Source organism: Microcystis sp. 49638_E5 (genome assembly GCF_021300285.1).
In the GTDB taxonomy this organism is placed as follows: domain Bacteria; phylum Cyanobacteriota; class Cyanobacteriia; order Cyanobacteriales; family Microcystaceae; genus Microcystis; species Microcystis aeruginosa_C.
In genome coordinates this window covers 1-40,423 of the sequence record NZ_JAJTDH010000018.1, presented here as the reverse complement: position 1 = coordinate 40,423, position 40,423 = coordinate 1, and the positions used below count along the sequence as shown (strand labels likewise).

At 45.4% G+C, this 40,423-nt stretch carries 42 protein-coding genes; 31 read left to right on the top strand and 11 right to left on the bottom strand.

Annotation, left to right across the window (positions count from 1 at the left end; all coding sequences use genetic code 11):
* On the bottom strand, nucleotides 1-581 hold a 581-nt coding region (gene speB / locus LW728_RS07760), incomplete at its 3' end, for an agmatinase (RefSeq protein WP_287766095.1).
* 637 nt (nucleotides 582-1,218) lie between these two features.
* Between speB and LW728_RS07755 the strand changes: the two genes are divergently transcribed.
* The 4 genes from LW728_RS07755 to LW728_RS07740 all read left to right on the top strand — a co-directional run bounded on the left by LW728_RS07755 (nucleotide 1,219) and on the right by LW728_RS07740 (nucleotide 3,298).
* Nucleotides 1,219-2,454, top strand: a complete 1,236-nt coding sequence (locus LW728_RS07755; RefSeq protein WP_287766093.1) for an AlbA family DNA-binding domain-containing protein — start codon at nucleotides 1,219-1,221, stop codon at nucleotides 2,452-2,454.
* Nucleotides 2,455-2,586: 132 nt separating this feature from the next.
* Nucleotides 2,587-2,721 carry a hypothetical protein gene (locus LW728_RS07750; RefSeq protein WP_277925612.1) on the top strand — a complete coding sequence of 45 codons (135 nt, stop codon included), beginning with the start codon at nucleotides 2,587-2,589 and terminating at the stop codon, nucleotides 2,719-2,721.
* Nucleotides 2,722-2,835: 114 nt separating this feature from the next.
* Entirely contained in the window at nucleotides 2,836-3,075 is a 240-nt protein-coding gene (locus tag LW728_RS07745; RefSeq protein WP_190721029.1) for a DUF4160 domain-containing protein, read from the top strand.
* Entirely contained in the window at nucleotides 3,035-3,298 is a 264-nt protein-coding gene (locus LW728_RS07740; RefSeq protein ID WP_190722174.1) for a DUF2442 domain-containing protein, read from the top strand. The genes LW728_RS07745 and LW728_RS07740 overlap by 41 nt, the downstream gene beginning before the upstream one ends.
* A 321-nt stretch (nucleotides 3,299-3,619) precedes the next feature.
* Here LW728_RS07740 and LW728_RS07735 read toward each other — a convergent pair whose 3' ends face one another.
* Genes LW728_RS07735 through LW728_RS07725 form a run of 3 tightly spaced genes read right to left on the bottom strand, consistent with a single transcriptional unit; the run spans nucleotide 3,620 to nucleotide 4,500 of the window.
* Nucleotides 3,620-4,018, bottom strand: coding sequence for a type II toxin-antitoxin system VapC family toxin (locus LW728_RS07735; protein WP_287664821.1), 399 nt, complete (start codon nucleotides 4,016-4,018; stop codon nucleotides 3,620-3,622).
* Nucleotides 4,015-4,260: a type II toxin-antitoxin system Phd/YefM family antitoxin gene (locus LW728_RS07730; RefSeq protein WP_008201147.1), complete on the bottom strand. Its 246-nt coding sequence runs from the start codon at nucleotides 4,258-4,260 to the stop codon at nucleotides 4,015-4,017. Before LW728_RS07730 ends, LW728_RS07735 begins: the two co-directional genes overlap by 4 nt.
* Nucleotides 4,261-4,296: 36 nt before the next feature.
* Complete coding sequence (locus LW728_RS07725) at nucleotides 4,297-4,500, bottom strand: hypothetical protein (protein ID WP_287664823.1); 204 nt, start codon at nucleotides 4,498-4,500, stop codon at nucleotides 4,297-4,299.
* A gap of 49 nt (nucleotides 4,501-4,549) precedes the next feature.
* Between LW728_RS07725 and LW728_RS07720 the strand changes: the two genes are divergently transcribed.
* The 7 genes from LW728_RS07720 (at nucleotide 4,550) to LW728_RS07690 (ending at nucleotide 9,209) form a co-directional block, all read left to right on the top strand.
* The gene (locus tag LW728_RS07720; RefSeq protein WP_046661678.1) at nucleotides 4,550-4,840 is read left to right on the top strand and encodes a type II toxin-antitoxin system RelE/ParE family toxin; all 291 of its coding nucleotides are present in this window, start codon (nucleotides 4,550-4,552) and stop codon (nucleotides 4,838-4,840) included.
* Nucleotides 4,841-4,849: 9 nt separating this feature from the next.
* Nucleotides 4,850-5,140 carry an addiction module antidote protein gene (locus LW728_RS07715; RefSeq protein WP_002757266.1) on the top strand — a complete coding sequence of 97 codons (291 nt, stop codon included), beginning with the start codon at nucleotides 4,850-4,852 and terminating at the stop codon, nucleotides 5,138-5,140.
* Nucleotides 5,141-5,410: 270 nt separating this feature from the next.
* A complete protein-coding gene (gene cobA, locus LW728_RS07710) occupies nucleotides 5,411-6,211 on the top strand; it encodes a uroporphyrinogen-III C-methyltransferase (protein WP_287766091.1) in 801 nt (266 codons plus the stop codon).
* Nucleotides 6,212-6,221: 10 nt separating this feature from the next.
* Complete coding sequence (locus LW728_RS07705) at nucleotides 6,222-6,641, top strand: secondary thiamine-phosphate synthase enzyme YjbQ (RefSeq protein WP_004163739.1); 420 nt, start codon at nucleotides 6,222-6,224, stop codon at nucleotides 6,639-6,641.
* 132 nt (nucleotides 6,642-6,773) lie between these two features.
* Nucleotides 6,774-7,268 carry a photosystem I reaction center subunit III gene (locus LW728_RS07700; RefSeq protein WP_004163740.1) on the top strand — a complete coding sequence of 165 codons (495 nt, stop codon included), beginning with the start codon at nucleotides 6,774-6,776 and terminating at the stop codon, nucleotides 7,266-7,268.
* 45 nt (nucleotides 7,269-7,313) lie between these two features.
* Entirely contained in the window at nucleotides 7,314-7,442 is a 129-nt protein-coding gene (psaJ, locus tag LW728_RS07695) for a photosystem I reaction center subunit IX (RefSeq protein ID WP_002738148.1), read from the top strand.
* Between the two features lie 165 nt (nucleotides 7,443-7,607).
* On the top strand, nucleotides 7,608-9,209 hold the full coding sequence (locus LW728_RS07690) for a peptide ligase PGM1-related protein (protein WP_287766101.1): 1,602 nt from the start codon (nucleotides 7,608-7,610) through the stop codon (nucleotides 9,207-9,209).
* Here LW728_RS07690 and LW728_RS07685 read toward each other — a convergent pair whose 3' ends face one another.
* Nucleotides 9,210-10,151 carry a glycosyltransferase family protein gene (locus LW728_RS07685; protein WP_287766089.1) on the bottom strand — a complete coding sequence of 314 codons (942 nt, stop codon included), beginning with the start codon at nucleotides 10,149-10,151 and terminating at the stop codon, nucleotides 9,210-9,212.
* 66 nt (nucleotides 10,152-10,217) lie between these two features.
* Nucleotides 10,218-10,430: a regulatory protein SipA gene (sipA, locus tag LW728_RS07680; RefSeq protein WP_287664860.1), complete on the bottom strand. Its 213-nt coding sequence runs from the start codon at nucleotides 10,428-10,430 to the stop codon at nucleotides 10,218-10,220.
* Between the two features lie 391 nt (nucleotides 10,431-10,821).
* Between sipA and LW728_RS07675 the strand changes: the two genes are divergently transcribed.
* The 4 genes from LW728_RS07675 to LW728_RS07660 all read left to right on the top strand — a co-directional run bounded on the left by LW728_RS07675 (nucleotide 10,822) and on the right by LW728_RS07660 (nucleotide 12,373).
* The gene (locus tag LW728_RS07675) at nucleotides 10,822-11,289 is read left to right on the top strand and encodes a hypothetical protein (protein ID WP_287766087.1); all 468 of its coding nucleotides are present in this window, start codon (nucleotides 10,822-10,824) and stop codon (nucleotides 11,287-11,289) included.
* Between the two features lie 9 nt (nucleotides 11,290-11,298).
* Nucleotides 11,299-11,457 (top strand): PEP-CTERM sorting domain-containing protein, encoded by a 159-nt coding sequence (locus tag LW728_RS07670; RefSeq protein WP_287766085.1) that lies wholly within the window; start codon nucleotides 11,299-11,301, stop codon nucleotides 11,455-11,457.
* Between the two features lie 173 nt (nucleotides 11,458-11,630).
* Nucleotides 11,631-11,876 (top strand): UPF0175 family protein, encoded by a 246-nt coding sequence (locus tag LW728_RS07665; RefSeq protein ID WP_002770804.1) that lies wholly within the window; start codon nucleotides 11,631-11,633, stop codon nucleotides 11,874-11,876.
* Entirely contained in the window at nucleotides 11,873-12,373 is a 501-nt protein-coding gene (locus LW728_RS07660; RefSeq protein WP_004163747.1) for a PIN domain-containing protein, read from the top strand. Before LW728_RS07665 ends, LW728_RS07660 begins: the two co-directional genes overlap by 4 nt.
* Nucleotides 12,374-12,703: 330 nt before the next feature.
* Here the strand turns inward: LW728_RS07660 and LW728_RS07655 are convergent, their stop codons facing one another.
* Both LW728_RS07655 and LW728_RS07650 read right to left on the bottom strand, forming a co-directional pair.
* The gene (locus LW728_RS07655) at nucleotides 12,704-13,603 is read right to left on the bottom strand and encodes an amino acid ABC transporter substrate-binding protein (protein WP_002804821.1); all 900 of its coding nucleotides are present in this window, start codon (nucleotides 13,601-13,603) and stop codon (nucleotides 12,704-12,706) included.
* Between the two features lie 41 nt (nucleotides 13,604-13,644).
* Nucleotides 13,645-13,851, bottom strand: coding sequence for a hypothetical protein (locus tag LW728_RS07650; RefSeq protein ID WP_002732891.1), 207 nt, complete (start codon nucleotides 13,849-13,851; stop codon nucleotides 13,645-13,647).
* A gap of 410 nt (nucleotides 13,852-14,261) precedes the next feature.
* Between LW728_RS07650 and LW728_RS07645 the strand changes: the two genes are divergently transcribed.
* The 12 genes from LW728_RS07645 (at nucleotide 14,262) to LW728_RS07590 (ending at nucleotide 29,901) form a co-directional block, all read left to right on the top strand.
* On the top strand, nucleotides 14,262-14,888 hold the full coding sequence (locus LW728_RS07645) for a TenA family protein (RefSeq protein WP_287766083.1): 627 nt from the start codon (nucleotides 14,262-14,264) through the stop codon (nucleotides 14,886-14,888).
* A 15-nt stretch (nucleotides 14,889-14,903) separates the two neighbouring features.
* Nucleotides 14,904-15,311: a DUF2605 domain-containing protein gene (locus LW728_RS07640; RefSeq protein WP_002801381.1), complete on the top strand. Its 408-nt coding sequence runs from the start codon at nucleotides 14,904-14,906 to the stop codon at nucleotides 15,309-15,311.
* 98 nt (nucleotides 15,312-15,409) lie between these two features.
* Entirely contained in the window at nucleotides 15,410-15,715 is a 306-nt protein-coding gene (locus tag LW728_RS07635) for a DUF2973 domain-containing protein (RefSeq protein WP_002801382.1), read from the top strand.
* An 11-nt stretch (nucleotides 15,716-15,726) separates the two neighbouring features.
* Entirely contained in the window at nucleotides 15,727-16,380 is a 654-nt protein-coding gene (locus LW728_RS07630) for a YqiA/YcfP family alpha/beta fold hydrolase (RefSeq protein ID WP_043997773.1), read from the top strand.
* 6 nt (nucleotides 16,381-16,386) lie between these two features.
* Nucleotides 16,387-19,908 carry a helicase-related protein gene (locus LW728_RS07625; RefSeq protein ID WP_287766081.1) on the top strand — a complete coding sequence of 1,174 codons (3,522 nt, stop codon included), beginning with the start codon at nucleotides 16,387-16,389 and terminating at the stop codon, nucleotides 19,906-19,908.
* 169 nt (nucleotides 19,909-20,077) lie between these two features.
* Nucleotides 20,078-20,458, top strand: coding sequence for a GxxExxY protein (locus tag LW728_RS07620; RefSeq protein WP_002754172.1), 381 nt, complete (start codon nucleotides 20,078-20,080; stop codon nucleotides 20,456-20,458).
* A gap of 74 nt (nucleotides 20,459-20,532) precedes the next feature.
* Complete coding sequence (locus LW728_RS07615) at nucleotides 20,533-23,511, top strand: DUF1156 domain-containing protein (protein WP_287766099.1); 2,979 nt, start codon at nucleotides 20,533-20,535, stop codon at nucleotides 23,509-23,511.
* A gap of 76 nt (nucleotides 23,512-23,587) precedes the next feature.
* Nucleotides 23,588-23,797 (top strand): hypothetical protein, encoded by a 210-nt coding sequence (locus LW728_RS07610; protein ID WP_002754183.1) that lies wholly within the window; start codon nucleotides 23,588-23,590, stop codon nucleotides 23,795-23,797.
* Nucleotides 23,794-24,207 (top strand): type II toxin-antitoxin system VapC family toxin, encoded by a 414-nt coding sequence (locus LW728_RS07605; RefSeq protein ID WP_002777130.1) that lies wholly within the window; start codon nucleotides 23,794-23,796, stop codon nucleotides 24,205-24,207. The genes LW728_RS07610 and LW728_RS07605 overlap by 4 nt, the downstream gene beginning before the upstream one ends.
* A gap of 217 nt (nucleotides 24,208-24,424) precedes the next feature.
* Nucleotides 24,425-25,765 carry an AAA family ATPase gene (locus LW728_RS07600; protein ID WP_287766079.1) on the top strand — a complete coding sequence of 447 codons (1,341 nt, stop codon included), beginning with the start codon at nucleotides 24,425-24,427 and terminating at the stop codon, nucleotides 25,763-25,765.
* 4 nt (nucleotides 25,766-25,769) lie between these two features.
* Nucleotides 25,770-26,288: a PIN domain-containing protein gene (locus LW728_RS07595; RefSeq protein ID WP_002801404.1), complete on the top strand. Its 519-nt coding sequence runs from the start codon at nucleotides 25,770-25,772 to the stop codon at nucleotides 26,286-26,288.
* Nucleotides 26,289-26,508: 220 nt separating this feature from the next.
* Nucleotides 26,509-29,901 (top strand): Swt1 family HEPN domain-containing protein, encoded by a 3,393-nt coding sequence (locus LW728_RS07590; protein ID WP_287766077.1) that lies wholly within the window; start codon nucleotides 26,509-26,511, stop codon nucleotides 29,899-29,901.
* A gap of 302 nt (nucleotides 29,902-30,203) precedes the next feature.
* On the opposite strand, the gene LW728_RS07585 is transcribed toward LW728_RS07590, so the two are convergent.
* Both LW728_RS07585 and LW728_RS07580 read right to left on the bottom strand, forming a co-directional pair.
* A complete protein-coding gene (locus LW728_RS07585) occupies nucleotides 30,204-30,770 on the bottom strand; it encodes a hypothetical protein (protein WP_287766074.1) in 567 nt (188 codons plus the stop codon).
* Between the two features lie 232 nt (nucleotides 30,771-31,002).
* The gene (locus LW728_RS07580) at nucleotides 31,003-32,502 is read right to left on the bottom strand and encodes a hypothetical protein (protein WP_287766072.1); all 1,500 of its coding nucleotides are present in this window, start codon (nucleotides 32,500-32,502) and stop codon (nucleotides 31,003-31,005) included.
* Between the two features lie 467 nt (nucleotides 32,503-32,969).
* Here LW728_RS07580 and psaA point away from each other — a divergent pair, with 467 nt between their 5' ends.
* From psaA to LW728_RS07560, 4 genes are all read left to right on the top strand, one after another.
* Nucleotides 32,970-35,219: a photosystem I core protein PsaA gene (gene psaA, locus LW728_RS07575; protein ID WP_002780971.1), complete on the top strand. Its 2,250-nt coding sequence runs from the start codon at nucleotides 32,970-32,972 to the stop codon at nucleotides 35,217-35,219.
* A gap of 178 nt (nucleotides 35,220-35,397) precedes the next feature.
* Complete coding sequence (gene psaB / locus LW728_RS07570; RefSeq protein ID WP_002770787.1) at nucleotides 35,398-37,611, top strand: photosystem I core protein PsaB; 2,214 nt, start codon at nucleotides 35,398-35,400, stop codon at nucleotides 37,609-37,611.
* A 229-nt stretch (nucleotides 37,612-37,840) separates the two neighbouring features.
* Entirely contained in the window at nucleotides 37,841-38,299 is a 459-nt protein-coding gene (locus tag LW728_RS07565) for a DUF4164 domain-containing protein (protein ID WP_287766097.1), read from the top strand.
* 180 nt (nucleotides 38,300-38,479) lie between these two features.
* Nucleotides 38,480-38,773, top strand: coding sequence for a DUF4164 domain-containing protein (locus tag LW728_RS07560; RefSeq protein WP_502845972.1), 294 nt, complete (start codon nucleotides 38,480-38,482; stop codon nucleotides 38,771-38,773).
* A 103-nt stretch (nucleotides 38,774-38,876) separates the two neighbouring features.
* Here the strand turns inward: LW728_RS07560 and LW728_RS07555 are convergent.
* Nucleotides 38,877-40,423: tetratricopeptide repeat protein (locus LW728_RS07555; RefSeq protein WP_287766070.1), on the bottom strand; the 1,547-nt coding region annotated here is incomplete at its 5' end.

Sequence of the window (40,423 nt, the reverse complement as noted above, 5' to 3'; positions counted from 1 at the left end):
ATCTGCTGTTTAGCGATTAATTCCGCTTCTTCCCGACAAATAGCCCGAATTCCCACGGGTAAGGTCGGTAAACCCATTTCTAACACCCGACGCATCACACAGGCGTGGTTATGGTGCGATCCTTCGTACTCAAAACGCATATCGCCATGGGCATCAATTTGAACCACCGTAAAAGGTTCCGATAAAGCTTGTCGATAAGCTTGTACTACTCCCGTAGTGATAGCGTGTTCACCCCCGACGGCGACGACAAATTTATCATCGGCAATTAGACGGGAAACTGTAGCTGTGGTGACGGCTAACATCTCCTCGGCGGACAATTGCGGTTGCTGACGGGTATCGGCGATCGCATCATGGGTATAGATGCCCACTTCTAAACAGGTTTCCCTCTTAAGTTCCTCGTCATAGGCTTCCAATTGTTGGGAAGCAGTAATCACCGCCGCCGGCCCGGTTTCACAACCCTTGCGATAGGTGGTGGTGGCCTCGTAGGGAATCGGCAGGATCACGGCCTTAGCTGTGGCGTAAGATGCGATCGCTTCACTACCTAAAAATTGTTCGCTACCGGTGGCGCAAGACAATAACATGGGCAAATCACAGAAAATTTTAGTCCAATCTTCTATTATAAATATTTTGACTATTTTTGTCTATCTCAACTGACCCCAGACATATCTACTGCAATAGCAAAAAACCCTTATCCATCAATGGATACATCCCTCGATTTCTCGCTCAAGATTGGTTTGCTGCGGGCGATAATCTGGAAATATAGCCATCAGTTAGGCTGAACCACACTGCTGTAACAAAAAACAACTATCCCCCGATAGCGATCGCTAAAGGTCGAATAATTGTCAGTTTTTGTCAAGGGGTGCGGTCAGATATAGGAATCATCGTTAGAATGAGCCTAATTGTCAGGAATTTAGTTACACAAGGTTTTTGGCAAGATGCTAATCTGACTAACAGGCTTTTGGGTGTGATATAGGGAAAAGTTCTGGCAATTGCACCTAAATGGGGTGATATACGGAAAGTTGACCCATATCGTTACCCCAGAGAGTTTTATACAGAAAGTTGACCTATAATATGTAGTTAGACCACAAAGCCAAAGCAATTGGTTTTTCAATGCAGAGTTTTGTCGTAGGGGGATCGAGTTTACATCCGCCAATAGTATAATTTGATTGATAAGAAGCCAAACATTTTTTACACTACTTGTCCGCCTTTTCACATCTTATGAAAATTGACCTAGGAAATTTTGATCTCACTCAGCTTCCATCCGCAGAGGATGATAACTTTGAATTCAAATCAAGTCGCACTCCTCCAGAAGACCTCAAGAAGAAACTAAGCTGTGCGGTATCTGCCTTTGCAAATTCTGGAGGTGGGTGTTTTATTGCTGGTGTGGACTCTCATGGTAATGCTGATAATGGCCTACATCTAAAAGTTGGAAGACAAGATTTACGCGACTGGGCTGATCAGATTGTTAATCAAGTAGAACCAGTTCCTAAATATGAGATTAAAATAATATCTGATTCAGTAGGACGAGGAGTCATTCAGTCCGATTCGGCTGTTTTGCTTGTTGCCGTTTATGAGAGCCACGCTGGGCCACACATGGCTTATGATAATTGCTATTACATTCGAGCAGGTGCTCATACAGTCAAAGCCAAGCATTTTATTGTTGATGCAATCTGGGCTAAAAGACATTTCTCCAAACCACGTTTAACACACTTATTTAGACTTAAACCAGAAAAAGAGCAGGCTATTCAACTTGGAATTCTTTCACTTACAGATGCCCCCGCAATTGAAGTCAAGGTTAATATTTCGCCCTTGCCCAAAATGATGAGTAATTTAGGAAATTTATTTCCCCTCCAAATATCTGTTATTGATCAAGATAATCCATTCTTTTTTGACGTGGCGACTCACTCTCAAGCAGATAAGCTTTTTGGAGAAAATGTACTACTTGAAGTAGAGTATAAGGATCTTTCTGTCCACTCTTATAATTACAATACTAGATTAGGAATTTCTGGTTCAGTACCACCTGTTACACTTACAACAAATGACGCTTCAGCAAAAATAGTAACAGCACTTGAATCAATTAACAAAGCTCTTTTGAAACTCGCAGTTCCGCACAAAAATATTGCTAAACCGAGCTTTCTACTGCCACAGCCCTCGGAAAGTGTATTTCTAAATATTGAGAGTCTAATTCCCGAACTTCTAGCAGATATGAGAAGTGATCTACAAAACTGTCCATTTGCTCGTGAGTTTATCATTATGAATAAGGGTGTAATGTATTGTGAAGATACCAATAACTTCACTCTCAAATATTACTTTGAGGATCATGCTTACCTTAGAAATAAGCTGAGAATTTTGGAGAATCAGGCGTTAGTTTATGAAATCACCTATAATGATGCTCCTCGTTTCGTAATTTCTGAAGAACTAGCTGCTTATCTAAGAAAACCTCAGACAGATTAGATGATATATAGCGTTTTTCAGTCTGCTGAGGTACAAAAGTTATGGGTTTTAGGCAAAAGGCAAGAGGCAAAAGGTAAGAAAAACAGGTGTACCTCACTAGCGTAGGAAACGCTATAGTTTAGGTGGGCGATCGTGGTTTATTTAATTGGTGGAGATGCGATCAAATTATTCCGTTATGCAACTGTAGTGCGATCGCCGATCTTGTCTGGTACGTTCCCCAATGTAACTTCTACCGCTCCAGCGATCGATCGAAAAAGAACCCACTAACATCGGTTAAATTGCCTTTTTTTATAACTCATTCCCCCTTAGTTTTAGACCAGTTGAGGGGGATTTGCTATAATAAACGAAGGGTAAGCATCAATCATCCTGATTATATTTCTGATGAGTCCAACTGTTTTCCGAGAAGATGGCTATCGCTTCTTTTTCTTTTCCCGCGAAGAAACAAGAATGCACGTTCATGTTCATTGTGCAGAAGGAGAAGCTAAATTTTGGCTGGAACCACAAATTGAATTAGCTCGTAATCATAACCTATCTCGAAAACAACTTCAAGCGATAGAAACTATTATTGAGGAACGACAAAATGAACTTAGAAATGCTTGGACAAAACACTTCTCAAGCTGAAGTAACTCATATTTCTTCTCATGGAATATGGATTCTGGCAAACAATGAAGAAATGTTTCTTTCTTATCAAGATTTTCCTTGGTTTCAAGATGTCACTATTAGACAAATTTTAAATATACAAGAGCCTTTTCCTAATCATTTTTATTGGCCAGATTTAGATGTAGATTTAAGCAAAGAAATTATTAAAAATCCTGAGAGATTTCCTTTAAAAGTTAAAGCCTAGTTTTTATCCTTAATTAAGTGCGATGCCGAAGGCACTGCGTAGCAGCACGCCGATCTGGTAGGGTGCGTTCCCTAAGGCAACTTCTACCGCTCCAGCGATCGATTTTTGGGGAACGCACCATGCCTATTGATTGAAGCTGTAAGAACGATTTCTGCAAAGGCTGTGAAATTGAAGGCTCTTGTGCAGGTCAGTGTCAAGTCACTTTGGAGTCTTCCAGAAATGACAGTCAATTAGTTGGAAAAATGTGCGAGTTAATAATTGCAACTACACAGAATTTGGTTCACGAATATCTAGAAAGCAGCTGAAATTCTGTGTTTATGACTAAGAACTAGCTGCCCAAAGCAAAGATACTTCATATTGATTAAATGTTGAATCCGCACTCACAAGTATCATATCTTCTACCTGAGCTTGTGCAATCAGCATTCGGTCAAAAGGATCACGATGATGTAAAGGCAATGCAGCCGCCCGCAAAGCATGAGAAGCATTGATCTCTAACGATCTAGCTCCTAGTTGGGTCATTCGAGTAGAGACATAATTATCTATTTGCTCTGGCAGTGGTAATTTACCGATTGAGACTTTAATTCCCATCTCCCAAACACTGGCAACAGAAAACCACACTTCATTGCTTTCGTTGGCAATTTGTTCAATTACATTCTCACTTAACTTGTCTGGTTGGGCAAACCACCACAGCCAGCATTGTGTATCCAGTAAAAGTCTCACTCCGCACCACCCTCAAATGCTACCAAAATATCTTCTGGTAAAGGAGCATTAAAATCATCTGGTACGGTAAACATCCCTCGATCTTGTCCTAAACTAGACCGTCGATCTAAAGATGTCCGAAATGGAACAAGTTTAGCAATTGGAATACCTCGGTTTGAAATAACGATTTCCTCTCCGAGTTCCACACGGGACAATAGCCGAGAAAGGTTTGTTTTAGCCTGATGAATGTTTACAGTTTCCATGCTCTTAAAAAACCAAATCTACAAACTAAGTTTAGTTTAGTTGCGGTGATTCTGCAAGGGCAAGTTAGTTTGAAGTGCGATGCCGAAGGCACTGCGTAGCAGTACGCTATCGCTGTAGGGTGCGTTCCCTAATGCAACTTCTACCGCTCCAGCGATCGATTTTTGGGGAACGCACCATGCACATTGATTAGTGCGATCGCCGATCTTGTAGGGTGCGTTAATGAATAAAATGTAACGCACCTTATTTTTATTGCTTGTCCTTCTGTATCCCATAGGATACACTTAGGGCATGATTGAAATTCGCCAGACCGAAACCTACTCTCAGTGGTTTAGCAATTTGCGGGATCGCCAAGCAAAAGCACGTATAGACATTCGTGTTCGTCGCCTGTCTATGGGCAATCCAGGCGATGTTAAACCAGTAGGAAAAGGTGTATCGGAACTGCGGATCGATTATGGCCAAGGCTATCGGGTGTATTTCATTCAGCGAGGCGAGACCTTGATCATCCTCTTGGCAGCAGGAGATAAGCAAACTCAAGAACGGGACATCAAAACAGCATTAAATTTAGCACAAGACTTATAGGAGATTTTCATGGCTACTATCCAAACCTATCCTTGGGATGCGGCAGAACATCTCGAAACAAAAGAAGATATAGCTGCATATCTTGAAGCAGCTCTTGAAGATGGCGATCCAAGCTTAGTGGTAGCAGCATTAGGTGATATTGCTCGATCTAAAGGGATGACACATATTGCCCGTGAAACAGGGTTGGGGCGTGAAAGTCTCTATAAAGCTTTGTCAATCGAAGGCAATCCAGAGTTTGCCACAGTTCTTAAGGTCTTACAATCACTTGGGTTACGCCTCCAAGTCGTACCAATTGCCTAACTTCACCGTTATACTGAATCGGTTTTTAATAGCATGATTAACTCCCAATCCCACTTGAAAAACCCGCTCTCCCCCATACCTGTTAAACCGGATTTAGGATCAGAGCGATCGCTAGATAAAAGGTTAAGTAATGTTAAGATCATAATTCTTCATGAAGAAAGAGCATGATCGCCGAGTAACTGTAGTCAAAAATACCAAATTTTGCCCCAGTCACAATACAGTAGGGATCAAGCGCATTCGATCGAAGCAAGAATTTTCTCCCCAGTATCTATGAATCAATCAGAAAGTTGCGGTAAGGTCTATCTCGTCGGTGCGGGTCCCGGGGATCCCGGTTTGTTGACCTTAAAAGCGAAAGTTCTCTTAGAAAATGCCGATATTGTCCTCTATGATGCCCTAGTCAGCCCCTCGATTCTAGCCATGATTAACCCCAAGGCCGAACAAATCCATGGGGGTAAGCGTCGCGGTCGTCATTCTCTGGTACAGGAGGAAATCACCGCTTTACTGATCGAGAAGGCCCAGACTAATGCCGTGGTTGTTCGTCTCAAGGGGGGTGATCCCTTTGTTTTCGGTCGCGGGGGTGAAGAAATGCTCGATCTGATCGCGGCCGGAATTAGCGTCGAGATCGTGCCGGGGATCACTTCAGGAATTGCCGTGCCTGCCTACGCCGGTATTCCCCTCACCCATCGCGATTATAGTTCTTCCGTTACCTTCGTCACCGGCCACGAGATGGCGGGTAAATATCGTCCTCAAGTTAACTGGTCAGCGATCGCCCATGGCGCAGAAACAATTGTTGTTTACATGGGTGTGCATAATTTACCCTATATTATCGGCGAGTTGACCAAGGCGGGCAGAAGTCCAGAAACACCGATCGCCCTGATTCGCTGGGGAACAACACCGCAGCAACAGCAGTTAATCGGTACTTTCACCACGATTATGGACCAGATCGAAGCCACCGGCTTTGAGTCCCCAGCGATCGCTGTTATCGGTGCAGTGGTGAACCTTCACGATCTCTTGCAAGCGGGACAACCTTTGCTCTCCAGGACAATCCCCCCTACACCCATTTCTCCCTGATTCGGTTTCCATGCGTCAATATCAAAAATCCCTGACGATTACCACCAGTCCCAAGAATTTCCATCCTCTGACTGCCCCCATAGAAGCGATCGTGGCTGAATCGGGCATAACGACGGGATTATGCAGTATATTTGTCTGTCACACCTCCGCTTCTTTGCTGATCCAAGAAAATGCCGATCCCGATGTTCTCACCGATTTGGCCAATTTCTTCGCCAAGTTAGTCCCGGAAGATAGCAGTCTCTACTATCACTCTACCGAAGGGCCAGACGATATGCCCGCTCACATTCGCTCGGTCCTAACCCGGACATCGGAACAAATCCCGATCGCTAGAGGTAAATTAGTTTTAGGGATCTGGCAAGGTATCTATCTCTGGGAACATCGTCAGAGTCGTCACCAAAGACAAGTGGTGGTTCATATCACAGGGGTCTAAAGCGTTGCGTATAGTTTTGTAATAGAAACTTTACTCGTACCCCTCATCGGAGTAAGATTTTTTCCGTGTACGATCAAATTGTTCGCTTTTTGAACAAAGAACTTCATATTTCGTAACAAAAGGAAACAATTTATGCGAAAATTGTTCGCTCTGGCCCTGGTGCTATCTCTCTGGTTCACCTTTGCCGCTCCAGCGTCGGCTGATTTGTCCAATCTGACCCCTTGTAGCGAAAATCCCGCTTTCCTACAAAAAGCGAAGAGTTTCCGCAACACCACTCCCGACCCCGAATCGGGAGCCAAACGCGCTCAAACCTACTCCCAAGCTCTCTGTGGACCGGAAGGCTATCCACACCTAATTGTTGATGGTCGTTGGGACCACATGGGCGATTTCTTTATCCCTAGCATCCTATTCCTGTACATTGCCGGTTGGATCGGTTGGGTTGGTCGGGCCTATTTAATCGCCGTACGCGACAGTAAAGATGCCGAAATGAAGGAAATCATCATCGATGTTCCCCTCGCTTTGAGCAAAATGTTAACGGGGTTCCTCTGGCCGTTGGCGGCTTTACAAGAAGCCACTTCCGGTAAATTAACCGTTAAGGATTCGGAAATTACCGTTTCCCCTCGTTAATTTTTGTGTCAAACCCTTGACTTTTTATTCCCTAGGAGAACTCAGATGGAAGGACTTACTAAATTTCTCTCGTCCGCACCCGTGTTAATTATGGCGCTGCTGACTTTCACCGCCGGGATTTTAATCGAATTTAATCGGTTTTATCCCGATCTCTTATTCCACCCGCTAGGTTAAAGGCAATCTCAGGTGATTAAAGGGGATACAGAGTCCACTGTATCCCTTTTTAATGGCAATGATCACAGGGATTGGGGAATATTAAGAAAAGAAAGGCACTGGAGACGACAGGGCCTAAAAATAGATAAGATACAGGTGTCTGCAACCACAGAGGTGGGACAAACCATGCTGTTAGATAGAGATTTGATGCTAGGAAAGCGGCTGCGGTATCAAGAATTACAAGAAAAATTAAAAGAGATTTGGCAGGGAGAAAACGTTCCCGAATCCGATGAATGGGATTATGATATCCTAGTTGTCCCTTCTTTTAGTATCGATCAGAGAGTCGGTCAAAAAGTAGCGGGTTTTTTACATTACGAAGAAAGATTATTATTTTCTCTGATTCGGTTGCGACATCCGAAAACCCGTTTAATCTATGTAACAGCGCAGCCACTGGCGCGGATGGTGATTGATTATTACCTGCAATTGTTGCCCGGGATTCCTTTTTCCCATGCTAATAACCGTCTTTTATTACTGACAACTCACGATAACTCTTTTCAACCTTTAACCCAAAAAATTCTGGACAGACCGCGCTTAGTAGCAAGAATCCGGCAAGCGTTGCGTCGAGATCGTGCCTACATGGTTTGTTTTAATTCTACTAATTTAGAGCGAGAATTGTCTTTACAATTAGATATTCCTTTATTTGCCTGTAGTCCAGATTTATTGTATTGGGGTTCTAAAAGTGGCAGTCGCGAGATTTTTGGTCAAGGCAATATTCCCCATCCTGACGGTAGTTTACAGCTAAATACGGTCAAGGATTTGTTATATGAAGCCGCTAGTTTGTGGTCTCGTCAACCGCAATTAAAACGCATGGTAGTGAAGTTAAATGAGGGGTTATCGGGAGAAGGAAATGCGGTTTTAGATTTACGTCCTTTAGGGGGAATTGTTGATAGTAACAGTCTAGATTTAAGCGAGAGAATGAATCTCTTGGCTAAACAATTAGACAAGATGAGTTTTCAAGCAAGCGATGAAACTTGGGAGAGTTTTTCCAGTAAAATTGCTGAATTAGGGGCAATTGTCGAAGCTTTTATTGAAGGAGAAGAAAAGCGATCGCCGAGTGTGCAGGGTTATATTACACCGACGGGAGAAGTGAATATTATTTCCACTCACGATCAAATTTTAGGCGGTCCCGATGGTCAAATTTATCTAGGTTGTCATTTTCCTGCCGATGAAAATTATCGCCTACAATTACAGGAATTAGGCCTAAAAATAGGGGAAATTCTGGCAGCAAAGGGGGCAATTGAACGCTATGGAGTTGATTTCGTCGCTGTCAAAAATCCAGAAACTTTAGTCTGGGATTTACAGGCGATCGAAATTAATCTGCGAAAAGGAGGAACCACCCATCCTTTTATGACTTTGAAGCTTTTAACTAATGGTAAATACGATCAAGAAACTGGATTATTTTTCAGTCAACCTCACCAGGAAAAATACTATATTGCCTCCGATAATCTCCATAAACCCCAATACAAAGGTTTACTTCCCGATGATTTAATGGATATTATTGCTAAACATCGCCTGCATTTTGATAGTAGCAGTAAAACGGGAACAGTTTTTCATCTCATGGGTGCGCTGTCGGAATTTGGTAAATTAGGGTTAACTTGTATCGGCAATTCTAGTGAGGAAGCTGCGGCAATTTATCAGCGTGTGGAACAGGTTTTAGATTGGGAAACAGAGCATAGTTCCATAAATTTAGGTTATTATTATTCTGGATTACCGATCACTTGGATATAACTAGACTGATTTACTGGGTATAATTTTTTGTCTCAGAGATTTAATCATCCAAGCAGGCAGTTCTAAAAATTGATAGATAGCTAGATTCCAAAGATAGCCATACTGAGGGAATTTTCTTAATAACATAACTTCCGATAAAAAGTAAAATCGCCAAGTTCTTTGGTATTCAGGAGGATTATCTTCAATTCGTATTTGTTCGGGAGACTTCGGCATCCAGTGACCGATTACTCGCTCTTTTTCAAAATATTTAGCCTGAATATATAAACCTAGTAATCTATCTAAACACCAAAAAGGAATATATTTAATCGGACCCAATAAGTTCATGAGATTAGTAATTTCTATCGTCGCCGCTTGCACAAGTTCACTTTTCCAAACTTTTTTATCAAAATTTTCTAAATGGGGACCATTTTGATCGCGACGTTGATTGAGAAAAACTTGGGGATTAAAAGGATTATCTAAAGGAGCGATCGGTAATTCTAATAAATAATTATTATCTTTAAATAAGTTACTATTATTTTCTCGCCTGCTACAGATAGCTAAACTTTTTACATCGGGAATGGTTGTCCAATTACTCTCTAGTTTTTCTCGTTCACCGTAGGGAAATTCACATCTGGCTAATCGCAATACCCAACTATTGGGGAAGCGTTCAAAATAGTCTTTAACTAGGGTGACGATCTCCGGGTGTAAATATTCATCGCAATTGATTGTGAGAATATAAGTGCCTCTGGCATTTAAAAATCCTGTACTTCTTTGAATAATTTCACCTCGTAAAGCACAGACAATCTGTTTCATGCGTGGATCATTCACCGGCGAAGGTTTGACCCCAGGAGGATGAACTAAAATAAATTCTATATCTCCCTTGACTTTCAATAATTCTCCTAGCCAATGTTCGCTAAATCCCTCGCGCATCGGGATAATGATCGATAGAAAAGTATTGGACATAAATTAACTCTTTAGATTTGCTTGTCATTTATCAAAGTTGTCTTGACCGTGATGCACTTAACTGGTTTAAATAGCTTCTAAATATTTGCTATCGAGCAGAAATGAGCCTCGATCGAATTTTACACCCCAATAACCCCCCGGCCGGCGATCGATTACCGTGCCTATATCGTCGATATTGAGCAGCTCCGGCTGCCGTAACATAGGCATGGGATCGGCGGTTTTCAGGTAAGGGGGAATGGCAATCAGACGGACTTTTCCCCCGACACTAATTTCACTCATGGTACTGGTTAGATGCGATCGTGACATCGTATCTCAACTTAGCATATTTCAAATCATTCTCAAGATAGATTCCCCAAAGCTGTCGTCGTCCCCCTTTCCCCTTGGGTTGGGCTGTTGCTTGACCTAGCGGCGAGGGTGGCGATCGCTATCAGTACAATCAAAAAAAAAACCAAAATCTGAATTCCTAGTTGAGGAGAGAAATGTAAAGATTTATTAAACTGTATATTTTAATACAGTTGTGGGGGAGAGAATGTGTACACTCCCGTTGTCTCCCTTTGGAGTTGGGTTAAGGTGTTGCCTGACCTAGCAAAGAAACGACAAAAGTAGGCTAATAGCCTCAAAGCTAAGACTACAAACTTACACACAAAAAACACTACTCAGGAATAAAAAAATGAAAAATTGGACTTTAGCCTTAGCTCTTGGAGCGGCTGCAACGACTACAATGATTGGCTTTGGAGTAAATCCTGCTTCGGCTGGAACTCTCACATGGAGTTTATCCTTCGATATAGATACAAACCTACTGCCTGCCCCTGACACTACACTTCTTCCCACACCTGTTAAGGCGACAGTTATTACCGAAGATACTTTATCTAAATCTTTGGTCGTTCCGGGCTTTACCGGATATAAAGTTTTATCCATAACTGGAACACAGGGTACAGAGCCTATAACTGCTCTGGTCCCCCAAGGCACTGGCTCTACCACTTTATTAACTTCAGGATTAACGAATGATAATCTGTTTAATCCGGCAAATATTGTTCCTGTAGGAGGTGTAGGCGCTTTTAGTGCAGGGGGATTAGCCTACATAGAAGGTGGAGAAGAATATCGGCTACTTTATGCTAAAGATCTACTTTCTAATTAGTTTACATATATGGGGTGTTTGACCCCGTGTGTTCCTGTTGAAAACCTAAAGCTAGTTCCTGAACCCTCCTCAACTGCTGGACTTTTAGCTATTGGCTCCTTTGGTGCATTAGGCGCAGCTTCAACCCTGAAACGCAAACTAAAATCCTCTAAATCCGACGAAAACTAAACCACAAAAGTAGGCTAAATTGCCCACAAAATACGATAAATGCCCCTTCATTCAGTCAGTTGAGGGTTTATTTTTTGTCCATGTTTCTATTCATTAATTTTTATTAATTAATCGATCACAAGTATTTTTTTGTGATACAATGGGGGCGGTTCATACAAATATCGTAAATTTTAATGACTATTGTGATTCCCAACGAAATTATACAAGCAACAGGAAAAAACGAGCAACTGTTGCAACTAGAACTGGCAATCATTATGTTTAGAGATTATCATATCAGTAGCGCAAAAGCGGCTGATTTTGCCAACTTATCTTTAATTGAATTTCGTCAAGAAGTCGCCAAGAGGAATATTTGTGTAAATTATGATAGTGTAGATTGGCAACAAGAATTACAAACCTTAAAAACCTTAGGTGATCTGTGATTGTTGTTAGTAACACCTCTCCGATTACCAGTTTAGCTGCTATCGGCTATCTTAACTTGCTCCATGATATCTATGGAACAATTATTATTCCAGTGGCTGTTTATGAAGAAATGACAGGATTAGGTTATTCAGTTCCTGGCACTATTGAAGTTCAAACCCTATCCTGGATAGAAAAGCGAGAGTTAGAGAATCGGTTATTATTAGAAGAATTACAGAAGGAATTACACCGAGGAGAATCAGAAACGATAGCTTTAGCGATTTCTTCAAATGCTGATAGAGTAATTATAGACGAGAACCCTGGCAGAAAGAAAGCAATTAGTTTAGGATTGAATGTTATTGGAATTTTAGGTATTTTATTAATTGCCAAAAGAAGAAGATTAATTCCTACTATTCAGCCGTTAATGGATGATTTGATTTTTAAAGCAGGTTTCCGTGTTAATCAAATATTGTATTTAGACATATTAAAAACAGCGCAAGAAATTGATGAAAACCAATAACTAAAGCCTTCAAAATCTTCTTATTTAAGTAAGTAGTTATAATTAAATTGAAGATAGATTTTGCCTCTGATCCCCCCTGCCCCCTTGATAAGGGGGGTGCCGATCCCCCCTTAGTCCCCCCTTTAATCCCCCCTTAATAAGGGGGGTGTCTGACAACTTTTAACACCTACCTACTTAATTTTTGCTAACTAACAGTTGAGGGGGTTTATTTTTTACCTTTATTAATCAAATCCAACTTTAAAAACCCACTTCCCCATTCCCCTACTTCCCCATTCATAATTCCCACTTTCCTCTTGCCTTTTTCAATCGGTTCCTAAAAAGCTCTTAATTTTAGGGAAATACAGTTAAAGGAATCCATTCGTAGGTGTTGACAATACCTTGAAAATAATCATTAATAGTTTCTCGGGAATAGGGAACAACACCATCTTCACCAAACCAACGTTCATAAATTGTCACCGCTTGTTGTTGGTCACTAACGATACCTTCCATGAATTTTAATAGAGTATAATTCACTGTATCGCGCCATTTAGAATCATTTTCGGGTAAAGTACAGGCATAGGATTCGTAGGCGTAGGGATAGGAGGGAACTATGGCTAAATTATTGGGATTTTTAGCACTTTTCCTTAAACCTTCTAGGGTAATGCCATCGCTGGCAAAACCGTCAATTTCTCCCGTTTCTAGTTTTTGTAAACCCTCGCCACGATTTTTAACTTTGACCAAAATAGCGGCGGGTTGTTGGGTTTTAATCACCGCTTCATTAGTAGTATTGGCAATCACTCCAATGCGTCTGCCTGCCAAGCTACCGATGTCATCGAGATTACTACCTTTGCGGGTGAGTAATTGAGTGCCACTGGCAAAATAACTAACGGAAAAATCCACTTCATTTTCTCTTTTCCAAGTAAAAGTAGTGGAGCCACATTCTATATCTATCACCCCTGTTTTTAACTTTTCAAAACGATTTTGGGGAGTAATCTCAACAATTTTTAACTTAATTGGTTTTCCTAACTTCCGCTCGGTTTCTTTGCGAATTAACTCTAACATATCAAGGCTGTAACCCACCCACTTGCCCTGGGAGTTGACAAAACCAAAGGGAATAGCATCTTTACGAGCGCCGGCAGTAATTACCCCAGTTTTTTGAATGCGATCGAAGATTGCTCCGGCAAGGCTAGAATGGTTACTGGTGAGGGTTAAAGCTACTGTCATCGTCATGACGGCAAGTGTACGCTTCATTTTTTTTCCTAATCTGAAAGTGGCTCAAGTCTGGGACTGTTTCAGGAGACTGAGAGTTTCCCAGAGGAAGATTTTTTAGCGGCGATTGCTGGGGACAAAAAAAGAGGAGAGATGTTACTCTCTCCCCCTTTTAGTTTTTTGGACAACATTTTAAATTGTTTTTTCAGTTGTCGCTGTCGGGCCGAACCACCCTTGCCTTTGTCGTTACGTCCCTGACGGCGGGGGGACTCCCATCGCTTAAGTCGCATAGTCTTTAATTCCAATTTAGTCAGTTATCTGTATTGTAACAGGGTTAGCGTCAGTTTGGGTTAAGGAATTGAAACTGTGACAACTCAGGCTCTCTGTCACCCTGTGAGATGCCGAACTCTAGTTAACCAACCTTAAACACTCACCCCTTCCCAATAGACCTCGACCTAATATTATCTCAAGACCAAAAGTCTTTCTAGTTAAGGAATCTACCCGAATAAAAATTATTTTAATTGCCTCATATTTTTTCAGTGAAATTGAATTAGCAACGATAGATATACATTTCAGCTATCGAACTACTTAATTAGTATATAGGCTAAAAGCAAGCTGTGACTGGGTTATAATTTTTGAAGATGTCTAATTCATAATTCATAATTCATAATTCCCACGTCCACCTAATTAGTATTTTCCTATGCTTAGTCAGCAACTTTGGCACAGCCATCAAGATCTAGTACAAGCTTGCCTCGAACACCCTTTTGTGCGAGGTATCGCCACAGGAGAGCTTAAACGGGACTGTTTTGCTTTTTATGTCGGTCAGGATGCTTTTTTTCTGGAATCTTTCGCCCGTGCTTACAGTATCGCCGCCGCTAAAGCTCCCGATTGGCAGGGATTTACTAGCTTTCATCGGTTAGCGGCAGGGGTATTAAAGGAATTAGAATTACACGAAAATTACGCTTTACAGTGGGGGGTTGACCTGAGAAAGGTTCAGCCCGCTAATGCCACCCGTCGCTATCGGGATTTTCTTCTCGCTACCGCTTGGATGGGTGACATCGGTGCGATTGCCGTGGTGATGAGTCCCTGTATGCGTCTTTATGCTTATCTAGGCCAACAATTAGCCCTAGAGCCGATTTCTGAGAATCCCTATCAAGCTTGGATTGATAGTTATAGTGGGGATGAATTCGCAGCTTTAGCAAGCCAGTTAGAGGAATTAGCGGATAAATACGCCCTGATGACGGAAAATATCTCTTTATCCTATCGTTATGCCCTTAGTTGTGAACTGGATTTCTTTAGTGCCGCCTACAGCCGGGGCAAATCTTAAAGTTTTCCCGTCATAATGTTAAGAAATATAAATAACGCTAAGATTAAGGTAAGCAAAATCGTCATTATAAAAATAATGTTTCCTTCGCAACCCACCGAAAACGAACTCCTGAAAACTATCTTGGAACCTCTACTAGAGGATTTCACCCATTGGTTTTCCCGTTCCCGTCTCCTCCTCGAATCCGAGAGATTATCCTTTCTCAGCATTGAGGAACAAGACGATTTATTAGCAAGAGTCAAAAACGCCCAACAGGAGGTGGCCACGGCTTATTTACTCTTTAAAACCACGGGTGGTCAGGTGGGTATCGAGGCTAAGATGTTGTTGCCTTGGCATCAGTTGGTGGCAGAGTGTTGGGGTGTCAGCAGTCGTCGTCGTCGATTACAGGGTTGGGGAGAATATCAATCTCCTCAAACTGACGCTTAACCTGAAACTTTTTGGTAAGCTAGAGAGTTAAGCGAATTTTTAGCATAAAGTTTTGGCAATTAGGAATATTCACACATAATTCATGGGAGACTCGGCCAATGTTACATCTGCTCTATATCCTCGCCTTCACAGTTATCGCTTTTTTGACCATTAATAATTTAATTCGGAGTCTGATTACTGTCAGCATGGATTCCCAGAAACGTCCTGCTAAATCGGCTAATTCCTATAATCCCTACGGTTATCCCATGACTTCCCATCCGGAACTTTTGGACGAGACTGGACAACCGATTAATGAACCCCTGTTAGTGATTCGTTCTCTCACTGTTGAAGATGCTCGTCAACAGTTAGATGCTATTTATAATTCTTCTCCCAGTGCTGCCAAAGAGCAAGATGAGGAAATCTGATTGGTTTTAGAATGGCGGTTCTTGAAAACAGATATATTTATCTACACGGTTTTGCTTCTGGCCCCCAATCAACAAAAGCGCAATTTTTGAGACATTGTTGGCAAAAGAGGGGTTTAGCAATGGAAATTCCCGATCTTAACGGTGATGATTTTTCTAGCTTAACTCTCACTCGTCAGATTGTTCAAGTCGGCCAATTGATTGAACAATCTCAGCTTCCTGTTACTCTGATTGGTTCCAGTTTTGGCGGTTTAACGGCAGCTTGGCTGGCAGAAACTTATTTTCAGGTGCAAAGGCTCGTTTTATTAGCTCCCGCTTTTAATTTCGGTCCGATTTGGTTAGGACAATTGGAAGCAGAAACCCTAGCCAATTGGCAAAAATCTGGGAGTTTATCGGTTTATCACTACGGTTATCGCCGTTATCTGCCAATCTATTACAAATTTATCGAAGATTTAGCCAATTATCCCCAAGACAAGTTAATCAGGCAGCTTCCCACCTTGATTATTCATGGTCGTGCCGATGAGGTGATTCCCCTAGAAAATAGTCGCTATTATGCTTTTTCTCGTCCTTGGGTGCAGTTAATCGAATTAGATAGCGATCATGCCCTTACCGATGTTTTGACGAGGATATGGGCTGAAATGCAATTATTCCTAGACATCGGTCTTTAGGCGATCATGACTAAACTTGAGGAACTAACGAGCGGCTCTATTGTCAACGGCATTCTGCCCAATCAAAGCATTACCGTCATCGAGGCCAAGTGGCATGGCAGCGACACGGTAGAACTGACCTACAAAGATACCAACGGACAACCCTACACAGAACTGCTCTTTCGATACCGAGAGCCAACCCTAGAGATTCTCACCGAAGGAAGACCGTGGGGTTTCGATGGCGACGGAGCTTTGCTGCGCCTAGTTTCCGAAGCCCATCGCATCCGGTTGGCCTACCTGTTTGACCCGCTTCTAGCCGTCCATACCTCTCTGGTGGAACCACTCCCTCATCAAATCACTGCTGTTTACGGTGAGATGCTCGATCGCCAACCCCTACGCTTTTTGTTGGCCGATGACCCCGGGGCCGGGAAAACCATCATGGCGGGATTGTTAATTCGAGAACTCCTGATTCGAGGTGACTTAGCGCGCTGCTTAATCGTCTGTCCAGGCAGCCTCGCAGTCCAGTGGCAAGATGAACTACATAACAAATTTCACCTTCCCTTCGATATACTCACCAATGACCGCCTCGAAACAGCCCGCACCGGCAACGCCCTCGCCGAAATGGGTCTGGTCATTGCTAGGCTTGATAAACTCAGCCGTAATGACGACCTCCAGAAGAAACTCCAGCAGACTGATTGGGATCTGGTCATCTGCGATGAGGCCCACAAGATGTCCGCTTCTTTCTTTGGTGGGGAAATTAGGGAAACAAAGCGTTACAAATTGGGCAAACTCCTCTCTAGTGTTACCCGCCACTTCCTGCTGATGACCGCTACTCCCCACAACGGCAAAGAAGAAGACTTTCAGTTATTCCTAGCTCTACTCGATGGCGACCGCTTTGAGGGGCGATTCCGGGACGGAGTTCATGTATCAGATACTTCCGACCTGATGCGCCGCATGGTCAAAGAAGAACTGCTCAAGTTTGACGGCAAGCCACTTTTCCCCGAAAGAATCGCTCACACGGTCAGTTACCCCCTCTCCGACCAAGAAGCGATCCTCTACAGTCGAGTCACCGAGTATGTGCGCGAAGAATTTAACCGAGCCGAAGCCCTGGCCAATAACGGGCGCAAGGGGACAGTCGGCTTTGCCCTCACCATTTTGCAACGCCGCCTCGCCTCCTCTCCGGAAGCCATCTATCAATCCTTGAAACGACGACGAGAACGGCTACAAAAGCGACTCCGAGAAGAAGAACTGCTCAAGCGAGGCCAGTTGCTGGAGATAGAATTTGCTACCGTCCTTGACCAAGACGACATCGATGACGACTTTGAGGATACCGATAGCAGCGAGCGGGAGGCTACGGTCGATGAGGTGGTCGATCAGGCCACAGCATCGCGTACCATTGCCGAACTACAGATTGAAATCGCCCTGCTGAAAAAGCTTGAAGACCTAGCCAATACCGTTCGACGGAGCGGAAAAGACCGTAAGTGGGAAGAGTTTTCCCATCTTCTGCAGGATGAAGCGGAGATGTTCGATGCAGGAGGATACCGCCGCAAAATAGTCGTCTTCACCGAACACAGAGACACCCTCAACTACCTGAAAGAGCGGATCAGTACACTCCTTGGCAACCCAGAAACTGTTGTCACCATTCACGGTGGCATGGGTCGGGAAGACCGCAAAAAAGCCGAAGAAGGCTTCAAGCAAGACGTAGGAGTACAGGTACTTCTGGCCACCGATGCCGCCGGAGAGGGGATCAACCTGCAACGAGCGCATCTCATGGTCAATTATGACCTACCCTGGAACCCAAACCGTCTAGAACAGCGATTCGGTCGTATTCACCGGATTGGACAGACCGAGGTTTGTCATCTCTGGAATTTGGTGGCTCACGAAACCCGCGAGGGAGATGTGTATCGGACGCTCCTCGAAAAACTCGAAGCCGAACAAAAAGCTTTAGGCGGACGGGTGTTCGACGTATTAGGTAAAGCCATTGCGGGAAAAGAATTGCGCGAACTTCTCATCCAAGCCATCCGTTACGGCGATCACCCAGATATAAAAGCAAGCTCAAACCAGGTCATCTCTGAAAAGCTCGATCAAGAGAGACTAAGGGAATTGCTGGAAGAACGCGCCCTAGCACGGGATTCGATCGATGCTTCCAAGGTTCAGAAAATTCGAGAAGATATGGAGCGAGCCGAAGCCAGACGGTTACAGCCGCACTTCATCGCCGCATTTTTCCTCGAAGCCTTCCAACGCTTAGGCGGCACCCTACGCCAGCGAGAGCCAAAGCGATACGAGATTACCAACGTCCCCGCCGTTATCCGTAACAGAGACCGCTTTTTCGGGATAGGAGAGCCAATTCTCAAACGCTATGAGCGCATCTGTTTTGATAAAGACCTGATTAGTGTTCCGGGTAAACCCGTTGCTACCTTTGTCTGTCCCGGCCATCCCCTGTTAGATGCCACTATCGATCTTGTCTTGGAACGGCATCGGGAATTACTCAGACGGGGGGCTATCCTAGTTGATGACAGTGATCCGAGCGAGGAAATTCGGGCGCTGGTGTACTTAGAACACGCCATTCAAGACGCTCGGCTAAATCCCGATGGCAGACGGCGGGTGGTGTCGCGGCGAATGCAGTATGTGGAAATTCCTCTGTTTGCACCACAGAGACAGGGAGAGAAGGATGCTGGGTATGCCCCTTATCTAGATTATCGTCCTTTGCAGGAAGAGGAGCGGGCGATCCTAGGGCCGATCCTTGATTCTCTCCCTATCGGTAATGAGATTGAGAGCCGGGCCCGCAATTATGCGATCGCTAACCTTGTCTCTTCCCATCTTCAGGAGGTACGGCAGCGCAAGGAAGAGTTAATTGAAAAGACCCTTATAGCAGTTAAAGACCGCCTGACCAAGGAGATCAACTACTGGGACCATCGGGCGGCCCAGTTGCGCCTACAGGAAGAAGCGGGGAAGACAAATGCGCGGATCAATTCCAACAAAGCCCAGATGCGGGCCGATGAACTACAAACGCGGTTGCAAAAGCGCTTGTCTGAATTGGAGCAGGAGCGTCATTTATCCCCATCGCCGCCGGTGGTGGTGGGAGCAGCCCTCATCGTACCGGGGGGACTGTTAGGGCGACTTTTAGGCAAGCCAATGTTTGCCCGGGAGACAAAGCGCGTCGAGCAGCTGGCAATGGCGGCAGTCATGGCGGCCGAAAAAGCTTTGGGGTATGAACCGCGGGATGTGAGCGCCGAGAAGTGCGGCTATGACATCGAATCGCGCAGGACCGGAACAGGCCGCTTACGGTTTATCGAAGTCAAGGGTAGAGTAGAAGGAGCAGAGACGGTGACTGTCACCAAGAACGAGATCCTTGCATCCTTTAACAAGCCAGAGGATTTTCTGCTGGCCTTGGTTTCGGTTTCTCCCTCAGAGGAGGTTCAGGTCAGATATGTGCGCCGGCCATTCCAGAGAGAACCGGATTTTGGGGCGTGTAGTGTTAATTATAATTGGGGAGAGTTATGGGACAGGGGGGATATGATTGAACCACAAAGGCACAAAGGACACTAAGGGGATTAACCACAAAGGCACAAAGGACACTAAGGGGATTAACCACAAAGGCACGAAGGACACTAAGGGGATTAACCACAAAGGCACAAAGGACACTAAGGGGATTAACCACAAAGGCACGAAGGACACTAAGGGGATTAACCACAAAGGCACGAAGGACACTAAGGTTATGGATGAGAGGGCTAATGATTTATCTAAGGAGATTATTGGGGCGGCGATCGCTGTTCATCGGGAGTTGGGGCCAGGACTATTGGAGTCGGCCTATGAGGCCTGTTTAGAGTACGAGTTATTGGATAGGGGGATAGCGGTGGAGCGTCAAGTTCCTCAATCAGTGATTTATCGCGGTGTTAAACTTGATTGTGGTTATCGTCTCGATCTATTGGTGGAAAATCTGGTTATTGTCGAACTGAAAACCGTTGAACAACTTACCCCCATTCACGAGGCCCAGTTGTTAACCTATCTCAAATTACGCCGGCTTTGGCTAGGATTACTGATTAATTTTAACGTTCCCGTTCTCAAACAAGGCATCAAACGCCTTGTCAACAATTAATCTTTGTGTCCTTTGTGCCTTTGTGGTTCCTCAATCTTCGTGTCCTTTGTGCCTTTGTGGTTCTTTTATCTCCCATGACCTACCGTAAAAAACTCATTGAAGTGGCCCTACCCCTAGAAGCCATTAACGTCGAATCGGCACGGGAAAAGTCGATTCGCCATGGTCATCCCTCTACTCTACATCTTTGGTGGTCCCGGAAACCTTTGGCTACAACTAGGGCGGTTTTATGGGCTTCTTTGGTAGATGATCCTTCCAGTTGGCCAGAGAAATTTCCCACGGAAGAAGCACAGAATCGGGAACGGCAGCGATTGTTTGATATTTTGGGTAGGATTGAGATTGAAAAGGACAAGAAAGGTAACACTAAGCAGGTGGTTAGAGGGTTGGTATCTTGGGATGAGATTAACCAGCCTAACTCAGCAGTATTGCTAGAAGCACAGCGAGAAATTGCGCGCTGTTTAGCTTGGGAACGTGGGGAAGAACCTCCCACTAAACCTGATGCTATACGGGATTATATCGCTAAATATGCCCCCCCCGCCTATGACCCGTTTTGTGGTGGTGGTTCCATTCCTTTGGAGGCCCAGCGCTTGGGTTTGCAGGCCCACGGTAGTGACCTCAATCCGGTGGCGGTGTTGATTACTAAGGCTTTGATCGAGATTCCGCCCAAGTTTAAGGATAAACCGCCGGTTAATCCCGATTCTCGCCAAAAACAAAAGATTTCTTCCTGGGAAGGGGCCCAGGGATTGGCCGCAGATGTGCGCTATTACGGTCAGTGGATGCGGGATGAGGCTTTTAAAAGGATTGGCTATCTTTATCCGATGGTGGAAACCAACCACAAAGGCACAAAGGACACTAAGGTGATTGCTTGGCTTTGGGCCAGGACGGTGAAGTGTCCTAATCCGGCCTGTGGCTGTCAGATGCCTCTGGTTAATAAGTTCTCGCTTTCGACGAAGAAGGGTAAGGAGGCTTGGGTTGAGCCTTTTGTGGGAGATGTTAACACTGAGGGGGATTTTAACCACAAAGGCACTGAGGACACAAAGGGGGATGATTTTGGTGTCTCTGTGGTGCCACCCAAAATCCGCTTTGAGGTGAAAACGGGTAAGGGTACGGCCCCAGATGGGACGGTGAACCGCAAGGGTGCAGTTTGTATCGCTTGTAATACTCCTGTTCCTTTTGATCATATCCGTAGGGAAGGTAAGGCAGGCCGGATGGATTCTCAGTTAATGGCTATTGTCGCTGAAGGACAAGGGGGAAGGGTTTATCTTTCTCCTGATGAGGAACAGGAATATATCGCTAAAAAAGCACAGCCTGAATGGAAACCTGATTCAAATTTACCAGAACAGGCTTTAGGCTTCCGCGTACAAGGTTATGGCATGACGAAACACGCCGATTTATTCACTCCCCGTCAACTCGTCGCTCTCACTACTTTTAGCGATTTAGTAAGTGAAGCCAGAGAAAAAATTAAAGCTGATGCAGTAGCCGCAGGAATCCCTGATGATGATTTACCTCTTAATGATGGGGGAATAGGTGCGACGGCTTATGCGGATGCGGTGGCGACTTATTTGGCTTTTGGCGTAAGTCGAATAGCTAACACTTTATGCACTATAGCAAGATGGACAGCAAGTCGTGACCAAACCGTCACGGCATTTGCACGACAGGCTATTCCGATGACATGGGATTATCCAGATGTCAATCCATTTTCAGGTGCTGCTGGTGATTTAAAAGTCTCTTTATCTTCAATTTGTGATGTTTTAGAAAAGCTTCAGTTTAGTCAACAAGGTAATGTTCAACAAATTGATGCTACTGCTAAAAGTAATGACGAAATAGCACCCAGAATCATCTCTACAGACCCCCCATACTACGACAACATAGGCTATGCAGACCTTGCAGACTTTTTTTATGTTTGGTTGCGTCGTTCCCTTAATTCAGTCTATTCAAACATCTTCAGCACTTTACTCGTACCCAAAACACCGGAATTAGTCGCTACTCCCTATCGTTTTGGGGGTGATAAAAAAAAAGCTCAATCCTTCTTTGAGGAGGGCTTAAGAAAAGCATTCGGGCGAATGAATGGGATGGCTCACTCAGATTATCCTCTTACTGTCTATTACGCCTTTAAACAGGCAGAAACAGAAGACAGTGATGATGATAAGGGAAATGCTGTTGTCTCTTCCACTGGATGGGAAACCATGCTCGAAGGTTTGATTAAATCTGATTTTTCCATTGGTGGCACATGGCCAATGCGAACAGAACTGAGTAACCGTAGTGTTGGACTTGGCACTAACGCCCTCGCCTCCTCCATCGTCCTCGTGTGTCGTCCCCGTCCCGCCGACGCGCCCAAAGCCAGCCGCCGCCAATTCCTCAACGAACTGAAGCGCGACCTTCCCCAAGCCCTAAAACTGCTGCAACAGGGCAATATTGCCCCCGTTGACCTCGCCCAAGCCAGTATTGGGCCCGGGATGGCAATCTACTCCAAATACGCCGCTATCCTCGAATCTAACGGCACTTCTATGGGTGTTCGTACCGCCCTGCAACTGATTAACCAGATTCTCGACGAATTTCTCACCGAACAAGAAGGAGAATTTGATAGTGATACCCGTTGGGCGCTGACTTGGTTCGAGCAGTACCAATTCAACGAAGCACTATATGGCAATGCAGAAACCCTCTCCAAAGCCAAAAACACCAGTATTCAGGGCATGGTTGAAGCTGGCATACTAGAAGCAAAAGCCGGTAAAGTGCGACTACTCAAACGTGAAGATCTTAAAACCGATTGGAAGCCAGAAAAAGATGAGCGGACACCCATCTGGGAAATCACCCAACACCTCATCCATACCCTCGATAAAAACGGCGAAACCGGAGCCGCAGAACTCTTGGCTAAACTAGGAAACAAAGCCGATTTAGCCAAAGAACTCGCCTATAGACTTTATAGCCTCTGTGACAGAAAAGGTTGGACCCAAGAAGCCATAGCCTACAATAGCCTCGTCACCTCTTGGCCAGAAATCACCCGCCTAGCCAACGAATATAAACCCTCTCCCGAACAACTATCCTTTTCTTTGTGACCTTTGTGCCTTTGTGGTGAATTTAAACCACAGAGACACAGAGAACACAGAGTTTTAAAATCAAGTAGTAACCCCCATGAAACTAACCATTGAAGTTCCCGATAACTTAGCAAAACGTCTCAATAACTACTTAAAAGAGCATCCCGAAGAAACCCCGTTAAGTGTAGTTCAAGAAGCCCTAGAAATCAAACTAATTCCCAAAGATACCTCTAGACTTCTAGAACTAGCGGGAATTGTCGAGAATGCCCCACCAGATGCCTCCGTTAACGAAGATTATTTGACATGAGACGATTAGTCCTTGATGCCGGGCCACTTATTGCCCTGTTATCGAGCCAAGATAATTACCACAAGGAAGCGATAAAGGGGTTTGCACAACTACCGCAGGAATTTGGCGCAGTTTTAACCCCTTTACCCATCTTGTTCGAGGTTTATAAATTCGTAGCTAGGGAACAATGTCCACAAGTAGCGCAAAAGGCATTAACTATAATTAAAGAAGAGACCACAATCGTGCCGCTTGAAATGGAAACCATGCAGACTACATTTGATTTAGTCATACAAATGACCAATTGGCAGGGTAGTCTAGAAGATGCTTCAGTGGTAGTCATTGCTCAAAAATTTAACGCCCTAATCTGGACTCTCGATTACAGAGACTTAACTTGGTTTAAAAACATTGAGCTATGGACACCATCTACCTAATCTTTGTGACCTCCGTGCCTTTGTGGTTCCCCAAACTTTGTGACCTTTGTGCCTTTGTGGTTCCCCAAACTTTGTGACCTTTGTGCCTTTGTGGTTCCCCAAACTTTGTGACCTTTGTGCCTTTGTGGTTCCCCAAACTTCGTGACCTTTGTGCCTTTGTGGTTCAAAATCCCCCCTCTCCCAAATCCCCACAAGTTTCTAATCTCAAATTGTAATTATGTTTAAAACAATCAAGTTTAAAAACTTTAAATCATGGCAAGATACAGGAGACATTTCCTTAGCTTCTCTTACAGGATTTTTTGGTAATAATAGCTCTGGAAAATCCAGCATTATTCAATTCTTTTTACTTCTCAAGCAAACTGTAGAGTCTAGCGATCGCCAAAGAGTCTTAAACACAGGGGATGAAAGAAGTTATGTTGAGTTAGGGACATTGTATGATATTGCTTATAATCATATTATCCCCAGTGTAATCTCTTTTAAATTAGAATGGGATTTATCAGAAGAATTAAATATTTTTAATCCCGAAAGCTCTCAAGAAGATGTACTTTTTTCCTTAAACTCTCTGGAATTTTATTCAGAAATAAAGCTAAATGATAATCAAATATTTTTAGAAAACTTTTGCTATAATTTTAACTATAATTCAGAAAATATAAGCTTTAAATTCAAGAAAAATGCCGAAAAAGACTCCTGTGAATATGAACTACAATCAGAAGGATATCAACCGAAAAGAAGTAGGGGGAGAGCTTGGCCTCTCCCAGTTCCAATAAAAAACTATGGTTTTCCTGACCAAGCAATTAGTTATTTTCAAAATACAGGCTTTTTATCGGATTTTTCCCTAGCCTATGAAAAAGCATTTGAGCGTATTTATTATCTTGGTCCCCTGAGAGAATACCCCAAAAGAATTTACTCTTGGGCCGGAGAAAAACCGCGAGATGTTGGCCGTAGGGGAGAATTAGCTATTCCGGCCTTACTAGCTTCTCAACAATCAACCATTCAAGAGACCATTGCTTACTGGCTAAAAGAATTAGCTCTAATTCATAGTTTTCAGGTGCAAGCAATTGCAAAAGATCGCAAAGACTATGAAGTTTTGGTACAAAGATTTCCCGATACAGCAAAAGTTTTAATAACGGATGTTGGCTTTGGTGTTTCTCAGGTTTTACCTGTTTTGGTTCTGTGTTATTATGCGCCAGAAGGCTCAACAATCATTTTAGAACAGCCAGAAATTCATCTGCATCCTTCCGTACAGGCTGGACTTGCCGATGTATTTATTGATGCTATTAAAACTCGCAAAATTCAAATCATTGTCGAGAGTCATAGCGAACATTTACTGCGTCGTCTTCAGCGTCGTATTGCTGAAGAAAAAGACGGATTAAGCCCTCAAGACATTAAACTTTACTTCTGTAATTCCAAGCAAGATGGAAGCTCTAGTTTAACCACCTTAGAAATCGACGACTTTGGAAATATTGCCAACTGGCCAGAAAATTTCTTTGGTGATGAAATAGGAGATTTATTTGCCATGACCGAAGCTGCTATAAAACGTCAGATAGTTAGTGAATAAACCCATGAAAGTCATTATTGATACAAACGTCTTAATCGCCGCTAACGGTAGAGATTGTCCTCAAGTTACTCCTAAATGTCAGTTAAGGACAGGACAATATTTAAGAGACATAAAAGAAAATGGAATCATTGTGATAGACAATCAATGGCTAATCTTAAAAGAATATAGAAACAAAGTAAATCAAACAGGACAACCAGGAATAGGAGACGCATTTCTCAAATGGGTATTGACTAATCAGACAAACTCTCAACGTTGTCAACAAGTCAAGATTCATCCTTCAGAAGATAATAGCTTTCAAGAATTTCCTGATGATCCTCAATTAAAAAAATTCGACCCATCAGACCGAAAATTTGTCGCTGTTGCCCTCGCCGCACAAGATTGCCCTCCCATTATCAACGCTGTGGATTCAGACTGGGCCGAGTTTTACGAAGCCCTAACCATCTACGGAATCAGCATAGAGTTTCTTTGTGGTGAAATCGTCTCCCCACAGACCACTCAAGCACAAGTACCTAACCCTCCGTGACCTTTGTGCCTTTGTGGTTAATCCCCCTTCGTGACCTTTGTGCCTTTGTGGTTCCCCAAACTTTGTGACCTTTGTGCCTTTGTGGTAAATCCCCCTTCGTGTTCTTTGTGCCTTTGTGGTTCAAAATCCCCCTTCGTGTTCTTTGTGGTTCAAAATCCCCCTTCGTGTGGTTATCTCTCCCAAATTGAGGCATTATAAAAATAACTCCTCATCAAATCCCATGGCAATCAGCAATCGTGAACGAGTCGGACGCGCCCTAGATTTCCTCAGAGAGGGACTATACCCCTTCATAGAACGAGAAATGAAAGCAAGCTACGGCCAGAAGTGGGTGGCCGTGGCCTTAAGTTGCCTCCCTGAGAGCTACACGATCCGCAGGACAGGTGATGCCGTCCTCAAGGAAGACGTTTCGGCCCTACTAATTGTCCTCTGGGAGCAGTGGAATGAAGTTTTTAAGAAAACCCTAGGCAGAAGCGATCGCTCTCTGGCCAGTGAACTAAGAGATGTCCGCAACGCCTGGGCCCATAACGATGCTTTCAGCCTCGACGATGCTTACCGGGCTTTTGATAGCATCTCTCGCCTACTGAGTTCGGTTTCCGCCGACACCCAAGAGGTGGAGAAGCAGAAGCAAGAAATCCTCAGACTTCGCTTTGAAGAACAGGCCCGGCGAGAGACAAGGCGCCAAGCGATCGCACCTACGGAAGGACAACCGATGTCGGGATTGAAACCCTGGCGGGAAATCGCCACCCCCCACCCCGATGTGGCTTCTGGACGCTTCCAACAGGCCGAATTTGCCGCCGACCTCTGGCAAGTCTATCTCGATGAAGGCTCTGACGAATACCGCGACCCGACGGAATTTTTCCGCCGCACCTACCTCACCGAAGGACTCAAGCAACTCCTCACCAATGCCCTGCTGCGTCTGAGTGGTAATGGCGGAGAGCCGGTGATTGAACTGCAAACTAACTTCGGTGGCGGAAAAACCCACGCCATGCTGGCCCTCTACCATCTGTGCAATGCTTTGGCGATCGAAGATCTTCCCGGTATGGAGTCGATCTTCCAAGCTCTGAACATTAAAAAACCCCCCGAAAATGTCAACATTGCTGTTCTGGTCGGCACTAAAGTCCAGCCTAGTGGCATTCCCCCCTACAAACCGGAACACAACAAGCAAAATCGCCCAGAAATCAAGACCCTGTGGGGAGAAATAGCTTGGCAACTCGGCGGCGCTGAGGGCTACGCTCTGGTTCGCAACGCCGATGAAACTTCCACTAATCCGGGAGACGCACTCAAAATATTGTTTAATCGTTTTTCACCCTGTTTGATCTTGATCGACGAATGGGTTGCCTATGCTAGGCAATTGCACGACAAGAACGATATTCCCGGCGGTAGTTTTGACACCCAGTTTACATTTGCCCAAACCCTGAGCGAGTCGGCGAAAAATGCCCAGCAGACGCTTTTGGCTGTGAGTATCCCCGCTTCGGAAACCGTTGACGAAAAAACCGGAGAAGTACGGACTACAGATGTTGAAACCGGAGGAGAACGGGGTACAGAGGCCCTAGACCGCCTTAAAAATGCGATCGGGCGCATCCAATCCCCTTGGCGACCCGCTAGTGCCGAGGAGAGTTTCGAGATCGTCCGCCGCCGTCTCTTTCAAACCACTACTGACCCGCAACTATTTGTCGCACGGGATGCGGTGATTAAAGCTTTCTCCGAGATGTATCGCACCCAGGCCCAGGAATTTCCTAGCGAATGCCTGGAGGCTGACTACAGACGCCGCCTGCGGGAAGCCTATCCCATTCACCCAGAATTTTTTGATCGCCTCTACTCCGACTGGTCAACCCTCGATAAATTCCAACGCACCAGGGGTGTTTTGCGACTCATGGCCAAGGTCATCCATTCCCTTTGGGAGCGAGAGGACAAGAGCTTGTTGATCATGCCCTCCCACGTCCCGATGGATGATGCTCAGGTTCAGTCGGAGTTAACCCGCTACTTAGATGATAATTGGGTTCCGATCATCGAAAAAGATGTAGATGGCCCCAATTCTCTGCCCCTCGACATCGATCGCCAAAATTCCAACCTGGGACGCTATTCTGCTTGCCGTCGGGTTACGCGCACTATTTACCTTGGCTCGGCCCCCACGATTCGGGCTGCTAACCGAGGACTAGAAGATAAGAGGATCAAACTCGGTTGCGTGCAGCCGGGGGAGACTGTAGCCACTTTTGGTGATGCCCTACGGCGGCTAACAGATCGGGCCACCTACCTCTACATCGATGGCAACCGCTACTGGATTTCCAATCAGCCCAACGTCACCCGCACAGCCCAAGATCGGGCAAACCTGCTCTTTGAGGAGCGGTATAAAGTGACAGAAGAAATCGTCCGGCGCTTGAAGGCCGACCAGCAGCGGGGCGAGTTTGGAGCGATTCATATTGCCCCAGAATCAACTGCTGATATTCCCGATGATCCTCATCTGGGGGTGCGGCTTGTAGTTCTCGGTACTGGGCAACCCCACAGCAAATCCGCCGAAGATAGCCCCGCTCGGCGTTTAGTGGCGGAAATTCTCAATCAGAGAGGGGGTAGCCCCCGCTATTACAAGAATACGCTTGTATTTGTTGCCCCTGACAAGTCGAACTTGGAAAACTTAGAGAAGAACGTCGCCGGATATCTTGCCTGGAATTCAATTGTGGCGGATAAGGAAACCCTCAATCTCGATGTTTCTCAGAATAAACAGGCGATCACTAAGCGCGATCAAGCCGACAAGGAGGTAAGCCTGATCCTCAACCAAACCTATAAGTGGCTGCTGGTTCCAGAGCAACCCGACCCCCAGAAAGGCATCCACTGGACTGATACCAACGCTCAGGGGGACGATTCGCCTATCGATCGAGCCAGCCGCAAACTGGTTCATGAGGGGCAACTGATTACCCATTACTCTGGTGACAACCTGCGGAGGGACGCCCTCGACAAATACCTGTGGCGTTCAACTAACCACATCGATCTGAAACGTCTGTGGGAGTACCTAGCGCAGTATCTTTACTTGCCCCGTCTCAAGAACCAGGATGTTCTACTTCAAACTGTGCGGGAGGGGGTTCGTTCTACGCTCGTACAGGAGAACTTCGGTTATGCAGAGGGCTGGGATGAGGCGAAGCAAAGATATACTGGTCTTGTCATCCTTCGGGATATTAACCCGAGTATCAGCAGTCACAGCCTTCTGGTTAAGCCTGATGTAGCCATGGGGCAGCTAGAGGCCGAGAAACCAGCTAACCCCCCGACCACTGCCGAGACTGATCCCGTTATCTCTAGTGACCGTGATCGGCCGCCATCTTTACCCTCTGGTGTTGGATTAACTGTGACAGAGACTCCCGGTGATCTGGTTGAGAAAAAGCTGGTTCTGCGGAGGTTTTACGGCAGTGTTGAGATCGATCCCCTGCGGATCAATCGAGACGCTCCAGCGATCGCCAATGAGATCATCCAGCATCTCACCCGACTCAGTGGGGCCAGGGTTAAGGTAACACTGGAGATTGAAGCTGACATTCCTGATGGTGTGCCGGATGATGTGGTGCGGACGGTGACGGAGAATTGTCGGACACTAAAATTTAATAATCAGTCTTTTGAACTGGAGTGAATATCGGGAAATTTCCCTATCTGGATTCGGTCATGGCTCTCTTATTCTTTGTGTGATCAGTTTAACTTACTATAGAAGCGATCAATCTTTGTGTCCTCTGTGTCTGGAGTGGTTCCTTCCACTCCCTCGCCAGCAGGACTGTATCTTAGAATACATTTTACCCACCAAACCTAAGAGAGCAATAATAATCCCCCTTTTATCTGAAAAAGAGGGATTTATTTAGTCCAAATTGGTTAGATTGTGAGGAAAGTTTTCACCCTTCTTAGTCTAAAGACAAGAGGTTTTCTGCTGATGTCTTCCCACTACCAAAGTCCGCGGATAGGAGATACACTAGGATCGGGAGCGGGTTGAGGAGCAACTTCAGTAAAGGTTCTGGTTTCCGGGGGTAAAGCGGGAAGTCCCCAAGCGGATTCTTTTTGGTTAAGTTCTCTTAAAAGTTGCGAGCGAGTGGTACTGACGGCGATTTCTGATTTTAGTTTCAAGCGGGAAACCCAATAGGGATGAGCTTTACCCACATAAATTAACTTGCCATCTACCACTTGCAATAGTACATCGTCACCACCAGTGCCATCCCCAACAATACGAGCGGTGGTTCCGTCAGCAAAGTCGCCGTTGAAAATTTCTTTGCCATCCACTGTTACAAGTCTGATCAATTGGATGGACATAATGCCACCCACGGTTCCCCGGACGCGACCGAGTATATAGTCACCGGGGTTGAGTTGCGGCTCACCTCTGTAGGTGTCATGGCCGCGCAGTTGACTGATCAAGATTTCGTTATTTTGTGGTCCTGCTTGTGCGGGTACAGCGCCAACGGTAGTTAGGGCAACTAAACCGGCAAAACCAGCGACAAGGGAAATTTTGTTAAACACAATTACCTCAAGCAAAAAGTTAGTAAATTCTCTATAGACGTTTTAGATTATAACTTAGTTCCTGATTTTGTCTATATTGCGAAATATTTGTTTAATAATTTCTCGATCGAGGGGTTGGAGGTTGGGGTTTTAGGGTGTTGGGGTTTTAGGGTGTTAGTTGAAATTCCCCCATTCTCCCGCTCCCTACCTCCCCACCTCCCCACTTCCCCTGAAAACTGGATTAAGCTAGGCTCTAAGACCGCTCGACATTGCTGAATAATTGAGGATCGAGGGTGGGTAGTTCGATATCTTTTTCTGCTGAGGAAGAGGCCAACTGGAAGCGATTGAAGGTTTGTTGAACGCGATCAAAAATGCTGATTTTTTGCTCGCTATTGTTCTGGGGTTCGGGAATAGGTTCCACTTCTAGCGGAGGCTGAATACCGGGGGCAGGTTCGTTAATCTCTTTTGTCTCTGGTATGGTGGTTAGGGGAGATTCGATCGCTTCAGGGGTTTCCTCGACCTTTTCGATTGTTTCTGTCTCCACTGGTTTTTCTTCCACGATTGGGCTTTCTGACTCAATAACAGGGTTTTCCTCAACTATAGGGCTTTCTGGCTCAATAACAGGGGTTTCCTCAACTATAGGGGTTTCTTCCTCAACTATAGGGGGTTCCTCAACTACAGGGGTTTCCTCAACTATAGAGGTTTCTTCTTCCTCAACTATAGGGGTTTCTGGCTCAATAACGGGGGTTTCTTCCTCTAGACGGGGAATGGTTTTATAGTTGGGATCAACAATGCTACGGGCAATTGTAGGGGATAAATCGCCGCGGACCAATTGACTGAGGCCGTCTTGGTAAGAGGGATCAAAGCTAATCACGCGCACGCTGGTATTAAACTCGTTTTCGACTTTATTTCCCTTACCATCGATGAATTCTAGTTGTACCCAGTTATTGCCCTTGGCAAAACCCTTGAGATAGATTGGTTCCCAAGTATCAAGCAGAAAACTTTCACCGTTGACAGTGACACGAATGCGCCAATTTTGAAGATTATTATCCCCGTTGGCAGTATTGGACAGACGTAGAGGAGCATTACTCAGATAAAAATCGAGCAGGATCGGTTCTGCACAGTAGATTCCCTGCGGACTACTGTAGGTTAATAGGGGTAAGTTGTTATCGGGGTCATTTTTGCCTGTTTTTGTCAGAATATGAAAGGTTGTTTCAGCAAATGCCCCATCATTTTTAAAACTTTCCTGCCAAGGACGCAGGGCCAAGACGCGCAGGGTGTGAGTACCGGGGGCAAGATTTTCTAGGATAATCGGTTGCTTGAGGTCGTAAATGGCTGCTGCCGGTTCATTATCGACAATTAGGCTCAAGTGGGGTCCTAATTTCAGGGTATCGTCTTGGAAAATTGGCAGATCCGACACTTGTAGTTTAACTGTCACCTGAGTGTCATCGAAAACTTGTTCGGCCAGAGGACTGAGAATCGTTACTTGGGGAGCGTAACGCTCTAAACTGGGGCGCAGTTCCTGAATTAGGACCGGGGGGGCCACCTCAGAAATGCGGCCTCGAACGACGGGAAGATGAGGGGTTTCGGAACTGGGGAGATTGGTAGCCGTCAGGCGATCGCCACAGGCAGTTAACAGGGTGGTCAGTAAACCAATCACAAGACATATATGAAGGGTTTTGACTGGGATTAATTTATGTAGTAGGGATAGCACGTTCCTCCTAGAGCCAAGGCCAAAATCTATACAAACCATTGATTTTTGCTAGAGTCATTGAATGCTCCGGTGTCAGCAAAAGCGCGAGAAGATGAGGTTATGGCCTCAATTTTACAGAATTGTTTGATTGTTTTTTGAGAATCTATCTATTGAATTTTCTATATGGTCTGGTGAGGGAGAAAAAGGGGAAATTGGCTTCCGGAGCGACAATTGATAAACTTTTGTAAAGAAAAATCACCAGTCAGACACTGACTAAGACCGTCCATAGCAGAAAACGTCTCTCCTATCAAGGATTAAGAGAATTTTAATTATTGTTAAGCATAACGAACAGACAAGAGAACAAAGACTTATCATCTACTATTGATGCTTTCGACTGGAATCTCACCCAAGAGGAAAGTCAAGCGACATTAACAAAAGGTGGGTCAGATTTCAACTTGCCTTTTTTAGGTTAAAAAATCTATCCTCAAATAAAACGCTAAGTCTATTGTCGAGAGAGGAGAATCCTCATGGCACTCCCCCCCAAAGAGGCGGTAGCTAAAGTGATTGTAGATAAAGACCCAGTACCTACTTCCTTTGAGAAGTGGGGGCAACCGGGGCATTTTGATCGCACTTTAGCCAAAGGACCCAAAACCACCACCTGGATTTGGAACCTACACGCCAACGTCCACGATTTTGATAGTCAAACCAGCGATCTAGAAGATATTTCTCGGAAAATCTTCAGCGCCCACTTCGGACATCTCGCCGTTGTCTTCGTTTGGCTGAGTGGAATGTACTTCCACGGCGCGAAATTTTCTAACTATGAAGCTTGGTTAACCAACCCGCTGGCCATCAAACCCAGCGCCCAAGTGGTCTGGCCGATCGTCGGTCAAGGCATCCTCAACGGCGATGTGGGCGGCGGCTTCCACGGTATTCAGATCACCTCTGGTCTGTTCTACCTCTGGCGGGCTTCCGGGTTCACCAACAGCTATCAGCTATACTGCACCGCTATCGGTGGTTTAGTTATGGCGGGCCTGATGCTGTTTGCCGGTTGGTTCCATTACCACAAAAGCGCACCGAAACTGGAATGGTTCCAAAACGTGGAATCGATGATGAACCACCACTTGGCGGGTTTACTCGGCTTAGGTTCCCTAGGTTGGGCCGGTCATCAGATTCACGTTTCTTTACCGGTGAACAAACTCCTCGATGCTGGAGTAGCTCCCCAAGACATCCCCTTGCCCCACGAGTTCATTCTCGAACCGAGCAAGATGGCGGATTTATATCCCAGCTTCGCCCAGGGTTTGACCCCCTTCTTTACCCTTAACTGGGGTGCTTACTCGGATTTCCTCACCTTCAAAGGTGGCTTGAACCCCGTGACCGGTGGTCTCTGGCTTTCCGATACCGCTCACCATCACTTGGCGATCGCTGTATTATTCATCATTGCTGGTCATATGTACCGTACCAACTGGGGTATCGGTCACAGCATGAAGGAAATCCTCGAAAACCACAAAGGTCCCTTCACCGGTCAAGGTCACAAAGGACTGTACGAAATCCTGACCACCTCTTGGCACGCCCAGTTAGCGATTAACCTTGCTCTCTTAGGTTCGCTAACCATCATCGTGGCCCACCATATGTACGCCATGCCGCCCTATCCCTATCAGGCGACGGACTACGCCACCCAACTATCCTTGTTCACTCACCACACTTGGATCGGTGGCTTCTTAATCGTCGGTGCGGGAGCGCACGGAGCGATCTTCATGGTACGCGACTACGATCCGGCCAAAAACGTCGATAACCTGCTCGATCGGGTGATCCGTCATCGCGACGCAATTATCTCCCACCTGAACTGGGTATGTATTTTCCTCGGCTTCCATAGCTTCGGTTTATACATTCACAACGACACCATGCGGGCTTTTGGTCGTCCCCAAGATATGTTCTCGGATACGGGAATTCAACTACAACCCATCTTTGCCCAATGGGTACAAAGTCTCCACACCCTAGCCCCCGGCAACACCGCTCCTAACGCTCTCACTACCGCTAGTTATGCTTTCGGTGGCGACGTAGTAGCAGTGGGTGGCAAAGTGGCCATGATGCCGATCACTCTCGGTACTGCCGATTTCCTCGTGCATCACATCCACGCCTTCACCATCCATGTAACCGTGTTGATTCTCCTCAAAGGGGTTCTCTACGCTCGCGGTTCCCGTCTGATTCCCGATAAAGCGAATCTCGGTTTCCGTTTCCCCTGCGATGGTCCCGGTCGCGGCGGTACCTGCCAAGTTTCGGGTTGGGATCACGTCTTCCTCGGCCTGTTCTGGATGTACAACTCCCTCTCGGTCGTAATCTTCCACTTTAGCTGGAAAATGCAGTCCGATGTCTGGGGAACCGTCGCCCCCGATGGCACTGTCACCCACGTTACCCTCGGTAACTTCGCCCAAAGTGCCATCACCATCAACGGTTGGTTACGCGATTTCCTCTGGGCGCAAGCAGCGCAAGTCATTAATTCCTATGGCTCTGCCCTGTCTGCCTACGGAATCATGTTCCTAGCCGGTCACTTCGTCTTCGCGTTTAGCTTGATGTTCCTGTTCAGTGGTCGCGGCTACTGGCAAGAATTAATCGAGTCGATCGTCTGGGCGCACAACAAGTTAAGAGTTGCCCCCGCTATCCAACCTCGCGCCCTGAGCATCATTCAAGGTCGTGCCGTTGGTGTGGCTCACTACCTCTTAGGCGGTATTGTCACCACTTGGGCATTCTTCTTGGCCAGAAGTCTCTCGATTGGCTAAACTTGCCTATAAGGGCTTGCCAGTCCCCCGGGGATTGGCAAGACTAGGCTGAACCAGCGTCGATTGACCGATACCACTGTAAGCGTTTCCTATTACAGTGGGTGAATTTAAAAAAGGAAATAACCAGCACTCGTGTAAGAGCCTCAGTTATTTAGAGAGGAGAATTTCCTAAACAGCTATGGCAACTAAATTCCCTAAATTTAGCCAAGATCTAGCCCAAGATCCGACCACCCGTCGGATTTGGTACGGGATCGCCACAGCCCACGATTTTGAAAGTCATGATGGCATGACGGAAGAGAATCTCTACCAAAAGATTTTCGCGTCGCACTTCGGCCACATTGCAATCATTTTCCTGTGGACTTCCGGTACGATATTCCACGTCGCTTGGCAAGGTAACTTCGAGCAGTGGATCAAAGATCCCTTAAACATCCGTCCCATCGCCCATGCGATTTGGGATCCCCAGTTCGGTAAAGGCGCGGTAGATGCCTTCACCCAAGCTGGCGCTTCTAATCCGGTTAACATCGCCTATTCCGGGGTTTACCACTGGTTCTACACCATCGGTATGACCTCCAACCAAGACCTATACCAAGGTGCGGTGTTCCTGCTGATTCTCTCGGCGATTTTCCTCTTTGCTGGCTGGTTACACTTACAACCTAAGTTCCGTCCTAGCCTCGCTTGGTTCAAAAACGCTGAATCTCGCCTGAACCACCACCTCGCCGCTCTGTTCGGTGTTAGCTCTCTGGCTTGGACCGGACACCTCGTTCACGTTGCTATCCCCGAATCCCGCGGTCAGCACGTTGGTTGGGACAACTTCCTCTCCACTCCCCCCCACCCGGCGGGTTTACTACCCTTCTTCACCGGTGACTGGGGTGTGTATGCGGAAAACCCCGACACTGCTAACCACATTTTCGGTACTGCCCAAGGCGCGGGAACTGCGATCCTCACCTTCTTAGGTGGTTTCCATCCCCAAACCGAGTCCCTCTGGTTAACCGATATGGCTCACCACCACTTGGCGATCGCTGTGATCTTCATTGTGGCTGGTCATATGTACCGCACCAACTGGGGCATCGGTCACAGCATCAAGGACATCCTCAATGCCCACAGACCCCCCAGTGGTAAGTTAGGAGCCGGTCACAAAAATCTTTATGACACGGTTAACAACTCTCTCCACTTCCAACTCGGTTTGGCCCTGGCTTCTTTAGGCGTGATCACCTCTCTGGTGGCGCAGCATATGTACGCGCTACCCCCTTATGCCTTTATCGCTAAGGACTACACTACCCAAGCGGCTCTCTATACCCACCACCAATACATCGCTGGTTTCCTAGCGGTGGGTGCTTTCGCTCACGGTGCTATCTTCTTCGTGCGTGACTATGATCCCGAAGCGAACAAAGATAACGTCCTGGCGCGGATGCTGGAGCATAAAGAAGCGATCATCTCTCACCTAAGCTGGGTTTCCCTTTTCTTAGGTTTCCACACCCTCGGCCTCTACGTTCATAACGATGTAGTCGTCGCTTTCGGTACTCCCGAAAAACAAATCCTGATCGAACCTGTGTTCGCTCAATTCGTGCAAGCAGCTTCGGGTAAAACCCTGTACGGCATGAACGTACTGTTGTCTAACCCCGATAGTATCGCTTACACCGCCTATCCTAACTACGGTGATGTTTGGTTACCCGGTTGGCTAGACGCAATCAATAGCGGCACTAACTCCCTATTCTTAACCATCGGTCCTGGCGACTTCCTCGTTCACCATGCGATCGCTCTTGGTTTACACACCACCGTTCTAATCCTGGTTAAAGGTGCTTTAGACGCTCGTGGTTCCAAATTAATGCCCGATAAAAAAGACTTCGGGTATTCCTTCCCTTGCGACGGTCCCGGCCGTGGCGGTACTTGCGACATCTCTGCTTGGGATTCCTTCTACCTAGCCATGTTCTGGATGTTGAACACCTTGGGTTGGTTAACCTTCTACTGGCACTGGAAACACCTCGGTGTCTGGTCGGGTAACGTGGCTCAGTTTAACGAAAACTCCACCTACCTGATGGGCTGGTTCCGCGATTACCTCTGGGCTAACTCGGCTCAGTTAATCAACGGTTACAACCCCTACGGTGTTAACAACCTTTCTGTCTGGGCCTGGATGTTCCTCTTTGGACACCTCGTTTGGGCAACCGGTTTCATGTTCCTGATCTCTTGGCGTGGTTACTGGCAAGAGTTGATCGAAACTATCGTTTGGGCCCACGAACGCACTCCTCTGGCGAACCTCGTTCGTTGGAAAGACAAACCCGTGGCTCTCTCGATCGTTCAGGCTCGTTTGGTTGGTTTAGCTCACTTCACCGTTGGCTATATCTTCACCTACGCCGCCTTCTTGATCGCTTCCACTGCCGGCAAGTTCGGCTAAACCTTGAATTAGGTAACTAAAAAACCCCCCGCCCATTGGTGGGGGGTTTTGTTTATGATTGATCATAAAAACACGGCTCAATCCCAATCCTTTGAGTAACCCACAGAAAACGGGTTTCTCCGAGAAACCCGTTTTCTACTCATGCAAAAGGCAAAAGGAGAAATAAATAATCAGTTTTTAATAACCAGATGAAACCGTTACTTATAGTCTTGAATCTGTCCTCAAGGAAATCAAAGACAGCATCAAGGAAGTTAACCAAAAAATCGATACCTTCCAACAGGATGTTAACCAGAAATTTGACAGCCTACAGAAGGATTTTAACCAGAAATTTGATACCTTGCAACAGGATGTTAACCAGAAATTTGATAGCCTACAGAAGGATTTTAACCAGAAATTTGATAGCTTACAAAAGGATGTTAACCAGAAATTTGACAGCCTACAGAAGGATCTTAACCAGAAATTTGACAGCCTACAGAAAGATATTAACCAGAAATTTGAGAAAATCGACGAACGGCTAACTAAGCTAGAGGTAGGACAGGCAAAACTAACTGAGAAAGTCGATGGGATGGATAGAAGACTAGAAAAGGTGGAAGGAACCCAAAAAAATCAAGTTTGGACGTTAATTATCCTTTTAGGAGGAGCGATCGGCACGGCAGCGTGGCGCTCTTTCTTTTCTGGCAATCCTTAGAAATATTGCCATAATACTAAATGCTAGGCAATAGGTAATCAGTTTCTAATAACCGGATTTAGGATTAAAATAAAATTATTGTACTATCATTACTCCCAGGGATGTTACCAAAATGTCTAACGAAACCGTTACTTATAGTCTGAAACCGTTACTTATAGTCTTGAATCTGTCCTCAAGGAAATCAAAGACAGCATCAAGGAAGTTAACCAAAAAATCGATACCTTCCAACAGGATGTTAACCAGAAATTTGACAGCTTACAAAAGGATTTTAACCAGAAATTTGACAAAATCGACGAACGGCTAACTAAGCTAGAGGTAGGACAGACAAAACTAACTGAGAAAGTCGATGGGATGGATAGAAGACTAGAAAAGGTGGAAGGAATCCAAAAAAATCAAGTTTGGACGTTAATTATTCTTTTAGGAGGAGCGATCGGAACAGCAGCGTGGCGCTCTTTCTTTTCTGGTAATCCTTAGAAATATTACTATAATTTCTCACTTTAGGGTAGTTATGAGGGGAAATTAGCAGATGTGAAACTCAGGTTAAAAATAAGGGATATTTAACCCATCCTACCGATAATTATGCTTTCCTCAACCATCTTTTTAACAATCGCCACAATGCCACTATTATCCCCCCAATTAAAACTAAAGGAAACTTAACCACCCCCAGAAAGAAAGCAACGATTAAGGGATATTTTCGGGTTTCTAATTGCCGAATTTGATCATCGCACTTTTGAACATCCGCTGCTAACCCCAATGCTTGATATAATTCCCGCGACTGAAGAAATGCTTCTTTCGCTTCCGATATACGATCGAGTTTATAGTAGGTAAGTCCCAGATTAAACCAAGATTTCGCTTCACCCCCCCGATCACCGATTTCGCGTGTGATCGCTAAAGACTGTTGATGAAACTCGATCGCTTTTTGGTATTCTCCTAGGGAACCGTAAACATTGCCTAAATTATTGTAGGATGCCGCTTCACCCCTCCGATCACCGATTTCCCGTTTGATTGCTAAGGACTGTTGATGAAACTCGATCGCTTTTTGGTATTCTCCTAGGGAATCGTAAACATTGCCTAAATTACCGTAGGATTTCGCTTCACCCCCCCGATCACCGATTTCCCGTGTGATTGCTAAGGACTGTTGATAAAACTCGATCGCTTTTTGGTATTCTCCTAGGGAATAGTAAACATTGCCTAAATTACCGTAGGAATACGCTTCACTTTCCCGATCACCGATTTTTCGTGTGATTGCTAAGGATTGTTGATGAAACTCGATCGCTTTTTGGTATTCTCCTAGGGATTGGTAAACATTGCCTAAACCGATGTAGGATGCCGCTTCACCCCCCCGATCACCGATTTCCCGTGTGATTGCTAAGGATTGTTGATGAAACTCGATCGCTTTTTGGTATTCTCCTAGGGAATAGTAAACAGTGCCTAAATTATTGTAGGAAGTCGCTTCACCCCCCCGATCACCGATTTCCCGTTTGATTGCTAAGGACTGTTGATGAAACTCGATCGCTTTTTGGTATTCTCCTAGGGAATAGTAAACATTGCCTAAACTGGTGAGGGATGCGGCATAATTCCAGTTGGTTTGCTCTTCCTGTTGTTGGTAAACAGTGACTAATTCAAGGTAATAATCCGCTAGGGTTTGATAATACCCCCGTCGGGTGAGAAAATCATCGATAGCACGGAGAATATCAAAAGCATTGTCGTACTCGGTTAACTGATAGTGATGATAGAAAATTTCTAGGTAAGGTTGCACATCGTTGAGGATTTCCCAGGAGTCGGGTTGAGCAATAGAAAGATAATAGGCGATCGCTTTTTGGTGTAATTCCCTTTGATCACCGGCTTTGTATTGTGCATATTCCCAAACTAAAGGCTGAAAACTAAAAATTCGCTGGCGATTTTCCTCTTTTTCTTCTAATAATGATCGTCGCTGTAATTCTCGCAAATCTGCCGTGATCTCGGATAGTTCGATCTCCGGGTAATTATCCATCACTGCTTTGGCTGCCAGAGAATCAAATTCTCGGCGATAAATGCTGGTTTTAGTGAATAATTCCTGCTGTCTTTGGCTAAGTCGCTGAAAACTAGCATCTAAAACTAAAGCAATTCCCACTGTCTCTTGAC

Coding starts and splice junctions, on each gene's coding strand:
- LW728_RS07755 (WP_287766093.1), top strand. CDS start 1,219: ATGAAAATTGACCTAGGAAATTTTGATCTCACTCAGCTTCCATCCGCA.
- LW728_RS07745 (WP_190721029.1), top strand. CDS start 2,836: ATGAGTCCAACTGTTTTCCGAGAAGATGGCTATCGCTTCTTTTTCTTT.
- LW728_RS07740 (WP_190722174.1), top strand. CDS start 3,035: ATGAACTTAGAAATGCTTGGACAAAACACTTCTCAAGCTGAAGTAACT.
- LW728_RS07730 (WP_008201147.1), bottom strand. CDS start 4,260: ATGGAAACTGTAAACATTCATCAGGCTAAAACAAACCTTTCTCGGCTA.
- LW728_RS07720 (WP_046661678.1), top strand. CDS start 4,550: ATGATTGAAATTCGCCAGACCGAAACCTACTCTCAGTGGTTTAGCAAT.
- LW728_RS07715 (WP_002757266.1), top strand. CDS start 4,850: ATGGCTACTATCCAAACCTATCCTTGGGATGCGGCAGAACATCTCGAA.
- cobA (WP_287766091.1), top strand. CDS start 5,411: ATGAATCAATCAGAAAGTTGCGGTAAGGTCTATCTCGTCGGTGCGGGT.
- LW728_RS07705 (WP_004163739.1), top strand. CDS start 6,222: ATGCGTCAATATCAAAAATCCCTGACGATTACCACCAGTCCCAAGAAT.
- LW728_RS07700 (WP_004163740.1), top strand. CDS start 6,774: ATGCGAAAATTGTTCGCTCTGGCCCTGGTGCTATCTCTCTGGTTCACC.
- psaJ (WP_002738148.1), top strand. CDS start 7,314: ATGGAAGGACTTACTAAATTTCTCTCGTCCGCACCCGTGTTAATTATG.
- LW728_RS07690 (WP_287766101.1), top strand. CDS start 7,608: ATGCTGTTAGATAGAGATTTGATGCTAGGAAAGCGGCTGCGGTATCAA.
- LW728_RS07685 (WP_287766089.1), bottom strand. CDS start 10,151: ATGTCCAATACTTTTCTATCGATCATTATCCCGATGCGCGAGGGATTT.
- sipA (WP_287664860.1), bottom strand. CDS start 10,430: ATGAGTGAAATTAGTGTCGGGGGAAAAGTCCGTCTGATTGCCATTCCC.
- LW728_RS07675 (WP_287766087.1), top strand. CDS start 10,822: ATGAAAAATTGGACTTTAGCCTTAGCTCTTGGAGCGGCTGCAACGACT.
- LW728_RS07670 (WP_287766085.1), top strand. CDS start 11,299: ATGGGGTGTTTGACCCCGTGTGTTCCTGTTGAAAACCTAAAGCTAGTT.
- LW728_RS07665 (WP_002770804.1), top strand. CDS start 11,631: ATGACTATTGTGATTCCCAACGAAATTATACAAGCAACAGGAAAAAAC.
- LW728_RS07655 (WP_002804821.1), bottom strand. CDS start 13,603: ATGAAGCGTACACTTGCCGTCATGACGATGACAGTAGCTTTAACCCTC.
- LW728_RS07650 (WP_002732891.1), bottom strand. CDS start 13,851: ATGCGACTTAAGCGATGGGAGTCCCCCCGCCGTCAGGGACGTAACGAC.
- LW728_RS07645 (WP_287766083.1), top strand. CDS start 14,262: ATGCTTAGTCAGCAACTTTGGCACAGCCATCAAGATCTAGTACAAGCT.
- LW728_RS07640 (WP_002801381.1), top strand. CDS start 14,904: ATGTTAAGAAATATAAATAACGCTAAGATTAAGGTAAGCAAAATCGTC.
- LW728_RS07635 (WP_002801382.1), top strand. CDS start 15,410: ATGTTACATCTGCTCTATATCCTCGCCTTCACAGTTATCGCTTTTTTG.
- LW728_RS07630 (WP_043997773.1), top strand. CDS start 15,727: ATGGCGGTTCTTGAAAACAGATATATTTATCTACACGGTTTTGCTTCT.
- LW728_RS07625 (WP_287766081.1), top strand. CDS start 16,387: ATGACTAAACTTGAGGAACTAACGAGCGGCTCTATTGTCAACGGCATT.
- LW728_RS07620 (WP_002754172.1), top strand. CDS start 20,078: ATGGATGAGAGGGCTAATGATTTATCTAAGGAGATTATTGGGGCGGCG.
- LW728_RS07615 (WP_287766099.1), top strand. CDS start 20,533: ATGACCTACCGTAAAAAACTCATTGAAGTGGCCCTACCCCTAGAAGCC.
- LW728_RS07610 (WP_002754183.1), top strand. CDS start 23,588: ATGAAACTAACCATTGAAGTTCCCGATAACTTAGCAAAACGTCTCAAT.
- LW728_RS07605 (WP_002777130.1), top strand. CDS start 23,794: ATGAGACGATTAGTCCTTGATGCCGGGCCACTTATTGCCCTGTTATCG.
- LW728_RS07600 (WP_287766079.1), top strand. CDS start 24,425: ATGTTTAAAACAATCAAGTTTAAAAACTTTAAATCATGGCAAGATACA.
- LW728_RS07595 (WP_002801404.1), top strand. CDS start 25,770: ATGAAAGTCATTATTGATACAAACGTCTTAATCGCCGCTAACGGTAGA.
- LW728_RS07590 (WP_287766077.1), top strand. CDS start 26,509: ATGGCAATCAGCAATCGTGAACGAGTCGGACGCGCCCTAGATTTCCTC.
- LW728_RS07580 (WP_287766072.1), bottom strand. CDS start 32,502: ATGGTTTGTATAGATTTTGGCCTTGGCTCTAGGAGGAACGTGCTATCC.
- psaA (WP_002780971.1), top strand. CDS start 32,970: ATGGCACTCCCCCCCAAAGAGGCGGTAGCTAAAGTGATTGTAGATAAA.
- psaB (WP_002770787.1), top strand. CDS start 35,398: ATGGCAACTAAATTCCCTAAATTTAGCCAAGATCTAGCCCAAGATCCG.